Source organism: Massilia sp. LXY-6 (assembly GCF_051233485.1).
Classification (GTDB): Bacteria; Pseudomonadota; Gammaproteobacteria; order Burkholderiales; family Burkholderiaceae_D; genus Telluria.
The window spans coordinates 1-43,054 of the sequence record NZ_JBKFGF010000049.1; the positions used below are offsets into that span (position 1 = coordinate 1).

Sequence of the window (43,054 nt, forward strand, 5' to 3'; positions counted from 1 at the left end):
CGCTTGTCCGGCGCCCCGGCAGCCCCGTTTTCATTCCCGGAGTCCGAAGGCGCCTGCACCACCTCATCGAGCCGAAACGCCGCCACCGCCTGCGACAGGCTGAGCGCCTGTTGCTGCAGGGTGCGCGCGGCCATCGCGGCATCCTCGACCATCCGCGTGCCCTGCTGGTTCAGCTCGTCCATACGCACGATGGCCAGGTTCACGCCGACCAGGTTTTCGGCGCGCGCCGCGCTGGCGCAGCCGATGCGGTTGACGATGTCGCCGACTTCCTGCACCGAGCTGGCCAGGTCAGCCATGCTGGAACCGGCATCCAGCGCAATCCCGGTGCCGCCCTCGATCGCCGCCATCGCCTCGCGCGCCAGCGCACGCGCCTCGCGCGCGCCGGCCACCGCGGATCCGGCCAGCGCCCGCACTTCGCTGGCGGTCTGGGCGAAGCGCCAGGCCCGGGGGCCGCCCTGCGCCGCCTCGACCGCCGCGCCCAGGGCCAGGCTGCCCGCACGGCTGCAGGCGTCCTCGATGGACTCCCCGAGCTCGTCCATCCGCGTGGCCGTACGGCGCACGGATTCGAGCGTTGCCACCAGGCGGTGCACCACGCTGCCGCCCTGCTGGGCCGCGGCCGTGGCCGACTCGGCCAGCCGGTTCGCCTGGCGGGCCGAATCGGCGGTTTCCATCATCGTCGTGGCCAGGTCCTGCATCGAGGTCGCGGTCTGTTCCAGCGAGGCGCGCACCCCGGCGCGCGCCGGCAGGCCGGCCCGGCCGAGGGCGATCTCGCGCGAAGCCGAGCCGATCGAGCGCGCCGACTCCAGGATGGTGCGCAGCGACAGGTTCAGGTTGCGGATGCTGTCGTCCAGCGCGCGCGAAGTGGTGGCGATCTCGTCGTCGCCGTCGAGCCGGGCGCGCACCGTGAGGTCGCCGCTGGCCAGGCTGCTGGCGGCCGCCTCGATGGCCCCGATCTCTCCCAGCAGCGAGCGCCGCACCGCCATCGTGATCGCCAGCGAGCCCGCGATCGACAGCACGATCACGATCGGCATCAGGGTGGCAACGATCTTGAAGTCGCTCTCCGCCTCGTCGGATGCCTCCTCCGACATGGCCTGCTCGCGGCGCGCCAGTTCGGTCACGCGCTCGGCCACCACGCCGAAGGCGCGCTCCGCCTTGGCCATCGCGTTCGCGCTGATCGACTGGTCTTCCTGGGCGAGCTCGATCACGTCGCGCACCGCCGCCATATACAGCCGCCAGGCGGAGGCCGCCTGCTCGACGTAGCGCAGCTCGACCTCGCGATGCCGGGCCGGCGTTTCACGGGCCATGCGCGCCAGGCTGGCGAAACCGCGCTCGACGCCGGCCTGCTGCATCTGGACGTCGCGCACCAGCGGGTCCACGCGCGCGCGCGGAAAGCTGCCGCTGATCCATGTGAGGATCTGGTACGCTTGGGCGTTGGCACGCTGCGCGGATGCCACCAGATCGGAGGCGGCGCGCAAGTGGGCGGCGCGCTGCTGGACGACAATGTCGAGCGAGGCGTTCTGGCGCACCATCGCGACGTAGGCGCCGCAGGACAGGAGCACCAGCAGCACCAGCACGACGCCGGGCGCCAGCAGCAGCTTTGGGCCGATCCGCAGTCGGGCCAGCATGTCAGCGTGTTCCCGGATAAAAGGTATCAAGCGTCATGGTCTTCTCCCCTGTCAACGATGTCGCTCAGCCATCGGCTAGTTGGACGTGCATTGAGGCAATCTACGCTGTCCGGCACAATGACTCTTGTGTTGGCTCAAATCGGAAAGGATGTGCATGAAGCGTTCGAATGGGGCCGCGGCCCTGCTGTCGGCCCTGGTGTTCCCCGGCGTCGGCCAGTGGTACCTGGGCCGGCGCCGCTTGGCCCTGCTGTTCCTGCTGCCGGCGCTGGTGGCCGGCTTCGTCTACCTGAATTTCGCGTTGGAAGAGGCGAATGCGGTCGCCGGCCAGTTGCTGTCGGGCGCGGTACCGCTCGATCCGGCGGCGATCGCCGCCCGGGTGGAGGCGCAGCCGACGTCGTGGATCGTCACGCTGAGCGGCTGGGTGTTCGTGGTGTGCTGGGTGGGCAGCGTCGTCGAGACGCTGATGGGGAAGAAAACAGGATAGGCGGCGCACATGGTGGGCACGGGGTGCCCACCGTCACGCGTCGGCGATCAATCCAATTTGGCGGCGTGCTCGCGCGTCGCGTGGAACTGCAGCTTGGGCCAGCGTTCCTGGGTCAGGCGCAGGTTGACGCCGGAGGTGGCGAGGAAGGCCAGGTTGCCGGCCGCATCGTAGGCCACCTGGGGCGCCAGCGCCACTTCGAAGTCGGACAGCGCCTTCTTGTCGTCGCTGGAAACCCAGCGCGCGCTGCTGATGCTGGAGCCTTCGAACACGGCGTCGACGCTGTACTCGTTCAGCAGGCGGCTGGCGACCACCTCGAACTGCAGCACGCCGACCGCGCCCAGGATCAGGTCGCTGCCGATGACCGGCTTGAACACCTGCACGGCGCCCTCTTCACCCAACTGCTGCAAGCCCTTGTGGAGCTGCTTGGTCTTCAGCGGATTGCGGATCCGCACGGTGCGGAACAGCTCAGGCGCGAAGTACGGAATGCCGGTGAAGGTCAGCTGCTCGCCTTCCGAGAAGCTGTCGCCGATCTGCATGTTGCCGTGGTTCGGCAGGCCGATGATGTCGCCGGCATAGGCTTCCTCGACCTGTTCGCGGCTCGATGCCATGAAAGTCACCACCGACGACAGTTTCACTTCCCTGCCCAGGCGCAGGTGCTTGACCTTCATGCCCTTCTCGAAGCGGCCCGAGCACACGCGCAGGAAGGCGATGCGGTCGCGGTGGGCCGGGTCCATGTTCGCCTGGATCTTGAAGACGAAGCCGGAGAACGGCTCCTCGTCGGGCTTGACGGCGCGCACGGTGGCGTCGCGCTCGCGCGGGGCCGGGGCCCAGTCGATCAGGGCCGACAGGATCTCGCGCACGCCGAAGTTATTGATCGCGGAACCGAAGAACACCGGGGTCTGCACGCCCGACAGGAAGCGCTCCAGGTCGAACGGGTGCGAGGCGCCGTGCACCAGCTCGACCTCGAGCTTGAGCTGTTCGATCTCCATCGGGAACATCTCGGCCAGGCGCGGGTTGTCGATGCCCTTGATGATCTCGTAGTCGCCGTCGGCCTTTTCCTCGCCGGCCTTGAACAGCATGATCTCGTCCTTGATCAGGTGATACACGCCGCGGAAGTTCTTGCCCATGCCGATCGGCCAGGTCACCGGGGCGCACTCGATCTTCAGCACCGATTCCACTTCGTCGAGCAGCTCGAGCGGATCGCGGGTCTCGCGGTCCATCTTGTTCATGAAGGTGACGATCGGGGTGGCGCGCATGCGGCACACATCCAATAACTTGATCGTCTGCTCTTCCACGCCCTTGGCGGCGTCGATCACCATCAGGGCCGAGTCGACCGCGGTCAGCACGCGATAGGTGTCTTCCGAGAAGTCCTGGTGGCCCGGGGTGTCGAGCAGGTTGATCACGTGGTCGCGGAATTCGAACTGCATCACCGAGGACGCGACCGAAATGCCGCGCTGCTTCTCGATGTCCATCCAGTCGGAGGTCGCGTGGCGCCCGCTCTTGCGGCCCTTGACGGTGCCGGCCAGCTGGATCGCGCCCGAGAACAGCAGGAGCTTCTCGGTAAGCGTGGTCTTGCCGGCGTCGGGGTGGGAAATGATGCCGAAGGTGCGGCGGCGTCCGACCTCGCGCGCGATCTGCGTGGCGGATTTGGCCGAGGAGGCAACGAGGACATCGTCACCGGATTCCTCGGTATTGACTGCGGGAGTGCTTGCTGCGGTTTCGTTGGACATGGTCTCGCCTTCGCGGCGCTTGCATAAACCCTCGATTTTACCGAGTCTTGCCAGCCTTGTGTGAACTGCTTCGCGCGGCACCGGCGGCAAACGTGTTGCGCGACGGCATTATATCCGCATCAGATCGTTAAAAAACGCGGACAAATAGTTTATACTCGGCAATATTTCCCTATCTGGATAACCGAGGTCAGGCATGCGTATCCGTTCTTCCGCCTTGCCGCGCACCCGCGGCTTTACCCTCATCGAGCTGCTGGCCGTGCTCGCCATCATCGGCATCCTGGCCGCGATCGCCTTTCCCGCTTACGGCAGTTTCATGACCAAGGGCAATCGCGGCGCCGCCCAGGCCTACATGATGGACCTGGCCCATGCCGAAGCCCAGTATTTCGCCGACAGCCGCAGCTATACCGAAACGGTCAGCGCGCTGGGCGTGCCGGCGCCGGCGGCGCTGGCAGGCAAGTACACCATCAAGATCGAGGCCCCGGATGCGCTGCCGCCGAGCTTCACGATTAGCGCGACGCCGGTACCGGGCAGCATCCAGGCAAAAGAAGATATCCTGACACTGAATAATAGCGGCGCGCGCACGCCGGCCGGCAAATGGTAAGACCCGGCGACTCCTCGCGATATCGCGCGCCCAGGCCAGTGCCGGGCTTCACGCTGATCGAACTGCTGGTGGTGGTGGTGATCGTAGCCATCCTGGCATCGCTCGCCGCGCCCTCGTTTAGCGCCATGATCGCCAACCAGCGCACGCGCGCCGCCGGCACCGACCTGTACGCCGCCCTGACGCTGGCGCGCAGCGAAGCCATCAAGCGCAATCTCCCGGTCAGCCTGGTGCCGGTGTCGAGCGACAACTGGGCGGCCGGCTGGCGCATCCCGAATCCGACCGACAGCGGCCATCCGATCCTCGAACATGCCGCGCTGTCGAACGGCAGCGTCACCGGCCCGGCAGCGGTGGTCTACCTTGCCAGCGGCCGCGTCAGGGCCGACACCCGGCCCTCGTTCGAGGTCTCGTTCCCGCAGGCGGTGTCGCCGCGCTGCGTGCAGGTGGACCTGAGCGGCCGCGTGATGACGACCAGCGCCAAGTGCCCCGCGCCATGAAGATCGAACGCGCACGCGGCGTGACGCTCATCGAAGTGCTGGTCACCCTGGTGATCCTGGCGTTCGGCCTGCTCGGGATCGCCGCCTTCCAGGCCAAGGCCCAGGTCGGCTCGATCGAGGCCTACCAGCGCGCCCAGGCCGTGGTGCTGCTGCAGGACATGCGCGCGCGCCTGGCCAGCAATCCGCTGCATGCCGGCGACTACGTGACCGCCACGCCGCTGGGCACCGCCGATGCCCAGCCCGACGATTGCAGCGCCGCGCCGACGGCCGGCGCGAAGGACCTCTGCGAGTGGAGCCGGGCCTTGAAGGGTGCGGCACTCGCCGCCGGCGCCACCGCCGGAAGCGCGTCCAGCGCGGTGATCGGCGCGCGCGGCTGCATCGAGGAGCTGCAGGCCAGGGACGAGACTTCCGGGGTCTGCAAGCCCGGCCTCTACCGCGTCACCGTGGCCTGGCAGGGCCTGCACCCGACCAAGGCGCCGGCGCAGGCCTGCGGCCAGGGGAAGTACGGCAACGACGACACCAACCGCCGCGCGATCTCCGTCACGGTCGCGATCGGCGTACCGCGCTGCGGCTAGGAGTGGACATGACACCACAATCGCTTCCGCGCCGCCCCAGCGCGCAGGGCTTCTCGATCGCCGAACTGCTGGTGGCGCTCGCGATCGGCATGCTGATCCTGGCCGGGATGACGACCCTGTTCGTCCGCAACAGCCGTACCCAGACCGAGGTCGAGCGCGCCAACCGCCAGATCGAGAACGGCCGCTATGCGGTCCAGCTGCTCTCCACCGACCTGCGCAACGCCGGCTACTACGGCGAATTCGACCCGACCCCGCTGGCCGATCCGCCCGGCGTGCCCGACCCCTGCTCGCCGACCCTGCCGGCCCTGCGCGCCGCCCTGCCGCTGCACGTCCAGGGCTTTGCCCCCGGCGACGCCCTGCCCTCCTGCCTGACCGACGTCAAGCCAGGCACCGCCGTGCTGGTGGTGCGCCATACCCGCACCTGCGCAAGCGGCAACCCGGACTGCGACGCCGACGGCATCCAGGGTCCGCTGTTCCAGGCTTCGCTGTGCGACAACCTGAGCGAGCTCGGTTCGGGCGACCCGGCCAATTACTACGCCCTCGACACCGATCCTGCCAAGCTGACCCGGCACCAGCGCGACTGCACGGCGACAGCCGGCACCGGCACCGTGGCCATCGGCAGGCGCTTCCTCACCCATATCTATTTCGTGGCCAACAACGACCAGGCCGGCGACGGCATCGCCACCCTCAAGCGCGCCGAGCTGCGCGTGGTCAACGGCACGCTCCAATTCATCGCCGTGCCGCTGGTCGAGGGCATCGACGACCTGGAACTCGAATACGGCATCGACACCAACGGCGACGGCGTGGTCGACCAGTACACCGCAAGCCCCGGCGGCGCAGCCGGCTGGCGCAATGTCCTGACGGTACGGGTCTCGGTACTGGCGCGCAATCTCGACAAGGGCGGCAGCAACCAGCGCCACGCTTTCCAGTCGACGGTGCTGATGCCCAATCCCGCAGGAAGGAAGCAACCATGAAACCGGTCCGCCGCGAGCGGGGCCTGACGCTGGTCACGGCCCTCATCATGCTGATCCTGCTGACACTGCTGGCGCTGACCAGCTTCAACCTCGGCACCTCGACCCTGCAAATCGTCGGCAACATGCAGCAGCGTGAACAGTCCGTCGCCGCCGCCAACCAGGCGATCGAGGAAACCATCAGCTCGACGAATTTCTTCAACACGCCGGCTGCGGCGCTGCCGAACCCGGACGGCGCGCCGAACCAGCGCCTGGTCGATACCGACGGCGACGGCAAGGCCGACGTCAAGGTGACGATCAGCCCGCCGCCCTCCTGCGTGAAGGCGCAGGCCATCAAGAATTCCGATCTCAAGCTGGACGATGCGGAAGATGCCGGCTGCTCGGTCGGCGCCGCCCAGAACTTCGGCGTGGCCGGCGCCAACGACGGCAACTCGGACTGCGCCAACAGTGTCTGGGACGTGAGCGCCGTCGCCACCGACATGGCCACCAACGCCAGCGTCACGGTCACCCAGGGCGTGGCGGTACGGGTTGCCAAGGACGACATCGCCACGAACTGCCCCAAACCCGGAGCCAGCAAATGAAGCATCCCCTCATCCGCAGCCTCGCCGCCATCCTGTGCGTCCAGCTGGCCGGCACTCCCGTCATTGCCGCCGCGGACGACATCGACATCTTTACCGGCGCCTCCGCCGGCACGGCCATCAATCCGCGCATCCTGATCGTGCTGGACAATACCTCGAACTGGGCACGCCAGAGCCAGCAATGGCCGGGCGGCCTCCAGCAGGGCCAGTCCGAGGCGAGTGCGATCAGCAAGCTGCTCCTGACGCCGAACATGAACAGCTCGGTCAACCTGGGCTTGATGGAATTCGTGACCGGAGGTAATGCAAACGATAATGGCGGCTTCATCCGCTCGGCGATCCGCCCGCTGGACGACACCGCCAAGAAAAGTTTTACTGACAAGCTCAACACGATCTACGCCGGGGTCAATTCCCCCGACGAAAAGCGCAATTCCAACACGCCGTACGGCAACCTGATGTACGACGTGTACAACTACTTCGCGGGCGCGAACAGCTATTCGCCGGGCGGCGTCCTCGCCAGCATCGCCGACGGCGACGGCTATACCAGCCAGTACACGCAGTTCCGCTCGCCCCTGACGGCGGAAAACACCTGCGGCAAGAGTTTCGTCATCTTCATCGGCAACCCGAACGCCAGCGGCCCGGCCACCGACAGCGCCGCGAACACGGCCGCGCTCGCCAAACTCAGCGGCAGCGTCGACGCCAACGGCAACCCGGTTCCCGTGAAGCAGCTCGGCCTGCCGAACTTCACGACCCAGAACGTCACGAATACCGCCAACGTCGGAGTGACCGCGGCCTGCTATCCGGACGCGCTCGCGGCCCAGGGCGGCCTGGGGCAGTTTGCCCAGCAATGCTCGACGTTCACGGAAGGCTGCGCGATCGGCGCCCAGACCGCCAACGTAGCCCCGATCGCCTGCCCCGCCGGCAGCCTGGCCTACACGGTGACGCAGTCGGTCTACCATCCGGCCACGACCACGCCCGGCCAGCCGGTCCAGGGCACGATCACCAGCTCGACCGGCACCACGACCGGCTACTACGCGTCGGCGGACAAGGTGCCCGCCAGCGACCACGGCAACCTGACCTGTCCGGCCAGCACCACGTCCACCAGCGCTACCACCACGACGACCACCACCTACAGCTGCACCTACACGGTCGGCGCCCCGGTCGGGGCGGCCACGCCGGTGGCCACCCAGGCCTACGCCAAACAGGATCCCTACGGCAGCGGCGCGGGCTGCTACCTGGGCGTCGGTACCGGCACTAACTACTGGAATCCGTCCACGACGACGGATTTCGGTAGCCTGAGCTGCCCGGCCAACAGCAGCTGCACCTATTCGGGCGAGCTGTCCAGCAACAGCGGCAGCTGCACCGGCAAGGGCTACCGCCAGGTGCTGGTAACCCAAAGCGCGGTGCCGAGCCGCCAGTACACCCTGACCCAGACCGTCACTCCGGTCTCGATCAGCAATAACACGACCCCGGCCTACACGAGCACGGCGGTGCTGGGCAAAACTTCGCAGTGCTACGCCAGCCAGCCGGCCACGACCGACGACTACGCGGCATCCTGCGGCGGCGCGAACGTCAGCTGCACCTACAGCGCGCCGACCAGTACCACCCTGCCCTCGTGCCCGCCGGGCACCAGCGCCTACAAGGTGGACGGCAAGAACATCGAGCTGACCGACGTCCCCACCGGCACCACCACGGTCGACAGCGCCCCGCTGAACGCCGACGAGTGGGCGCGCCTGCTGCACGACCGCGGCGTACCGGTGGCCGGCTCAAGCGTGCGCCCGTCGGTGACCACCTATACGATCGACGTCTACAACAAGCAGCCGAACGCGACCCAGACCGCGCTCCTGATGAGCATGGCCAAGGCCGGCGGCGGCAAGTATTTCGCCGCGAAGAACGAACAGGCGATCCTCGACGCCCTCAAGCAGATCATTATCGAGATCCAGGCCGTCAACACGACCTTCGCCTCGACCAGCCTGCCGGTGAATGCGACCAACCGCTCGCAGAACGAAAATCAGGTCTTCATCGGCATGTTCCGTCCGGACCCGGACGCGCGCCCGCGCTGGTTCGGCAACCTCAAGCGTTACCAGCTGATCGCTTCCGGCGCGAATGTCGAGCTGGGCGACGTCAATGGCAAGAGCGCCGTCAATCCGCTAACCGGCTTCGTCACCCCTTGCGCGACAAGTTACTGGACCAAGGATTCGGGCAGCTACTGGAGCGGGCTGGGCATCAATCCCGATCCGGTCGGGACCTGCGCCGGGATGTCGCAGAGTCCCTATTCGGACGCTCCGGACGGCCCGCAGGTCGAGAAAGGCGGCGCCGCCCAGCTGCTGCGCCAGGGGACTACCGGCGCGGGCCGGCGCGTGCTGACCCAATCGGGTACTTCGCTGGTCGATTTCACCGCCGCCAGCAGCGGCCTGAGCGACGCCCTGGCGCGTTTCATCCAGGGCGAAGACATGAACCAGGAAAAGGACGGCGCCGGCACCGTCCGGCCGTCGGTCCATGGCGACGTCATCCACTCGCGCCCGCTTCCTGTGAACTATGGCGACAAGGTCGGGGTGCGTGTGTTCTACGGGGCCAACGACGGTGCCCTGCACGCGGTCAACGCCGATACCGGTGTCGAAAGCTGGGCCTTCGTAGCGCCGGAGTTCTTCCCGCGCCTGGCCCGCCTGAAGGACAACAGTCCGCTGGTGAGCTACCCGAACGTACCGGCCGGGGTCACGCCTAGCCCGCTGCCGAAGGACTACTACTTCGACGGATCGATCGGCGTGTTCCAGAACGCCAACAATTCCAGCGTCTGGATCTTCCCGACCATGCGACGCGGCGGGCGGATGCTGTACGGCATCGACGTCAGCAATCCGGACAGCCCGGCGTTCAAGTGGAAGGCGGGCTGCCCCAACCTCGGCGACGACAACGGCTGCACGGCCGGCATGTCCGGCATCGGCCAGACCTGGTCGACCCCGAACGTCGCCTTCATCAACGGTTATTCCAAGGACAAGCCGGTGCTGGTCGTCGGCGGCGGCTACGACGGCTGCGAAGACGCCGACACGGCCTCGCCGGCGTGCGGCGGCCGCAAGGGCGGCTTCGTGTATGTGCTGGACGCCGGCACCGGCGCCCTGCTGCGCGCTTTCGCCACCGAACGCGCGGTCGCCGCCGACGTGGCGATGGTCGACACCGACAACGATGGTTCGCCGGACTACGCCTATGCCGTGGATACCGGCGGCAACATCTACCGGATCGATTTCGCGGGCGTCTCCAGCTCCCGCCTGGCATTGGCGCCTGACGCCTGGACCCAGCGCAAGGTCGCGTTCACCGCCGGCGCCGGCCGCAAGTTCCTGTTCGCGCCGGCCCTGCTGGCGGCGCCGGGCAAGGTCTACGTGGCGGTGGGCAGCGGCGACCGCGAGCACCCCTTGCAGTCGCAATACCCCTACAACGGCGTCATGAACCGCTTCTACGTCTACATGGACGACCTGACGGCGGCGGCCAGCACGCCGGCGCTGGACCTCGATACCCTGCTCGACTATTCCGGCGATACCAACTGCACCACCGCCCAGGTGCTGCCGAATTCGATGCTCAAGGGCTGGTACATGAACCTGAACCGCTACGGCAAGGGCGAACAGGTGGTGACCTCGGCGCTGATCGCAAGCGGCATGGCGACGTTCAGCACGAACCGTCCGGTCCCGCCCGATGCCGCCTCGTGCTCGACCTCGCTCGGCGAGGCACGCGGCTACTGGGTCAACCTGTTCAATGCCTCCGGCGCAATCAACGTTGCCGGCATCTGCAGCGGGACCCGCTCCTCCACCTTCGTGGGCGGCGGCCTGCCGCCATCGCCGGTCAAGGCCAGCGGCGTTCCGGTCAGCGGCAAGTCGATCTCGGTGGTCATCGGCGCGGTGCAGAAAGGCAGTGCCGAGGCCACCGGCGCGAGCGCTTCGATCGCCCCGCAGCGCGTGCGCCCGGCCATCACCTCGAAGCGCAAGCGCGTCTACAACTACACTTCGGGCGACTAAGCTCGCCGCTTGTCTTGGCGGTACCCCGGTCTGTCGGCCGGGGCCGCATCCGCTCTCGCGTCGCCGTCCGACATCTGCCGTCCATACACCGCCACTCAACGACCAATTCCCGTTTCCTCTGGTAAACAAAAAATCGTTTTTCTGGTGTTTCCCTCTAGTAGGACTGCACTGACAAAACATCATGCACAGGGACTACATGGGGGCGACGGCTAATCTTATGTTCGGAAGGAGACTATGGCTTTAATGTACACACATCGCGATGAGGAAACCCATCCAAGCAATCGCCCCCCACGATGTACGTGATGTAAGTCAGAGATAACGAGGACAATATGAATAACGCTCAACTTGGTGTTGCCGCCCAGAAAGCCCAGCCGGTCAGCCAGATTCCCGCTTCCGGCGAGGAGTTCAAAGTGGCGTCCCGTCCGGTCGTCAGCTACAGCGGCACCCAGCAAAATGAGTTACTCGCGGCCCTGCCGCGCCAAGACCTGGAAACCCTGTTTGAGCATCTGGAACTGGTTCCCCTGCCGTTCGGCAAGGAACTGTTCGAATACGGCAGCAAACTCGAATACGTCTACTTCCCCACCACCGCCATCGTCTCCCTGCTGTACGTGATGGAAGACGGCGCCACCACCGAAATCGCGGTGGTCGGCCATGAAGGCGCGGTCGGCGTTTCCCTGTTCATGGGCGAACGCGCCACCTGCAGCGCTGTGGTCCAGAGCGCCGGCTATGGCTACCGCCTGAAGACCCAGTTCCTGCGCGACGCCTTCAACAAGGGCGGCGCCCTGCCCCAGCTGCTGATGCGCTACACCAACGCGCTGTTCGCCCAGATGGCCCAGAATGCCGTCGGCGGCCGCCACAGCTCGATCGAGCAGAAACTGTGCCGCTGGCTGCTGGACCGCCTGGACCGTTCGGCCAGCAACGAACTGAAAGTCACCCAGGAACTGATCTCGATCATGCTGGGCGTGCGCCGTGAAAGCATCACCGCAGCCGCCGGCAAGCTGCAGGACGAAGGCCTGATCCAGTACCGCCGCGGCAACATCACCGTGCTGAACCGCCAGGGCCTGGAAGACTACGCCGGCGAATGCTATAAGGTCGCTAAAAGCGAGTATGACCGTCTGCTGATGGACGTGGCACGCGCATGACCGGCGCCCCGCCGCCGAGCGCCATGGGCGCGTCGGCGGCCGGCGCGGACAGTTTTTCCCGCATTTCTTCCTGCGCTTGTTCTTGATTGGGCAGCGTTTCAGCACCGATCTCCATCGCCGGTACCGGCACCCAGGCCTGCACGCTGGTCCCCACTCCGTTCACCCCACGTTCCACCTTCAGGGTTCCGCCCAGCAGCAGCGCGCGTTCGCGCATGCCCAGCAGGCCGTGCGACTTCGGCCGCCGCATTGCGTCCGGCGGAATGCCGACGCCGTCGTCGCTGACTTCCAGTGCCAGCCCGCCGCCCTCGCGCGCCAGGTGCACCACCACGTGGCGCGCCTGGGCGTACTTGGCGGCGTTGTTAAGCGCTTCCTGGGCGATACGGAACAGCGCGATCGCCTGCATCGGACCGGCGCTGTCGGCTTCGCCCTCGACCAAGGCCTCGCAATCGAGACGGGTGGCGCGTGCGAAATCTTCGCAATAGCTCTGCAGCGCGGCCGCCAGGCCCATATTGTCCAGCAGGCTGGGGCGCAAGTCTTCGATGATGCGGCGCTTCAGCTGCAGCGTCTCGTGCAGGGTCGCGCGCGCGCAGCCGAGGGCCGCCGCATGCTCCGGATGCGAATCCTTGAGCTGCTCGCCGACGCTCGACAAGACCATGCCGATCGCGGTCAGGTTGGCGCCCATCTCGTCGTGCAGCTCGCGCGCCAGGTGCGCCTTTTCCTCTTCCGACAGGCTGATCAGGTGGCGCGACAGCACCGACAGCTGTTCGGTGCGGTCCGCTACGAGGGTTTCAAGATGGTCATTGCTGTGTTGCAGAGCGCGCTCGGCAGCCAGTCGCAGCCGGAAACCGCGGCGGATCAGGTTATAGAACAGCACCAGTACCGCGATCGCGGCGAAGTTGATGCCCACGCCCAGCAGCGCTGTGCGGCGGTACTGGTCGTAGAAGGCGGCACTGCGCGCGGCCAGCAGTTCGTTCTGCTCCCCCGTCATCACCACGACCTGCAGGCGGATTTCGTCCATGCGAACCTGGTCTTCCTGGGCGCGGGAGATCGCCACGATGTCGTCCAGGCCGCCGTGACGGTAAACCCCGAGTGCCTCGTTCATCAGGCCGATGCGGCGCCGCACCAGGGTCTGCAGCTGGGCCAGGTTCTTCAGCTGGGAAGGATTGTCGGCGAGCAGGTCCTTGAGCGTGGCGAACTGCCCGTCCAGCTCGCGCTCGGCGGTGCGCAAGGGGCCGAGATAGGTGTCCGAGCCGGACAGGAAATACCCGCGCAGGCCGCTGTCGGCATCGGTCACGAGCAGGTTCACATATTGCAGCCTGGACGAGACGCGGTCGGCCTGGGCCTGCTTTGTGTTGCTCGTTTTCAGGCTGTCGAGGTTGCGCACCAGGCTGACGCCATTCAGCACCAGGATGAGCACGCATATCGCGCACAGCAGAGTTTGGTAAAACGGAAGGCTGCGGCCCGGCCGGGGCCCAGGGTCATTGCTGAAATACATCCTGGAACCTTCCTTTCACGCATCAAAGAATGACCGCGCGATTATAAACCGGGAAAAGTTGCCTTGCAGTTTCAGTCAGGCTGGCGTGCGGAGGGGATGGTCGGACGACGCGGCAGGCGCGCCGTCCGTACTGCGAACGCTGCTCAGTCGAGCAGGTTGTTCTTCATGGCGTAATAGGTCAGGTCGCTGTTCGACTGCAGGCCCATCTTTTCCATGATGCGGGTGCGGTAGGTCGACACCGTCTTGATCGACAGCGACAGCGCATTGCCGATGTCGGACACGGTCGCGCCCTTGGCCAGGCGCAGGAAGACCTGGAACTCCCGGTCCGACAGCTCCGTGTGCAGGGCCGTGTTCGGGTCGCGATCGAAGCTCTGGGCCAGCAGTTCGCCGACCTGGGAGCTGACGTAGCGGCGGCCCTGGTAGACGGTACGCACGGCGGTCTTGAGCTCGTCGGCGTCGCACTCCTTGTTCAGGTAGCCGTTCGCGCCCATCTTGAACAGGTTGAGCGCATACTGCTGGGCCGGATAACCCGACAGGATCAGGACCGGCAGGTTCGGCTGGCCCTGGCGGATGGTGCGCAGGATATCGATGCCGCTCTGGTCGGGCATCGCAATATCCAATAGCAGCACGTCGCAAATCTCACGACGTGCGATGTCGAGGGCTTCGCGCCCGGTCGCGCCTTCGGCGACGACTTCGAAGTCGCCGGAGGACGAGAAAATCTGCTTGAAACCTGCTCGAACTATCTGGTGATCGTCACAAATGGCAACGCGTATCATTGTCTTCCCTTAGATTTTTCCTGAGGCAGGAAAGAGCCGAGGCTGACACCCCACACCCCTTACGGTCATGCGTTTGAGTCAGCAAAATAAGCAAGTGACATTCTAGCACCTCCTAGGTGCAGAACAACAGGAGCACGAATGCTTGAGCCCGACTCTGGAACGATGACCGGATCAGGCTGCCGGCGGTCCGTGCTTCAGGATGGCGAGGATGGCATGCAATTCCTCGCGCAACAGCTCCGGTGCGATGGTCGGCTCCGGCGGCGCGGGAGGCACCGGCGGTGCCGCATCGACTTCCTCGACGTGCCCGCCGCGGCCATCGAGGCGGTTGCGGGCGCCGCTGATCGTGAATCCCTGCTCATACAATAGCTCGCGAATCCGCCGGATCAACAGCACTTCGTGGTGCTGGTAATAACGACGGTTTCCTCGGCGTTTGACTGGCTTTAGCTGGGTAAATTCCTGCTCCCAGTAGCGCAGCACATGGGGCTTGACCCCGCACAATTCACTGACTTCCCCGATCGTGAAATAACGCTTGGCCGGAATCGGCGGCAATACGGTCAGTTCCATCTTGTTGGGTCGATCGTTCATTGGCTTGTTGGCTACCTACTCAGGCTGCCCGCGCCAGCGAGGCGTTGTCGGAGCCGGCCGGATTGGCCTCCTCGACCATGCTCTTGAGTTTCTGGCTGGCGTGGAAAGTCACGACGCGGCGCGCCGTGATGGGAATCTCTTCCCCGGTTTTCGGATTGCGGCCAGGACGCTGCGGCTTGTCGCGCAACTGGAAATTGCCGAAGCCGGACAGCTTGACCGCCTCGCCGCGCTCGAGCGCGTTGCGGATCTCGTCGAAGAAGGTCTCGACCATGTCCTTGGCTTCGCGCTTGTTCAGGCCAACCTGCTCGAACAGCAGCTCGGCCAGCTCCGCCTTGGTCAGGGTCGGCAACTCCTTTTCCGCTTCCTGCCGTACCCGATGAGCGGCCAGCGCCTGCTCGAGTACGATGGAATCTAAGTCGTTGTTGTTAATTTTAAGCCCTACCTTCAAGTTCTGGATGGGGCCCCGGATTTCCCGGGCCCCGTTAGGCACGTAGCCCTTATTCAGGCGCGCAGTCTGGCGCCGTATTGTTGTTGCGCTGCCTGTGCAAGCGCGGCCATGATGGCCTCGACCGCATCGTCCTGCAACGTCGATTGAGTATCTTGCAAGCTAAAGCGGAAAGCAAGGCTTTTTTCATCTTGCTCCAAACCCTTGCCGCGATATTCATCAAACAAAACAACGGCTTGCACGAGTTTGCCGTTCGCGTTCGTCGCCAGCTCGGCCTTGAAAGCGTCGATCAGCGCCTGGGCCGGCAGGTCCTGTTTCACGACCAGCGCGAGGTCGCGGGTGGCGCCCGGGAACTTCGAGATGTCGCTGTAGCTCGGCACGATGCGCTCGCGCAGGGCCTCGGCGTCCACCTCGAACAGCACCGGCGCCTGCGGCAGGTCGTACTTCTGCAGCCAGCGCGGATGCAGTTCACCGATGAAGCCGATCACCTTGCCGTCCAGCTCGACCTGGGCCGAACGGCCCGGGTGCAGCGCCGGATGCTCGAGCTTGGCGAAGCGCAGGCTGCGCGGCGCGAACAGCGCTTCGAGGTCGCCCTTGACGTCGAAGTAGTCGACCGAACGGGTCGGCATGCCCCACTGCTCGTCGAAGGCCGGACCGTAGGCCATCGCGGCGACACGCTTGGGCTGGTCGAAGCCGGCGATCGACAGCGGGCCATCCTGGGCATCGGGATTGCGGTGGAACACGGCGCCGACCTCGAACACGCGCACGCGGCCGGCCTTGCGGTTGAGGTTGTAGCGCACGTTGGCGATCAGGCTGCCGATCAGGTTCGAGCGCATGACGCTCATCTGGCTGGCGATCGGGTTCTGCAGGCGGATCGGTTGGTCGTTGGCGGCGAAGTCGGTTTCCCACTGGCTTTCCACGAAGCTCATGTTGACCACTTCCTGGTAGCCGAGATCGGCCAACTGGTGGCGAATGGCAAATAAGGAGCGCGTGTTTTCCGGCTCGATCAGCATCGCGGACGGGGCCACGGGCGGGAGCGCCGGGATGTTCTCGAAACCGTAGACGCGCGCGACCTCCTCGATCAGGTCTTCCTCGATCTCGATGTCGAAGCGGTAGGACGGCGCGGACACCGTGAAGCGGCCCGGCTCGCGCGTGAACGGTAGCTGCAGGCGGGTGAAGATATCGGCGACGGTGTCGTCGTCGATCGCCACCCCGATCACCTTTTGCGCGCGCGCGGTACGCAGCACCACGGGCTGGCGCTGCGGCAAGTTGACGACCTGGTCGTCGACCGGGCCGACTTTGGTTTCCGGGGTGCCGCAGATCTCGACGATCAGCGAGGTGATGCGCTCGATGCGCTCGACCGTGCCGGCATAGTCGACCCCGCGCTCGAAGCGGTGCGCCGCATCGGTCGAGAAGTTGAAGCGGCGCGCGCGGCCCTGGATCGCGCCCGGCCACCAGAATGCGGCCTCCAGGTAGATGTCGGTGGTGTCCAGCGTGACGGCGGTGGAATCGCCGCCCATGATGCCGGCCAGCGATTCGATCTCTTTTTCATCGGCGATCACGCCGACCCACTCGTCGACCTCGACGGTGTTGCCGTTCAGCAGCTTGAGCGATTCGCCTTTCCGGCCCCAGCGCACGTCGATGCCGCCATGGATCCTCGCCAGGTCGAACACGTGCGAGGGCTGGCCGGTTTCCAGCATCACGTAGTTGGAGATGTCGACCAGGGCCGACACCGAGCGCTGGCCGCTGCGTTCGAGGCGGCGCTTCATCCACTCGGGCGTGGCGGCGCGCGCGTTCAGGCCGCGGATCACGCGGCCGGTAAAGCGGCCGCACAGGTCGGGTGCCGACACGGTCGCCGGCAGGACCTCGTCGGTGGTGACGGGGACGATGCGCTGGGCCGGGAAGCTCAGCGGCGCACCGGTCAGAGCCGACACTTCGCGCGCCACGCCCAGCACCGACAGGCAGTCCGCCTTGTTCGGGGTCAGCTTGATGGTGAACTTCTGGTCGTTCAAGCCGAGATAGTCGCGGATGTTCTGGCCGACCGGCGCATCTTCCGGCAGTTCCATCAGGCCGCTGCTTTCTTCCGAGATCTTCAGTTCCTTGGCCGAGCACATCATGCCCTGCGACTCCACGCCGCGCAGCTTGCCGACCTTGATTTCGAAAGGCTTGCCATCGGCGCCCGGCGGCAGTACGGCGCCGGCCATGGCACAAATCGCCTTCATGCCGGCGCGCACGTTCGGGGCGCCGCAGACGATGTTCAGGAGCGTGCCGGTGCCGGCATCGACTTGGCACACGTTCAGGCGGTCGGCGTTCGGGTGCTTGGCCACTTCCTTGACTTCGGCGACCACGACGTTCGAGAACGGCGGCGCGACCGGGTCCACCTCTTCGACTTCGAGGCCGGACATGGTGAGCAGGTGGGCCAGTTCATCCGACGTCATCTTCGGATCGACCATGGAACGGAGCCAGTTTTCGGAGAATTGCATAATCTTAGCCTTGTTCTTCTTAATTGAATTGCTTCAGGAAGCGCAGGTCGCCCTCGTAGAAGAGGCGCAGGTCATTGATCCCGTAGCGCAGCATGGTCAGGCGCTCGAGGCCGGAGCCGAACGCGAAGCCGATGAATTTTTCCGGGTCCAGGCCGAAGTTGCGCACCACCAGCGGGTGCACCTGCCCGGCGCCCGAGACTTCCAGCCAGCGGCCCTTCAGCGGACCGGAGCCGAAGGCGATGTCGATCTCGGCCGACGGTTCGGTGAACGGGAAGTAGGACGGACGGAAGCGCACCTGCAGGTCGTCGGTCTCGAAGAAGGCCTTCACGAAGTTCAGGTAGACGCCCTTCAGGTCGGCAAAGCTGATGTCTTCGCCGATCCACAGGCCTTCGACCTGGTGGAACATCGGCGAGTGGGTCGCATCGCTGTCGACGCGGTAGGTGCGGCCCGGCGCGATCACCTTGATCGGCGGGGTATGGGTGCGGGCGTAGCGCACCTGCATCGGGCTGGTGTGGGTGCGCAGCAGCAGCGGCTTGCCCTGGCTGTCGTTCCCTTCGATGTAGAAGGTGTCCTGCATCGAACGCGCCGGGTGGTTTTCCGGGCTGTTCAGCGCGGTGAAATTGGTCCAGTCGGTCTCGATCTCGGGGCCGTCGGCCACGTCGAAACCGATCGAGCGGAAGATCTGTTCGACCCGCTCCCAGGTCCGCATGACCGGATGGATGCCGCCCGTCGAGCGGCCGCGGCCCGGCAGGGTAACGTCGATGCTCTCCGCGTTCAGGCGCGCCATCAGCTGGACATTCGCCAGGTCCTCGCGGCGGGCCGTCAACGCCTGTTCGATTTTTTCTTTGGCGGCGTTGATCAGGGCGCCCTGGGCCTTGCGCTGTTCCGGTTCGAGCTTGCCGAGGCCCTTCATCATGTCGGTCACCTGGCCGGTCTTGCCCAGGTATTTCGCTTTTGCGTTTTCCAGCGCGGCAGCGTCTTGCGCGGCACCAAAGTCAGCCTGTGCCGAGACGACCAGTTCTTCCAGCGCGAGGTTTGCGAGTTCCATGCTTGTTCTTTTCCTGTTTTGGTAGGCGGGGAACGCCAGAATCAAAAACGGGGCATCGGTCCTTCAACCTTTGCCCCGTCCTTTATGCGCCAGCGGCATTCACCGCGGCGCTGTACAACTGTTCGCTATGCTGAAATCAGGCAGCCAGCGTGGTCTTGACGGTGTTCACGATAGCGGCAAATGCCGGCTTGTCGTTCACAGCCATGTCGGCCAGGACTTTGCGGTCCAGTTCAATCGCGGCTTTCTTCAGGCCGTTCATGAATGCGCTGTAGGTCATGCCGTGCGAACGCGAAGCTGCGTTGATACGGGTGATCCACAGTGCGCGGAAGACGCGCTTCTTGTTGCGGCGGTCGCGGTATGCGTACTGGCCAGCGCGCATGACTGCTTGCTTGGCAATACGGAATACTTTGCTGCGACGGCCACGATAGCCTTTGGCAAGTTCAAGAACCTTCTTGTGACGGGCACGTGCAGTAACCCCACGTTTTACTCGAGGCATATTCGCTCCTTAGTGTGAGATTAAACAGCAGACGGCATCATGCGGTAGACGCTCTGGACGTCCGACGCATTGATGTTGCGGGTGCCACGCAGCTGGCGCTTGTTCTTGGTGGTCTTCTTGGTCAGGATGTGACGCTTGAACGCCATACCCGATTTGACGGTACCACCCGGACGCACGCGAAAACGCTTTTTCGCGGAGCTTTTGGTTTTCATTTTCGGCATAGTCTTCTGCCCTTTAAAGGCAGCCTCATATGTAACAGGATTGCAGGTGGCAGCAACGCTGCTCTTGGATGCCTGCTTTCACTTGTTTCTGCAGCAGAAGCGAGTCCACTACAGTATTGCATTCTCGCATCATTACGATACGAGAACCGCAGATTCTAGCATAGGTTTGCGTGTTGGTGGGCACGACGTGCCCACGCGCCATCGCCAAACGGCATAGGCCAGGCCCGGACACAGGCGAACCTGGGTCCGGGCCTGGCCCGGCCTGACTGTCACGGCGAGAATGAAGCGCGTGACGCTGATGAAGAATTACTTCTTCTTCTTCGGCGCCACGATCATGATCATCTGGCGGCCTTCCATCTTCGGGAACTGCTCGATTTGGCCATACGGCTCGAGATCGCCGCGCAGGCGTTCCAGCATGCGCGCACCGATGTCCTGGTGGGCCATCTCACGACCACGGAAACGCAGCGTGATCTTGGTCTTGTCGCCCTCTTCCAGGAACTTGACCAGGTTACGCAGCTTGATGGTGTAGTCACCCTCGTCCGTACCCGGTCGGAATTTGACTTCCTTGACCTGGATGATCTTCTGCTTCAGCTTCGCTTCGTGCGCTTTCTTCTGTTCCGAGTACTTGAACTTGCCGTAGTCCATCAGGCGGCAGACGGGCGGGACCGCGTTTGGCGCGATCTCCACCAGGTCCACGTTCGCTTCCTCGGCCATACGGAATGCGTCAGCCAGGCTTACGATGCCCAGCGGCTCATTGTCCACGCCATTCAGGCGCATTTCCGGATGGGTGATTTCGCCATTGATGCGATGTGACGACTTGTCAGTAGCTATGGTGTTTCCTTTTAAAGTTAATAGTTCGGGCCGTCTCAAGGCGTATTACGCCTTGGTTGCTACCTCTCCGAGGAGGCGCTCCAGCAGCGCGTCGACGGACATGACGCCCAGGTCGACATTGCCGCGTGCGCGAACGGCCACAGTGTTGGCATCCCGCTCTTTATCGCCGACAACTAAGATGTACGGCAGTTTTTGGACGGAATGCTCCCGGATTTTATAGGTAATCTTCTCGTTCCGCAAATCAGCGTGAACGCGCAGTCCAGCCGCCTTCAGGCGCGCCTCCACTTCTTTCACGTAGGAAGCTTGCGCATCAGAAATATTCAAGACAGCAAGCTGAACCGGGGCCAGCCACAGCGGCAGTGCGCCGGCGTAGTTCTCGATCAGAATGCCGATGAAGCGCTCCATCGAACCCACGATCGCGCGGTGAAGCATCACCGGCACCTTGCGGGTATTGTCTTCGGCAACATACTCGGCGCCGAGGCGGCCCGGCATCGAGAAGTCGACCTGCATGGTGCCGACCTGCCACGGACGGCCCAGGCTGTCTTTCAGGTGGTACTCGATCTTCGGGCCGTAGAAGGCGCCCTCGCCCGGCAGCTCGGTCCACTCCACGCCGCAGCCGCGCAGGGCCGAACGCAGGGCTTCCTCGGCCTGGTCCCAGACCTCGTCGGAGCCGATGCGGTTTTCCGGACGCAGGGCGATCTTGACGTCGATGTTCTCGAAACCGAAGTCCTCGTATACCTTCATCGCCTGGGCGTGGAAGGCAACCACTTCGGGAGCGATCTGCTCTTCGGTGCAGAACACGTGGCCGTCGTCCTGAGTAAAGCCGCGCACCCGCATCAGGCCGTGCAGCGCGCCCGAGGATTCGTTGCGATGGCACTGGCCGAACTCGCCGTAGCGCAGCGGCAGGTCGCGGTAGGAACGCAGGCCGGCGTTATAGATCTGCACGTGGCCCGGGCAGTTCATCGGCTTGAGCGCGTAGGTGCGGTTTTCCGACTCGGTCGTGAACATGTTTTCACGATAATTATCCCAGTGGCCGGTCTTCTGCCACAGGGTGACGTCGATGATCTGCGGCGCCTTCACCTCGTTGTAGCCGGTGGTCTGGTAGGTCTTGCGCATGTACTGCTCGATCTGCTGCCAGATGGTCCAGCCTTTCGGGTGCCAGAAGATCAGGCCCGGGGCTTCGTCCTGGAAGTGGAACAGGTCCAGCTGCTTGCCGAGCTTCCTGTGGTCGCGCTTCTCGGCTTCTTCCAGCATGTGCAGGTACTGCTCCTGCTCTTCCTTTTTGGCCCAGGCGGTGCCGTAGACGCGCTGCAGCATCTCGTTCTTGGAGTCGCCGCGCCAGTAGGCGCCGGCCAGCTTCATCAGCTTGAACACCTTCAGCTTGCCGGTCGACGGCACGTGCGGGCCGCGGCACAGGTCGGTGAAGCCGCCTTCCGAGTACAGCGACACGTCCTCGCTCGCCGGGATCGAGGCGATGATCTCGGCCTTGTAGTTTTCGCCGATCGACTTGAAGTAGGCCACCGCCTCGTCGCGCGGCAGGACCTTGCGGGTCACCGGCTCGTCCTTCTTGGCCAGCTCGGCCATTTTCTTCTCGATCGCGGCCAGGTCGTCCGGGGTAAACGGGCGCTTGTACGAGAAATCGTAGTAGAAGCCGTTGTCGATGACCGGGCCGATCGTGACCTGGGCTTCCGGGAACAGTTCCTTGACGGCGTAGGCCAGCAGGTGCGCGGTCGAGTGGCGGATGACGTCCAGGCCTTCCGGATCCTTGTCGGTGACGATGGCCAGGTCGGCATCGTTCTCGATCAGGAAGGAGGTATCGACCACCTTGCCGTCGACCTTGCCGGCCAGGGCGGCCTTGGCGAGGCTCGGGGCGATACTCTGGGCCACCTGGGCCACGGTCACCGGGCCTTCGAATTGACGGCTGGAGCCGTCCGGAAGTCGCACATTCAGCATCTTGATCTCCTCTTCGGCGCCAGTCGCGCCCGCAAAATTAGCAAATGAGTTAGTAAAATTGAAATGGAAAGTATTGGGGCGAAAAAAAACGCGCACCAGGCGCGTTTTATCAGTGTTGTCGAGTTTCTTGAGACAAAAGATCACCGTACCGCGTCTAGCGATTCCCCCACAACATCGTTGTAGTTCGCGGTGTCATAACCGTCGGTGCCTTTCTCGCTCTTACCTAAGTATTCTGGTGGGCGGTGCAGAATTCGAATCTGCGACCCCTTGGATGTCGACCAAGTATTCTAACCAGCTGAACTAACCGCCCGTGTCCGACCATTATAGGGGCTATGCTGCAGATGCGCAAGGAGTCACACGACAAGTCCTCCCTCCCTTATACTCGCGCCTGTTTCCACCGACCATGTTGACCATGTCCGACCACTCCCCTTCCTCCGCCCACCTGCACGCCCACCTCGACGGCGACGCCCGCCACGGCCACGTGATCGAGGGCCGCAGCCAGGCCGCGATGGGGCTGGCGCTGTGCCTGACCCTGCTGTTCGCGCTGATCGAAGCCGTCACCGGCTATTTCTCGAATTCGCTGGCCCTGATCTCGGACGCGGGCCACATGGTCACCGATGCCGCCGCCCTCGGCCTGGCGCTCATGGCCCAGTTGATCGCGCGGCGCCCGCCATCGAGCCGCCACTCCTTCGGTTTCGTGCGTGCCGAGGCGTTGGCGGCCTTCGTGAACAGCCTGGCGATGCTGCTGCTGGTCGCCTGGATCGTCTACGAGGCGGCGCAGCGCCTGCTCAAGCCCGAGGCCGTGCAGGGCGGCACCGTGTTCGTGGTCGCGGCGATCGGCGCCTGCATCAACATCCTGGTGGCGTGGGTGCTGTCGCGGGGCGAGCAGAGCATCAACACGCGCGCCGCCCTGGTCAACGTGCTGGGCGACCTGCTCGGCTCGGTGGCCGCGATCGCCGCCGGCGCCATCATCCATTTCACGGGCTGGGTACGGATCGACCCGATCCTCTCGATCTTCGTGTCGCTGCTGATCCTGAAATCGACCGTCGGCGTACTGCGCGAGTCCTACCACTTCCTGATGGAGGGCGTGCCGCACCAGATCGACTACCTCGGCGTCGGCGCCGACCTGGCCGCGGTTCCGGGCGTGCTGTCGGTGCATGACCTGCACGTGTGGGACATGTCGCCGGGCGAGCCGGCCCTGATCGGCCACCTCGAAATCGCCGACCTGAACGCCTGGCCGGAGGTGCTGCGCGCCGTCAAGGACATGCTGCTCGACAAACACGGCATCGACCACGTGACCCTGCAGCCGGAGCCGCACAGCGCCCACTGATCAGCATGTCAGCGGCTTCCGACCCGGCTGCGGGGCGCACGCCGATAGGAACGCCCCCATGGGCATGTCGATAATCAGCACATGCCTAATTCAGACCAAGTCTACGACACCCTCATCGTCGGCGGCGGCCCCGCCGGCCTGACCGCCGCCATCTACCTGCGCCGCTTCACCCGCTCGGTCGCCCTGGTCGACAAGGGCAACAGCCGGCTGCGCCTGATACCGGTCTCGCACAACTATCCGGGCTTTCCGGAAGGCGTGCCGGGCCACGTCCTGCTGGGCAACCTGACGGTCCAGCTGGAGCGCTACGGCGGCACGGTGATGCCGGGCGAGATCCTCGACCTGCGCATCGAAGACGGCCTGTTCGTCGCCGACTACGCGGCCGAAGACGCGGAAGGAGACCCTACGCAACTACGCGCCCATACCGTGCTGCTGGCCACCGGCGTGGCCGACGCCGGCCTGCCGATCGAGAACTGGCGCGAGGCGATCGCCTTCGGTTCGCTGCGCCTGTGCCCCGTATGCGACGGCTTCGACGTGATGGACAAGCGGATCGCAGTCGCCACCGCCGACACCAACCCGGTCGGCCACGCCCTGTTCATGCGCACCTACAGCAGCGACGTGACGCTGTTCGAGCGTGGCTCGCCGTCCATGCTGAACGACGACGAGCGGCGCCGCCTGGACGCCGCCGGGGTGCGCCTGATCGAGTCGCCGCTGCGCTCCGTGACCCTGGACGCGTCGATGAAGCCGGTGCTGCACACCGAGGACGGCGAGGAGTACTCGGCCGACGTGTTCTATCCGATGCTGGGCGAGAAGGCGCGCTCGAACCTGGCGCTGAACCTCGGTGCGCGCACCGCCCAATGCGACGAACTGGTGGTGGACGACCACCAGGCCACCAGCGTACCGGGCCTGTATGCGATCGGCGACGTCACCGTGGGCCTGAACCAGATCGCGGTGGCGACCGGCGGCGCGGCGCGCGCGGCGACCCGCATCCACAACCAGCTGCCGCCAGCGCTGCGGCAGGGATCCACAAGGCCGGCACAGGCGGGGTGGACGGCTGCCTGAACGTCTGAGGAGTGCCCGCTCAGGGCTTCTCCGACACCAGTGCCGCGCGCCGGCGGATCTGCCCTAGCGCCTGCGTGTCGCCGGCCGCCTGCGCCCGTTGTTCCTGGACGCCCAGCCAGGCCAGCAGCGGCCTGCGCCAGCCCTGGTCGGATGCCGTGTCGACCGCCTTCGCGATATCGGCCGGCGCGATCTTCCCCGCCTTCAGCAGGGCGCCCGCCGCCACCAGGCGCGCCAGCGGGTCCTGCACGCCGGCCAGCGTGCCGCCGCTGACGACGCCACGGTGCTGTTCCGGCAGCAGGCCCGCGTTCAAGCCCTGCCACTGTCCCTGCAGGTAGGCCGCGTAGGCCTGCTGGGCCGGGGTCGCGTCGCGCGCCAGCGCCGCGTAGCCCGGGCAGTCGTAGTCGAGGGCGGCGACGCGCGCGGCGCAGCGCACCAGCTCGGCCTGGGCCACGCGCTCGAAGCGCCCGGTGCTGGCGGTTTCGCGGCGCGCGCGCGCGAACTCGGCGTCGGCGGCGGCCGTGTCGCCGTCCAGCCAGGCGCGCGTGAAGCCATCCAGTGCGCTCTTCGCATTCGGCTGCCAGTCGGGCGGCTGGGGTTTGCTGGCGCAGCCGGCCAGCACCAGAACGAGCATCCAGATAGTCGGCTTCATGGCAGCTTGATCTCCTCGTCGCGCTTGAACGGCCATTTGCGGTTGATCTCGTCGACCAGCCGGTTCACCTTGCGCAGGCTGGCGTCGACCTCGCCGCGCAGCCGGCCCAGGTCCTGGGTGGCGACCTTGGCGTTGGCGCCCACCGCCTGGGCCTCGACCAGCACCGCGTCGACCTTCTGCAGCGTGGTGCGGGCGTCGGCCAGGACCCCGTTCAGCTGCCGGACCGCGGCCTGGGTGTCGTCCATCACGCCGTTCCTGCCGAACACCCGCTGGTCGGTCTTGGCCAGGATGGCGTCCACGCGCTGCAGGGTCTGCAGCAGCTTCTTCGCCTCCTCGTCGCCGCCCAGGGCGGTGCCCAGCACGCCGTACTTCCCGGTCAGGCGGCCGCTGAGGGTCTCGACGTTCGCCAGCGTGTTGCCGATCGCCGAGTCGGGCCGCGTCATGTTTTCCAGGTTTTCGAGCAGCGTGCGCGCGGTCGACACCAGGCGCGGGATCTCGGCGGCGGCGTCGCCGCGCAGCACCGGCCGTTGCGCCTTGTCCGGCAGCGGCGGATCGGTAAGGATGCCGCTGTAGGCGCGCAGGCGGGTCTGGCCGACCACGCTCGATTCCAGGGTGAACACGCTGGTGGTGCGCAGCCATTTGGCGTCGTTCTTCGGGATGTCGACCAGGATGTTGACCTTGCCGTCCTTGCCGAGGTCGACCTGGCGCACGCGCCCGATCGGGAAGCCGGCGAAAGTCATGTCCATGCCCGGGATCACGCCTTCGGAATTATCGGTCACCAGCACCAGCCGCTGGGTGGGCTCGAACACCCCGCGCGCATACATCACGTAGAGGAAGAAGGCGACGATCAAGGCGCCGATCACGATCAGCAGGATCAGCGCCTTCGCTTCGACGTGTTTCGGCTCGTCGGGAAGATTGGCGGGGATGGGGTCGGCCATGGATGGTCCTTCAACGATGATTCAGATGTACTTGACGGCCAGCGAACTGGCCTCGATCAGCAGCAGCACGAACAGCAGGCGCAGCGCGCCCGGCTGGACGTTCGAGCGGTGGCGGCGCCGGTGGCGCAGCATGTCCAGGATCGCGGCGCTCGGGATCACCGCCACGGCCAGCCCGAACAGCACGGTCTTGAACACGAATCCCAGGGTCACGGTCGGATCGAACACGCGCCCCACCGTGCGGGTATAGTCGCCCAGGCCCCACGGCGACACCCCGTACACGTTCAGGTAGGCCAGCACCAGCACGATCACGCTGCTGACCATGGCCAGGCTCAGCACCGAGAAGGCGTTGGCGATCACCTGCGGCACCAGGTCGCGGCGCACGCGGCGCAGGGCCGTGTCGGTGGCATCGCCGGGGGCCACCCCACTGGCGGCCAGGCCCATCGCGTTGGCGTCGAAGGCCATGCCGGCGCGCAGGGCCGCGAACATCGCCGCCGACAGCGGCAGCAGCTCCAGCACCAGTACCCGCACCATCATCTCCAGCGCGAAGCCGGACAAGCCGTAGCTCTGCGCCGTCACCAGCACGATGCGGATGATGACGAGGCTGATCAGGGCCGTCAGCAGCGTGAACCAGGGCAGCACCGCCCAGGTGCTGGCATAGATGTAGCGCGACGTCGCCAGGCGGTTGGCGCGGTGCCAGGTCGAGGGCGACATCGCCATTACCAGCGCGACCGCGCCCAGGTACAGCATGGCCCACCAGCTGGCCGCATAGCGCCCGATGCGGGCACCCCAGTCGCGCGGCTTGATATAGAGGAGCGATGAAATCGGCATATTTACATGATACAGATTTCGGGAGGTGTTACCCCAGCCGTATCATGTCCTTCGCGCTTCCTGCACGCCGGAGACTTCACCGATCGCGGACAAGGCCTTCTGCAGCTGCCCGGTCGATCCGATCTCGGCGGTGAACACCATCCGCGCCTGGCCCTTGGCGCTTTGTGTGTTCACGCCGATCACGTTGATCTTCTCGCGCGCCAGTACCTCGGAGATGTCGCGCAGCAGGCCCTGGCGGTCGGAGGCCAGGATGAAGATGTCGATCGGGTAGACCGTGTCCTTGCCGGCGTCGCCCCACTCGGTCTCGATGACGCGTTCCGGCGCCTTGGACGCCATCTCGCCGAAGTTCTTGCAGCTGGCGCGGTGGATCGACACGCCCTTGCCGCGCGTGACGAAGCCGACGATGGGGTCCGGCGGCGCCGGCTTGCAGCACTTGGCCAGCATGGTCAGCATGCCTTCGGTGCCGACCACCAGCACGCCCGACTTGGCGCCCTGCTCCACGCTGGAGGCGCGGCTCTTGTTGACCACGGCCGTGTCTCCCTGCGGCGGCGGGGTCTCGCTTGGATCGTGCAGGGCCGCTTCGACGTGGCGCAGGCTGAACTTCTCCTTGCCGACCGCGATGAACAGGTCGTCCACTTTCGCGAAGCCGAGTTTGTGCGCGAGCAGCTCCAGGTTGACCGCGGTCTTGCCCTCGCGCTGCAGCGATTTCTCCACCAGTGCGCGCCCGTGCGCCAGGGTCTCGGCCAGCTCCTGGGCATGGAACCAGGCGCGGATCTTGGCGCGCGTGCGGCTCGACACCGTGTAGCCGGGGCTGAGCCAGTCGCGCGACGGCCCGGCACTGCCGGGTGCGCCCTTGGCGGTGATGATCTCGCAGGTCTGGCCATTCTTCAGCGGGGTGTTCAGCGGCACCATCACGCCGTCGATCCTGGCGCCGCGGCAGCGCTGCCCGACCTCGCTGTGCAGGTGGTAGGCGAAGTCGATCGGCGTCGCGCCCTGCGGCAGCTCGAGCACACGCGCCTGCGGGGTCAGCACGAAGATGCGGTCGTCGAGCGTGGTCGACTTCAGCTTCTCGACCCATTCGCGCTGCAGTTCCTCATGGCCGCTGCCGGTGACGGCATCGGCGACGTCACTCTTCCAGGCCAGCAGCTGGCGCAGCCAGGCGATCTTCTCGTCGTACTGCTGGCTCTTGAAGTTGGAGCCGCCCTCCTCCTTGTAGCGCCAGTGCGCGGCTACCCCGTACTCGGCGAAGTTGTGCATCTCCTGGGTACGGATCTGCACCTCGAGCGGCCGGCCGTCGTCGGCGGTGACGACCGTGTGCAGCGACTGGTAGCCGTTGCCCTTCGGGCGCGAGATGTAGTCGTCGAATTCCTTCGGGATCGGGGTCCACATGTGGTGCACCAGGCCGAGCACCGTGTAGCAGGTCTTGACGTCGGCGACGATCACGCGGAAGGCGCGCACGTCGTACAGCTCGTTGAAGTCGAGGTGCTTGCCGCGCATCTTCTTCCAGATGCTGTAGATGTGTTTCGGTCGGCCGCTGACCTCGGCCTTGATGCCTGCGGCCGCCAGCTCCGCCTGCAAACGCTCGATCGAGCATTGCACGAAGCTCTCGCGCAGCATGCGCTTCTCTTCGAGCATCTTGGCGATGCGCTTGTAGGTTTCGGGCTCGATCATGCGGAAGGCCAGGTCTTCCAGCTCCCACTTGAGCTGGAAGATGCCGAGGCGGTTGGCCAGCGGCGCATACAGGTCGAGTACTTCGCGCCCGTAATTGTGGGTCATCTCGTCGAAGCGCTTCCGCTCGGCGAAATAACGCAGGCTGGTCACGCAGGACGCCAGCCGCACCAGCACCACGCGCATGTCGGGCGCCATCGCCAGCAGCATCTTGCGCAGGGTCTCGACCTGGGCCATCGCCTGCTGGGCGGCGTTCTTGCCGCGCCCGACCGGGGCCTGGGTCGCGGTCAGGTCGCGCAGCCGGATCAGCTGGTGCACGCCGTGCACCATGTCGGCCACTTCCCTGCCGAAGCGCTGCTCCAGCGTCTCGGCGCTCAGCGGCTCGACCAGGCACAACTCGAACAGCAGGCCGGCGATGCGGGTCTCGGCATCGCTGCGCAGCAGGGCGAGCGTGACCGCCACCCCGAGCGAGAACTCGAAGGCACTCTGGCCGGACGAGGCTTGACGCTCGCCATAGGCGCCAAAGGCGAAGTCCAGCGCCGCCTGCACCCGCGCGCGGTCCTCCGGCCCGAGGCCTTGGACGAGCTGGGTCGTGGCGTCGCCGAGCGCGGCAATCGCTACCATCTGAGGTGCTTACGCCTGTGCGGCGACGACCACGACCTCGACCAGGCAGGCCGGGTTCGCCAGCTTCGCTTCGACGGTGGCGCGCGGCGGCGTGTAGCCCGGCACGACCCAGGCATCCCAGACTTCGTTCATGCCGGCGAAATTCGCCATGTCCGAGATGTAGATCTGGCAGCTCAGGATCTGGGCCTTGCTGCTGCCGGCTTCGGTCAGCAGGCGGTCGACGTGGCCCAGCACCTCGCGGGTCTGGCCGACGATGTCCTGGGTGGTGTCGCTGGCGATCTGGCCGGCCAGGTAGACCGTGCCGAGGTGGATGGCGACTTCGGACAGGCGCTTGCCGACGTACAGACGTTTGATTTCCATGTTTTTCTATCCCTAGGTTTGATTGTTGATTAAAAAATTGCGCACGATCGCAATCTGCTGCGCGTGCATCAGGGTCGGCGCATGGCCGACGCCCTGAATTTCAGCCAGTTGCGGCTTCGGGCCGCGGCGCGCCATCTCTTCCGCCGTCGCGCGCGACAGCAGGTCGGACAGTTCGCCGCGGATCAGCAGCGTCGGGCAGCGGATCGCATCGAAGGCGGCCCACAGCGCGGCCTGGTCCTGCTGCGCGCGCTCGGGCGTGATCGCGGCGAAAGGCCTGGCCAGCTTGATGTCGTAGTGGCGCACCCAGGCACCATCCGGCTCCTGGACCAGCACGTCGCCGGCCAGCTTGCGCCATTCATCCTCGCTGTGCGGGCCGAACGAGCTTGATACGTCCTTCACGAAGCGCGCGCCGGTCTCGAAGTCCGGGAAGCGCACGTCCTGGCCGATGTACTCGCCGATGCGCGCCATCGCGGCCGGATCCAGTACCGGGCCGATATCGTTCAGCACCAGGCGGCGGATCGGGCTGTTCTCGAAGGACGCCAGGATCATGCCGATCAGGCCGCCCATCGAGGTGCCGACCCAGTGCACCGTGCCTTCCTCGTCGTTTGCCGTGACGCGGGCAATCAGGGTCACCATGTCGGCCACATACTGCGGGACCACGTACAGGCCGGGGTCGCGCAGGCGCTCGGAACGGCCGCGGCCGGCCACGTCCGGGCAGACCACGCGGTAATGGTCGCTCAGGGCGCGCGCCAGCGCATCGAAGTCGCCGGCCACGCGGGTCACGCCATGCACGCACACCAGCACGCGGGGGTTGGCCGGATCGCCCCACTCCTTGTAGGCCATGCGGTGCAGGCCGGCCGGCGAACTGCATTGCACGCTTTTCAGCCTCGCTTCGACCATGCCTTTCCCCTCTTCCTGTTCGTGACTTGAACGGCCGCCAACATTTTAACCGGCGATCCGATTAGAATTCTACCAAGTCCGGCGCGGATAGACCGACACAGCGTTCGATTACCAACCTTTAAAGATGAGGAAGCAATGAATTCCAGTATGTTAAGCGGCAAGACCGCCCTCGTGACCGGCTCGACCTCGGGCATCGGCCTCGGCATCGCACGTGCGCTGGCCCAGCAGGGCGCGAATATCGTCTTCAACGGCTTCGGCGACGCCCAGCAGATCGAGAAGCTGTACACCGACATCGGCCAGGAATTCGGCGTGCGTACCGCTTACCACAACGCCGACATGTCCAAGCCCGACCAGATCGAGGCCATGATGGCCTTCGCCGCCGAGAAATTCGGCGGCGTCGACATCCTCGTCAACAACGCCGGCATCCAGTACGTCGCCAACGTCGACGAGTTCCCGGCCGACAAATGGGACGCCATCATCGCCATCAACCTGACCTCGGCCTTCCACACCACCCGCCTGGCCCTGCCCGGCATGAAGCAGAAGAACTGGGGCCGCATCATCAACCTGGCCTCGGTGCACGGCCTGGTTGGCTCCGCCGGCAAGTCGGCCTACGTCGCCGCCAAGCACGGCCTGGTCGGCTTCACCAAAGTGACCGCGCTGGAGAACGCGCACACCGGCGTCACCTGCAACGCGATCTGCCCGGGCTGGGTGCTGACCCCGCTGGTGCAGAAGCAGGTCGACGACCGCGCCGCCCGCGAAGGCATCCCGAACGAGCAGGCCAAGAAGGCCCTGCTGGCCGAGAAGCAGCCGTCCGGCGAATTCGTCACGCCCGAAGAGCTGGGCGCGCTGGCCGTGTTCTTCTGCTCGCCGGCCGCCGACCAGGTGCGCGGCGTGGCCTGGAACATGGACGGCGGCTGGGCCGCACAGTAATCCCCGGTCCTTCCCTCGGCGGCGGCGCGCCTTGCGCCGCCGCGTCACCCGCTCGCGGCGTAAAGCCGCGATCCGTGTCATGCTAGCGCCTTCCACAACGCAAGAAAGCAGCAACGCCATGACGCAGCGCCTCGACGAACAGGAATTGCAGGACGCCTGCCTGGACCTGGCCCGGGTCGTGCTGGCCGCCGGCCAGCCCCTGGTCTCGAACGACATCCTGGAGACCCTGGCCGACCGCTTCCACCGTGAAGTCGTCGACTTCGCCCCCGGCATCGCCCGCGCCGGGCGCGACCCCAACCTCCTGAGCCGCGCCGTGTACTACCTGATCGACGCCCACGCCCTGCCCCTGATGGGCACCGACATGGAATGGTTCCGCCAGGCGCTGGTGTGCCTGGTCGAACTGGCCGTGCCCGGCATCGCGCTGTCGGACAAGGGCGGCGCCTTCCTGCGCGACGTCCAGCTCGGGATCGAGCAGTCGCTGGGCGACCTGCAGTAAATCGCGCCCGGGCCTCAGGCGGGGGCGGTGGGCAGGCGCACGACGAAGGTGGTGCCCTGGCCGCGCCCGGGGCTGGTGACGCTGAGCGTGCCCCCGTGCAGCTCGACGATGCGGCGCGCGATATACAGTCCCAGTCCCAGGCCGGTGGCATTGTCGTGCTGCTGCAGCCTGAAGGCGCCGAACACGTGCGGCAGGTCCTCGGCCTCGATGCCCTGCCCGGAGTCGGCGATGTCGATCTCGACCGCGCCGTCGAGCGGGCGGACCGCGATGCGGATGATGCCGTGCGCCGGCGTGAACTTCACCGCATTGAACAGCAGGTTCCAGAACACCTGCTGCAGCCGCCGCCCATCCGCTTCGAGGCGGATCCGGTCGCCGTCATCGCCCGGGCTCACCTGTATCGGGATGTGCTTGGCATGCGCATGCGTTTCCACCGTCGAGATGGCGTCGCGCAGGACCTGGCCCAGCCCGACCGGCGCGCGATCGATCGACATCTGCCCGGTCAGGGTGCGGGCCGCGTCGATCAGGTCGTCGACCATGGCCGTTTCCTGGCGCACGTGCAGGCGCATCGCTTCGAGGCCGCTGACCGCCCTTGCCGGCAGGTCGGGAATCGTGCGCAGCATCAATTCGATGCGCATGGACAGTGCCGACAGCGGCGTGCGCATCTCATGCGAGACGGTGGCCAGGAACAGTTCGCGCGTACGGTTGACGCGCGTTAGGTCGTCGATGGTTTCACGCTGGCGGTCGAGCGTGCTCGACAGCGTACCCAGCAGGGCCGCATAGGTTGCCATCCGCTTTTCGGACACCGGGGCGTCGAGCCGCGCCTCGTTCCACAGCAGGTGGCCGGGCAAGCCGATCTGCTTGGCGATGCGCTCGCAGGCCAGCGGCGAACCGAAGTCGGCGAAGCGCCAGCCGAACAACAGGACGCCGTAGACGGCGCCGCGCAGCAGCAGCGGCTGCGCGCATACCCGGAAGGCTTCGCCGTATTGCGTCGCTGCCGAGGTGCCCTGTGCATGCACGGTGTGCACCAGCCTGCGCTCGAGCGCCGTGCCGGGACCGTCTTCGGCCCACAGGCTCGAACGCTCCGCCAGCAGCTTCGCCATGCGCGAGCCCGTCAAGGGCCCGATCCGCCGCACGCCCGCGGTGTCGTAGACCGACGTGACCAGCCCCGTCGCTTCCGTAAACTGGCGCAGCGGCGTTTCCCAATCATCCCAGGCAACCGAGGCCTGGTCCGGCAGTTCGACCGTGATCACCAAGTTTTTTCGGTCCTCGGATGGGTCGAGCCGGGCAAGGGTGCACCAGTCGCCACGGCTTCCTCGACCAGCGGGCTCTGGCGCGATGGCGAGCGTGACAGCAGTCCGTAGTAGGACGAGAACGGCAATTGCGGCACGGCCTGGGCAGCGTCGCCGCTCTCTTCCATCAGCAGCAGGCCGCCCACGCCGATCGCATATTCACGCGTGACCTGCAGGTTGCGGCTGCCGCGCACCTTGGGAACGGCGAGCGCGCGGCGCAGCACGGTGGAAATTTCCACGTAGTTCAGCAGGATGATGTTGTCGACCAGGTGCGATCCCTTGAGTTCCTCGCTGATCTGCGACACACCCAGCAGTTCCGGACTTTCGTAGTTGAACAGGGTCGTCGCCAGGCGGTTCTTGAAGAAGCTCGCCAGCGCGTACAGGTAGTCGGCGACCTCGCCGCGGCTGGTCATTTCATAGACGGCAATCGAGTCGAACACGACGCAGTCGATCTGCTCCCGCTCCACCAGCTTGACGATGCGGTCGAAGTGCACGTCCAGTTCGAGTTCCAGCGGCGATTCATAATGGATGAACAGCTCACCGCTGTCGACCAGCCCCTCGAGGTCGAAGCCGAGCGACCTGGCGTTGCGGATCAGCTGGCGGGGATGCTCGTCCAGGCTGACCAGCAGCGCCTTGTGGCCGGTCTTGATGGCATTGGTCAGGAACTGGACGCTCAACACCGTCTTGCCGGTGCCGGAAATGCCGCTTACCAGCGTCACCGAGCCTTTGTAGATACCGCCGTCCATCATCTGGTCGATGGCCGGCGAACCGGTCGACAGGCGCTCTTCCGAGGTGGGCTGGTCGGGCGAAGCGACGGGGCGCGACTGGGCCCGGCGGTAGACGTGCACGCCGACCTGCGGCTCGATGCGCATGGTGTGGCTGCCGCCGATGAAATCCTGGCCGCGCGACTTCAGCACCGTGAGGCGGCGGTGCACACGGCGCCGGGCTTCTTCGAAGGTGAGCGAGATGATGGTATCGAACACAAACCGTTCGTGCGCCAGCACGGCGCCGAGCGACTCGTCCTTTTCCGCGGTCACCATGGTGGTGACGCCCAGGCGGGTCAGGCTCTCGATGAGCAGGTGAACATCTTCACGGAAGGGCATGTCGTTGACTTCGGCATACAGGCGCAGCGGCGTCAGGCCGTCGATCAGCAGACGCTTCGCGCCCATCGCCACCAGCGCGGCGGCGAAAGCGCTGTCCTCGTTGCGGAATTCGCTCAGCAGCACGGCCGGGCTGGTCTGGATGATCTTGATCTTGCCCTGGTCGATCATGCCTTGCAGGTCCCAGTTGAAACCGGCGGCGTCGCGCAGCAGCTTGGCCGGATCGAGTTCGAACGACACGATCGCGCCCGGCTCGTCGTAGTCCACCGCGCCATGGTAGATGAAGCCCAGTCCGAACGTGGTCTTGCCCGAGCCCGGCGGTCCTTCGACGAGCAGGTTGTTATTGCGGGGAATGCCCCCGTGCAAGACCTCGTCGAGGCCGGCAATCCCGGTGTTCACCAGCTCGTTCATTGCTTCATCCTTGTCATATGGTTGTCCAGCTTAACATGTGGGAGCGCAACAGTTCGGCAATGCCATTGCCGGGCCCGTCCGATGGCGCGCCTGACCACTTCCAGCGTAGTCGGTTTCTGGATGAATTCCAGCTCCAGGCCCATGCCGTCGAGCGAGCCGGGCATCATCAAATCGGACAATGCCAGGTCGATTGTAGCGCGCTGGCTCTTGCCTCTTTGACACGATTGAAACAGTCAGGCTGTTCCATGTTTCAATACAGACACTCTTCCCATGCTCCGCTATGATGGCGTCTTTCCATTCCATAACGACAAGAGGAAGACACCATGCGGATCCGCGCCAAGCAGCTCGTCCTTTCCATGTTCGCGGCACTGGCCGCCCTGATCGACATACCGGCCCAGGCCGCGCCCGCGACAGGGCAAGCCGCCGAGCCGCGCCCGGTCCTGATCACGGCGGACAAGGTCTGGACCGGCGACGGCGCGCCTCACCCGGGCTGGAGCGTGCTGGTGACCCAGGGCCGCATCCAGGCGGTCGGCCCGGCGGACAAGATGGCGGTGCCGGCCGACGCCGAGCGCATCAGCCTGCCCGGCAAGACCCTGATTCCCGGCCTGATCGACCTGCACTCGCACGTGCTGCTGCACCCGTATAACGAAACCACCTGGGACGACCAGGTGATCAAGGAAGCCCCTAGCTACCGCATCGCGCTGGCCGTGCGCCACGCGGCCGACACCCTGCAGGCCGGCTTCACCACCCTGCGCGACCTCGGCACCGAAGGCGTCGACTATGCCGACGTCGGCATCAAGCGCGCCATCGAGGAAGGCCAGGTACCGGGGCCGCGCCTGCTGGTCGCCACCCGCGCCATCGTCGCCACCGCCAGCTACGGCCCGGCCGAGCGCAGCTACCGTCCGGACATGGAGATTCCCTACGGCGCCCAGCAGGCCACCGGCGTGGATGAGGCGACCAAGGCGGTGCGCGAGCAGTCCTCGCACGGCGCCGACTGGATCAAGTTCTACGCCGACTACCGCACCGGCATCGACGGGAGTGTCCGTCCCACCTTCACGCTGGAAGAGATGAAGGCGATGGTGGCGGCCGCCCACGTCACGGGACGCAAGGTGGCGGCCCACGCCAGCAGCGACGACGCGATCCGCCTGGCGGTGCTGGCCGGGGTCGACAGCATCGAGCATGGCTACGGCGCCAGCGAGGCCACCTTCAAGCTGATGCTGGAACGCCATACCGCCTACGTGCCGACGCTGACCGCGCCGGAAGCGATCGGTGAATATTTCCAGAAGCACGTGCGCGGCGGCACCCCGACTCCCGGCATGCAGGAAGCGGCACGCGCCTTCAGGCTGGCGCACAGGATGGGCGTCCTGATCGGCAACGGCAGCGACGTCGGTGTGTTCACCCACGGCACCAACGAGCGCGAGCTGGAGTGGATGGTGCGCCTGGGCATGACCCCGACGGAAGCGCTGCGCGCCGCCACCACGGTCGCCGCCGGCATCCTCGGCAAGAAGGACCTGGGCGCGCTGCAGGCCGGCAACCTGGCCGACGTGGTCGCGGTCGAGGGCGACCCGACCGCCGACATCGCGGCGCTGCGCAAGGTGGGCTTCGTGATGAAAGGCGGCACCGTATATCGGCGCCCCTGAGCGACGCCCCTGAGCGGCGCCCTGAGCATTTCAATCGCGCGAGCCCTGACATTCAGGAAGCGTAGGATCGGTTATAGGCGCGGGCGTTGCGGTTTTCCACAATAGCTGGCGCAGATATTTTCAGTAATGATGACGGCACTATCATTAGCGCATGAAGCCTGATCATGAAAAAACCATTCTATAAAGTACTGTACCTCCAGGTGCTGTTCGCGATCATTGTCGGCGTCCTGCTGGGCATCTACGATCCCGGCCTGGCCACCGCGATGAAGCCGCTCGGAGACGGCTTCGTCAAGCTGATCAAGATGATCATCGCACCGGTGATCTTCTGCACCGTGGTCGCCGGTATCGCCGGCATGCAGGACATGAAAAAGGTCGGCCGCGTCGGCGGCAAGGCCCTGCTCTACTTCGAAGTCGTGTCGACCTTCGCGCTGGCGATCGGCCTGATCGTCGCCAACCTGATCAAACCGGGCGCCGGCTTCAACGTCAACCCGGCCACCATCGACACCCACTCGATCGCCCAGTACACCGACAAGACCAAGGCGCTGTCGACGGTCGACTTCCTGATGAACATCATCCCGAACACCTTCGTGGATGCATTCGCCAAGGGCGAGATCCTGCAGGTGCTCCTGATCGCGATCCTGTTCGGCTTCGCGCTGTCGATGATGGGCGAGCGCGGCCGTCCGATCACCCGCGGCATCGAAGCGCTGTCGCACGCCATCTTCGGCGTGGTGAACATCATCATGAAGGCCGCCCCGATCGGCGCCTTCGGTGCGATGGCCTTCACCATCGGCAAGTACGGCGTGAAGTCGCTGATCCCGCTGGCGTCGCTGGTCGGTTCCTTCTACCTGACCTGCGCCCTGTTCGTCTTCCTCGTGCTCGGCTTCATCGCCCGCATGACCGGCTTCTCGATCCTGCGCTACCTCTCCTACATCAAGGAAGAGCTGCTGATCGTGCTGGGCACCAGTTCGTCGGAAAGCGCGCTGCCGGCCATCATGCGCAAGCTGGAAAAGCTGGGCTGCCCGAAATCGGTGGTCGGCCTGGTGGTCCCGACCGGCTACTCGTTCAACCTGGACGGCACCAACATCTACATGACGATGGCGGCCCTGTTCGTGGCCCAGGCCACCAACACCGACCTGACCCTGGGCCAGGAACTCACCATCCTGTTCGTCGCCATGCTGACCTCGAAGGGCGCGTCCGGCATCACCGGCGCCGGCTTCATCACCCTGGCGGCAACGCTGGCCGTGGTGCCGACCATCCCGGTGGCGGGCATGACCCTGATCTTGGGCATCGACAAGTTCATGAGCGAATGCCGCGCCCTGACCAACATCATCGGCAACGGCGTCGCCACCATCGTGGTGTCGAAGTGGGAAGGCGAGCTGGACAAGGAGCGCCTGGCCGCCGAGCTGAAGAATCCGAGCGTGGACGAAGGTTCGCTGCGTGAAGAAATCATGCACGAGACCGCCTGAGTTCCAGGTCCCCATCCTCGTTCAGACGCCGGCTTCGCCCGGCGTTTTTTTTGCGCTTGCCGCTACGGTCGGTTTTCCGCACGTCGCGTTTTCCTGTTCGCCGCCCGGGTATGCGTATAGAATTGCCGTACGGATACATCGCTCACCCCTATGAAAAACTGGATTAACCGCCTGCGCGGCGGCACGGACAACCCGCCCGCCGCAGCGGCAGCCGCGCCGGATGCCGCCGACGAGCAGGCCGCCGACCTGGCTGCCGACATCGAAGCGACCTATTACCGGTGGCTGACCGCGGCGCACGGCTACGCCGCCCCGGCCGAGGTCGAAACCCGCATCCTCGACGAGGTCCGCCAACTGGCGGCGCAACCGGGCAAGGCCGCCGGCCTGGTGCCGCGCGTGCCGGAAGCGATTCCCGCCCTGCTGTCCAGCCTGAACGACGAGGACGCCTCGGTGTCCGAGCTGGCGCGCCAGGTCGCGCAGGACGTGGTGCTGGTGGCGGAAGTGATCCGCGAAGCCAACAGCGCCTATTACCGCCCGATCTCCCCCGTCAAGAACGTCGAGGCCGCCATCATGATGCTCGGCCAGAATGGCCTGCGCATGCTGCTGGCGCGCATCGCCTTCCGCCCCCTCGTCAACATGCAGGCCGACGGCTTCGCGCGCGCGGCCGCACCCCGGGTCTGGACCCAGTCGATCAGCTGCGCGCTGGCGGCCAGCCTGATGGCACCCGGTTTGAGCACGGGCGTGTTCGAAGCCTACCTGGCCGGCCTGATGCAGAACGTGGGCCTGGTGGTGGCCTTCCGCCTGGCCGACCGCACCGGCACAGACGGCAAAGTGCCCGGCGCCAGTAGCTTCGGCGCCCAGTTGCTGGCCGGCAGCCGCCAACTGTCTTCCGCCATCGCGGCGCACTGGAGCTTCCCGGAAGAAGTGGTGAACGCCATCGCGCACGCCGGCGCGCCGGGATCCGACCACCTGGCCGAGGCCCTGGGCCTGGGCGACCGGATCGCCAAGCTGCGCCTGCTGATCGATGCCGGCGTGCTGGGCGAGGACGACAAGCTGGTTGCCGACGGGCTCGACAATTTCCAGCGACGCTGCCTCGGCAAGCTCGCCAGGCTCGAAGCCTGATCCCACAACCGGGGCGCTTTCAGGGTGCCTGTGCCATGCGCTGCTGCAGCAGCCACAGCTGCGCATAGGCACCTTCGCTCCGCAACAGTTCCGCATGGGTGCCGCGCTCGACGATGCGTCCGTGCTCCATGACGATGATGGCGTCGGCATTCACGATGGTCGACAGCCGGTGTGCGATGATCAGGGTGGTCCGGTTGCGCGCCAGGCGCTCCAGTTCGCGCGTGATCGCATGTTCCGAGACCGAATCCAGGGCCGAGGTCGCCTCGTCGAAGATGAGGATAGTCGGGTTCTTTAATATCGCGCGGGCGATGCCGATGCGCTGCCTTTCGCCGCCCGAGAACATCACGCCGCGCTCGCCGACCGGGCTGTCGTAGCCCTCGGGCAGGCCGGCGATCAGCTCGTGCAGCTGGGCCGCGCGGGCCGCCGCCTCCACTTCTTCCCTTCCGGCATCGATACGCGCATAGGCGATGTTGTTGCCGATCGTGTCATTGAACAGCGCCGCGTCCTGCGGTACCACGCCGATCGCGCGGCGCACGCTCGAGGGACTGCGGTGACGGATGTCCTGGCCGTCGATCAGGACCCGGCCGGCGTCCGGATCGTACAGGCGCAGCAGCAATCGCGCCAGGGTCGACTTGCCGGAACCGCTGCGCCCCACCACGGCCAGGGTCGTGCCCGGCGGGATGCGGAAGCTGACGTCGAACAGCACCGGCCGCTCGGGGTCGTAGTGGAAGCTGACGTGCTCGAACACGACCTCGCCGGCCCCTGGATGAAGCGCCGGCGCCTCCGGCGGGTCGGGCATCTCGGGCCGCTCGCGCAGCAGGGCGAACAGTCGCTCGGCGTTGACGCGGGCGTCGCGCGCTTCGCGGTAGACGAAGCCGAGCGCATTCAGCGGCAGGCAGACCTGCAGGGCGTAAGCATTGATCAGTACCAGGTCGCCCACGCTCATGTGCTGCGCCATCACGGCCCGGCCGGCCAGCAGCATGATGGCGGCGACGCCCGCCGCGATGACCAAGCTCTGCCCCACGTGCAGGGTGAACAGCGCACGCTGGTTGCCGACCCCGGCTTCCAGCCAGCCCGCCATGATGGCCGAGAACTTTTTCGCCTCGAAGGCTTCGTTGCCGAAAACCTTGACGGTATCGGCATTCATCAGGCTGTCCGCCAGCTGGCCCTTGGCGCGCGAGTCTAGCTTGTTGACGCGCCGCTGGTAAATCGTCCGCCGCGCCGTGAACACCAGGGTGAAGCCGGCGTAGACCAGGAAGGTGGCGACGATGATCGCCGAAAAGCCGGGATGGTAGCGGCGCAGCATGATCGCCAGCACCAGGCCGATCTCCACCAGCGTCGGGACGATGGTGAACAGCCCGACCCCGAGCAGGAAGGCGATGCCGTTGGTGCCACGGTCGATGTCCGGCAGCAGGCTTCCCACCTGGCGCCGGGCATGGAAGCGCGGCCCCAGCGCGTGCAGGTGGGCGAAAGCCTTCTGCGCGAAGCCGGACACCGTGCTGAGGGTCACGCGCGCGAACAGCAGGTCGCGCCCCTCGTTGGACAGGGTCGAGGCGAAGCGCAGCAGGGCGTAGCCGATCAGCAGGGCAAAGGCCAGCTGCGGCGACAGCTGCACCTGCGGGGAAGGCTGGGAAAAGGCGTCGATGATGCGCTTGAGCACCAGCGGCACCGCCACCGTGGCGATCTTGGCGAGGATCAGCAGCAGCATCGAGGCGGCGATCCGCCCGCGGTAGTGCTGCGTCACGCCCCATAATTCGGCTGTGAAACGCTCGGCAGTGAAGCGCTCGGCCGAGAACGGGCGGCGCAGGCCGCCTGCGTCCGCTTCACTTGCATCCGGCTTGTCGCTTGCGTCTGCCATGGCCCCGGCCCACCTCGATACTCCTTGGACCGGCGGCGGCGTATTTGGATCGCGGCACGCGCCTGAGCCGCCTCAAGCGTGCGCCGGCGGGTCATGGCTTCCTGACGGGCCGCGCCTTGGCAGGAGCGCCATTCTCGAGCCGGAACACGACGTCGACCGGCTGGCGCAACTTGAGCGACTGCACCATCAGGAAGGTCTCGCGGTCGATGTCCTCGGCGCGCTGGTTGCTGGGCCCGCGGCCGGACCTGCGCTCGGCCCGGAACTCGTCGCGCTCCAGGCCCATGGCGGTGCCCAGCTTCTTCAGTGCGTCCGGGGTCGCCGCCATCATCGGTCCGAGGCGGCGTCCGCCGGCCGCAGCCATGACTTCGGCACGGCGGCGCGCGTCCGCGATGGCTGCAGTCACCATGTCGTCGTTGACCTGCTCCATCGTGCTGAGGTCGAAATCGGCAGCGAAGCTGTCCAGGTTGGGCTTTCCGAGCAGGCCTCCGCCCAGGGCCGGCCAGTTGGCGACATTGCGCAGCTGTATGTGCACGTCGCAGCTCAGTTCGTACACCGGCGCGCCGTCGGCCGCGCGCTCCTTGCGTACGCCCTGGCGCACTTCGCGCACTTGCATGTCGTCCGGATCGATGCTCAGCTTCTGCATCAGCCCCCGCACCTCGGCCATCCGCGCATCGATCACCGCGCGCGCGGCGGCCGGGTCGGCATCGGCAGCGGCGATCTGGAAGTCGATGGTGGCGATGTCCGGCAGCTCGATCCGGAACGTGTTGCCGGTCACGTGCACGAAGGGGTAGTCGGGAATGGTCGACGCCACGGCGGGGCCGGTGGGCAGGCTCAGCGCGGCGGCGGCCAGCAGGCAGGCGCTTAGGATCGGCAGCAAGGGTTTCAGCTTCGGCATGGACACTCCATCGGTTAAAAAATCAATCACGCAGCGCCTGCGCCGGCGACACCCCGTGCCCCGCGCTGGAGTAGACAATGCTGTCTATACTATGTCTATCAACGGGGTTGCCGCAATAGCAGTCCGATAAATATTTTTGTAGACAGCATGATCTAGAAGGACTAGTCTACGCTTGCGTACCGATTGCTTTTCGAGGATGAACCATGGCCAGATCCCCCGCCCCTTCCAAGCCGACGCCGGCTGAACTCGACCTGCTGCAGGTACTGTGGCCGATGGGCTCGGGTACCGCGCGCCAGGTCCATGACGAGATTCTGAGGACGCGCCCGGACGTCAGCTACGCAACCGTGCTGCGCCTGATGCAGATCATGCATGCCAAGGGTTTGCTGATCCGCGACGAGAGCGAACGGTCTCACGTGTACGCGCCGGCCCAGGCCCAGGAATCGCTGCAAACCAAGCTGCTGAAGGACCTGATGCAGCGCGCCTTTTCCGGCTCGGCCAAGGCGCTGGTGCTGGCCGCACTGAAGTCCGGGATTTCGAAGAAGGAGCGCGAAGAGATCGAGGAGCTGCTGAAAGGCGAGGACAAGCAATGAGCGCCCCGGCCCTGATCGCCGCGCTCGGCTGGACCCTGGTCCATTTCGTCTGGCAGGGCGCCCTGCTCGGCTGCATCGTCGCCGTGCTGCTCACCTTGCTCCGCAATGCGCGGCCCGAGACCCGTTATGCGGTCGCCTGCCTCGGCCTGCTGCTGTGCCTGGCCTGGCCAGCGGTCGACCTGGCGCTGTTGCTGCGTGCCGGCGCCGGCGCCGATGGCGGCAGGCTGTTGCCGGGCAGCGCCGCGGCACCGGGACAGGTCGCGGCGGCCAAGGGCCTGCTGTCCTGGCTGCAGGACAGGCTGGGCTGGATCGTCGCTTTGTGGGCCACCTGCGCCGGCGCGCTGGGCCTGCGCATGGCGGTCGGCCTGTT

The 43,054-nt window shown here is 65.8% G+C and carries 38 protein-coding genes, 1 tRNA gene and 1 pseudogene; 17 read left to right on the forward strand and 23 right to left on the reverse strand.

Going from position 1 to position 43,054, the window contains the following annotated elements:
• On the reverse strand, nucleotides 1-1,625 hold a 1,625-nt coding region (locus ACI48D_RS20745), incomplete at its 3' end, for a methyl-accepting chemotaxis protein (protein WP_435573149.1).
• 154 nt (nucleotides 1,626-1,779) lie between these two features.
• Between ACI48D_RS20745 and ACI48D_RS20750 the strand changes: the two genes are divergently transcribed.
• Nucleotides 1,780-2,109: a hypothetical protein gene (locus ACI48D_RS20750; RefSeq protein WP_435573150.1), complete on the forward strand. Its 330-nt coding sequence runs from the start codon at nucleotides 1,780-1,782 to the stop codon at nucleotides 2,107-2,109.
• Between the two features lie 47 nt (nucleotides 2,110-2,156).
• Here ACI48D_RS20750 and ACI48D_RS20755 read toward each other — a convergent pair whose 3' ends face one another.
• Nucleotides 2,157-3,839, reverse strand: coding sequence for a peptide chain release factor 3 (locus tag ACI48D_RS20755; protein WP_435573151.1), 1,683 nt, complete (start codon nucleotides 3,837-3,839; stop codon nucleotides 2,157-2,159).
• Between the two features lie 193 nt (nucleotides 3,840-4,032).
• Between ACI48D_RS20755 and ACI48D_RS20760 the strand changes: the two genes are divergently transcribed.
• The 7 genes from ACI48D_RS20760 (at nucleotide 4,033) to ACI48D_RS20790 (ending at nucleotide 12,201) form a co-directional block, all read left to right on the forward strand.
• Nucleotides 4,033-4,440 (forward strand): type IV pilin protein, encoded by a 408-nt coding sequence (locus ACI48D_RS20760; protein WP_435573152.1) that lies wholly within the window; start codon nucleotides 4,033-4,035, stop codon nucleotides 4,438-4,440.
• A 38-nt stretch (nucleotides 4,441-4,478) separates the two neighbouring features.
• Nucleotides 4,479-4,934, forward strand: coding sequence for a GspH/FimT family pseudopilin (locus tag ACI48D_RS20765; RefSeq protein WP_435573153.1), 456 nt, complete (start codon nucleotides 4,479-4,481; stop codon nucleotides 4,932-4,934).
• Nucleotides 4,931-5,509: a type IV pilus modification protein PilV gene (gene pilV / locus ACI48D_RS20770; protein ID WP_435573154.1), complete on the forward strand. Its 579-nt coding sequence runs from the start codon at nucleotides 4,931-4,933 to the stop codon at nucleotides 5,507-5,509. The genes ACI48D_RS20765 and pilV overlap by 4 nt, the downstream gene beginning before the upstream one ends.
• An 8-nt stretch (nucleotides 5,510-5,517) precedes the next feature.
• A complete protein-coding gene (locus ACI48D_RS20775) occupies nucleotides 5,518-6,483 on the forward strand; it encodes a PilW family protein (protein ID WP_435573155.1) in 966 nt (321 codons plus the stop codon).
• On the forward strand, nucleotides 6,480-7,061 hold the full coding sequence (locus tag ACI48D_RS20780; protein WP_435573156.1) for a hypothetical protein: 582 nt from the start codon (nucleotides 6,480-6,482) through the stop codon (nucleotides 7,059-7,061). Before ACI48D_RS20775 ends, ACI48D_RS20780 begins: the two co-directional genes overlap by 4 nt.
• Nucleotides 7,058-11,059: a pilus assembly protein gene (locus ACI48D_RS20785; protein WP_435573157.1), complete on the forward strand. Its 4,002-nt coding sequence runs from the start codon at nucleotides 7,058-7,060 to the stop codon at nucleotides 11,057-11,059. Before ACI48D_RS20780 ends, ACI48D_RS20785 begins: the two co-directional genes overlap by 4 nt.
• A 329-nt stretch (nucleotides 11,060-11,388) precedes the next feature.
• The gene (locus ACI48D_RS20790; protein WP_435573158.1) at nucleotides 11,389-12,201 is read left to right on the forward strand and encodes a Crp/Fnr family transcriptional regulator; all 813 of its coding nucleotides are present in this window, start codon (nucleotides 11,389-11,391) and stop codon (nucleotides 12,199-12,201) included.
• On the opposite strand, the gene ACI48D_RS20795 is transcribed toward ACI48D_RS20790, so the two are convergent.
• From ACI48D_RS20795 to ACI48D_RS20845, 11 genes are all read right to left on the reverse strand, one after another.
• The gene (locus ACI48D_RS20795) at nucleotides 12,155-13,618 is read right to left on the reverse strand and encodes a CHASE3 domain-containing protein (protein ID WP_435573159.1); all 1,464 of its coding nucleotides are present in this window, start codon (nucleotides 13,616-13,618) and stop codon (nucleotides 12,155-12,157) included. The two genes, ACI48D_RS20790 and ACI48D_RS20795, sit on opposite strands and share 47 nt — an antisense overlap.
• Before the next feature lie 221 nt (nucleotides 13,619-13,839).
• Nucleotides 13,840-14,472 carry a response regulator gene (locus ACI48D_RS20800; RefSeq protein ID WP_141837548.1) on the reverse strand — a complete coding sequence of 211 codons (633 nt, stop codon included), beginning with the start codon at nucleotides 14,470-14,472 and terminating at the stop codon, nucleotides 13,840-13,842.
• Between the two features lie 171 nt (nucleotides 14,473-14,643).
• A complete protein-coding gene (locus ACI48D_RS20805) occupies nucleotides 14,644-15,057 on the reverse strand; it encodes a MerR family transcriptional regulator (protein WP_435573160.1) in 414 nt (137 codons plus the stop codon).
• 19 nt (nucleotides 15,058-15,076) lie between these two features.
• Entirely contained in the window at nucleotides 15,077-15,445 is a 369-nt protein-coding gene (locus tag ACI48D_RS20810; RefSeq protein WP_435573182.1) for an integration host factor subunit alpha, read from the reverse strand.
• 113 nt (nucleotides 15,446-15,558) lie between these two features.
• On the reverse strand, nucleotides 15,559-17,985 hold the full coding sequence (gene pheT, locus ACI48D_RS20815) for a phenylalanine--tRNA ligase subunit beta (protein ID WP_435573161.1): 2,427 nt from the start codon (nucleotides 17,983-17,985) through the stop codon (nucleotides 15,559-15,561).
• A gap of 19 nt (nucleotides 17,986-18,004) precedes the next feature.
• The gene (gene pheS, locus ACI48D_RS20820) at nucleotides 18,005-19,033 is read right to left on the reverse strand and encodes a phenylalanine--tRNA ligase subunit alpha (RefSeq protein WP_435573162.1); all 1,029 of its coding nucleotides are present in this window, start codon (nucleotides 19,031-19,033) and stop codon (nucleotides 18,005-18,007) included.
• A 136-nt stretch (nucleotides 19,034-19,169) separates the two neighbouring features.
• Nucleotides 19,170-19,529: a 50S ribosomal protein L20 gene (rplT, locus tag ACI48D_RS20825; protein ID WP_435573163.1), complete on the reverse strand. Its 360-nt coding sequence runs from the start codon at nucleotides 19,527-19,529 to the stop codon at nucleotides 19,170-19,172.
• Nucleotides 19,530-19,549: 20 nt separating this feature from the next.
• On the reverse strand, nucleotides 19,550-19,750 hold the full coding sequence (gene rpmI / locus ACI48D_RS20830; protein ID WP_036228503.1) for a 50S ribosomal protein L35: 201 nt from the start codon (nucleotides 19,748-19,750) through the stop codon (nucleotides 19,550-19,552).
• A gap of 306 nt (nucleotides 19,751-20,056) precedes the next feature.
• Nucleotides 20,057-20,581: a translation initiation factor IF-3 gene (gene infC / locus ACI48D_RS20835; RefSeq protein ID WP_435573183.1), complete on the reverse strand. Its 525-nt coding sequence runs from the start codon at nucleotides 20,579-20,581 to the stop codon at nucleotides 20,057-20,059.
• Nucleotides 20,582-20,626: 45 nt separating this feature from the next.
• The gene (gene thrS, locus ACI48D_RS20840) at nucleotides 20,627-22,534 is read right to left on the reverse strand and encodes a threonine--tRNA ligase (RefSeq protein WP_435573164.1); all 1,908 of its coding nucleotides are present in this window, start codon (nucleotides 22,532-22,534) and stop codon (nucleotides 20,627-20,629) included.
• Nucleotides 22,535-22,767: 233 nt separating this feature from the next.
• Nucleotides 22,768-22,844, reverse strand: a tRNA-Val gene (locus ACI48D_RS20845).
• Between the two features lie 102 nt (nucleotides 22,845-22,946).
• On the opposite strand from ACI48D_RS20845, the gene ACI48D_RS20850 reads away from it, so the two are divergent.
• On the forward strand, nucleotides 22,947-23,864 hold the full coding sequence (locus tag ACI48D_RS20850) for a cation diffusion facilitator family transporter (protein ID WP_435573165.1): 918 nt from the start codon (nucleotides 22,947-22,949) through the stop codon (nucleotides 23,862-23,864).
• An 81-nt stretch (nucleotides 23,865-23,945) separates the two neighbouring features.
• Nucleotides 23,946-24,923 (forward strand): NAD(P)/FAD-dependent oxidoreductase, encoded by a 978-nt coding sequence (locus ACI48D_RS20855; RefSeq protein WP_435573166.1) that lies wholly within the window; start codon nucleotides 23,946-23,948, stop codon nucleotides 24,921-24,923.
• 19 nt (nucleotides 24,924-24,942) lie between these two features.
• Here the strand turns inward: ACI48D_RS20855 and ACI48D_RS20860 are convergent, their stop codons facing one another.
• From ACI48D_RS20860 to ACI48D_RS20885, 6 genes are read right to left on the reverse strand one after another with little or no spacing between them, the layout of a single operon-like run.
• Nucleotides 24,943-25,572 carry a hypothetical protein gene (locus ACI48D_RS20860; protein ID WP_435573167.1) on the reverse strand — a complete coding sequence of 210 codons (630 nt, stop codon included), beginning with the start codon at nucleotides 25,570-25,572 and terminating at the stop codon, nucleotides 24,943-24,945.
• Nucleotides 25,569-26,510, reverse strand: coding sequence for an MlaD family protein (locus tag ACI48D_RS20865; protein WP_435573168.1), 942 nt, complete (start codon nucleotides 26,508-26,510; stop codon nucleotides 25,569-25,571). Before ACI48D_RS20865 ends, ACI48D_RS20860 begins: the two co-directional genes overlap by 4 nt.
• A gap of 21 nt (nucleotides 26,511-26,531) precedes the next feature.
• Nucleotides 26,532-27,338 (reverse strand): MlaE family ABC transporter permease, encoded by an 807-nt coding sequence (locus tag ACI48D_RS20870; protein ID WP_435573169.1) that lies wholly within the window; start codon nucleotides 27,336-27,338, stop codon nucleotides 26,532-26,534.
• A gap of 42 nt (nucleotides 27,339-27,380) precedes the next feature.
• Complete coding sequence (locus tag ACI48D_RS20875) at nucleotides 27,381-29,630, reverse strand: RelA/SpoT family protein (RefSeq protein WP_435573170.1); 2,250 nt, start codon at nucleotides 29,628-29,630, stop codon at nucleotides 27,381-27,383.
• Between the two features lie 9 nt (nucleotides 29,631-29,639).
• Nucleotides 29,640-29,990, reverse strand: coding sequence for a RidA family protein (locus ACI48D_RS20880; protein WP_435573171.1), 351 nt, complete (start codon nucleotides 29,988-29,990; stop codon nucleotides 29,640-29,642).
• Between the two features lie 12 nt (nucleotides 29,991-30,002).
• On the reverse strand, nucleotides 30,003-30,890 hold the full coding sequence (locus tag ACI48D_RS20885; RefSeq protein ID WP_435573172.1) for an alpha/beta fold hydrolase: 888 nt from the start codon (nucleotides 30,888-30,890) through the stop codon (nucleotides 30,003-30,005).
• Between the two features lie 135 nt (nucleotides 30,891-31,025).
• Here ACI48D_RS20885 and ACI48D_RS20890 point away from each other — a divergent pair, with 135 nt between their 5' ends.
• Both ACI48D_RS20890 and ACI48D_RS20895 read left to right on the forward strand, forming a co-directional pair.
• The gene (locus tag ACI48D_RS20890) at nucleotides 31,026-31,820 is read left to right on the forward strand and encodes a 3-hydroxybutyrate dehydrogenase (protein WP_435573173.1); all 795 of its coding nucleotides are present in this window, start codon (nucleotides 31,026-31,028) and stop codon (nucleotides 31,818-31,820) included.
• Between the two features lie 118 nt (nucleotides 31,821-31,938).
• The gene (locus ACI48D_RS20895; protein ID WP_435573174.1) at nucleotides 31,939-32,316 is read left to right on the forward strand and encodes a hypothetical protein; all 378 of its coding nucleotides are present in this window, start codon (nucleotides 31,939-31,941) and stop codon (nucleotides 32,314-32,316) included.
• Between the two features lie 14 nt (nucleotides 32,317-32,330).
• Here the strand turns inward: ACI48D_RS20895 and ACI48D_RS20900 are convergent, their stop codons facing one another.
• Together ACI48D_RS20900 and ACI48D_RS20905 are read right to left on the reverse strand one after the other, a co-directional pair.
• Nucleotides 32,331-33,566, reverse strand: coding sequence for a sensor histidine kinase (locus tag ACI48D_RS20900; protein WP_435573175.1), 1,236 nt, complete (start codon nucleotides 33,564-33,566; stop codon nucleotides 32,331-32,333).
• Nucleotides 33,563-35,116, reverse strand: a complete 1,554-nt coding sequence (locus ACI48D_RS20905; RefSeq protein WP_435573176.1) for an ATPase domain-containing protein — start codon at nucleotides 35,114-35,116, stop codon at nucleotides 33,563-33,565. Before ACI48D_RS20905 ends, ACI48D_RS20900 begins: the two co-directional genes overlap by 4 nt.
• A gap of 323 nt (nucleotides 35,117-35,439) precedes the next feature.
• Between ACI48D_RS20905 and ACI48D_RS20910 the strand changes: the two genes are divergently transcribed.
• The 3 genes from ACI48D_RS20910 to ACI48D_RS20920 all read left to right on the forward strand — a co-directional run bounded on the left by ACI48D_RS20910 (nucleotide 35,440) and on the right by ACI48D_RS20920 (nucleotide 39,341).
• Nucleotides 35,440-36,756: an amidohydrolase family protein gene (locus tag ACI48D_RS20910; protein ID WP_435573177.1), complete on the forward strand. Its 1,317-nt coding sequence runs from the start codon at nucleotides 35,440-35,442 to the stop codon at nucleotides 36,754-36,756.
• Between the two features lie 161 nt (nucleotides 36,757-36,917).
• Nucleotides 36,918-38,222 carry a dicarboxylate/amino acid:cation symporter gene (locus tag ACI48D_RS20915; protein ID WP_435573184.1) on the forward strand — a complete coding sequence of 435 codons (1,305 nt, stop codon included), beginning with the start codon at nucleotides 36,918-36,920 and terminating at the stop codon, nucleotides 38,220-38,222.
• 150 nt (nucleotides 38,223-38,372) lie between these two features.
• A complete protein-coding gene (locus ACI48D_RS20920; RefSeq protein ID WP_435573178.1) occupies nucleotides 38,373-39,341 on the forward strand; it encodes an HDOD domain-containing protein in 969 nt (322 codons plus the stop codon).
• 19 nt (nucleotides 39,342-39,360) lie between these two features.
• On the opposite strand, the gene ACI48D_RS20925 is transcribed toward ACI48D_RS20920, so the two are convergent.
• Nucleotides 39,361-41,199, reverse strand: a complete 1,839-nt coding sequence (locus tag ACI48D_RS20925; RefSeq protein WP_435573179.1) for an ABCB family ABC transporter ATP-binding protein/permease — start codon at nucleotides 41,197-41,199, stop codon at nucleotides 39,361-39,363.
• 91 nt (nucleotides 41,200-41,290) lie between these two features.
• Nucleotides 41,291-42,094 carry an SIMPL domain-containing protein gene (locus ACI48D_RS20930; RefSeq protein WP_435573180.1) on the reverse strand — a complete coding sequence of 268 codons (804 nt, stop codon included), beginning with the start codon at nucleotides 42,092-42,094 and terminating at the stop codon, nucleotides 41,291-41,293.
• A 203-nt stretch (nucleotides 42,095-42,297) separates the two neighbouring features.
• Here ACI48D_RS20930 and ACI48D_RS20935 point away from each other — a divergent pair, with 203 nt between their 5' ends.
• Complete coding sequence (locus ACI48D_RS20935) at nucleotides 42,298-42,684, forward strand: BlaI/MecI/CopY family transcriptional regulator (protein WP_435573181.1); 387 nt, start codon at nucleotides 42,298-42,300, stop codon at nucleotides 42,682-42,684.
• Nucleotides 42,681-43,054, forward strand: a pseudogene (locus ACI48D_RS20940) (M56 family metallopeptidase); the annotation flags it as partial. The gene ACI48D_RS20935 and the pseudogene ACI48D_RS20940, both read left to right, overlap by 4 nt.

What these genes read in the sequence shown, in the direction of transcription:
- ACI48D_RS20750 (WP_435573150.1), top strand. Translation starts at nt 1,780, where the DNA reads ATGAAGCGTTCGAATGGGGCCGCGGCCCTGCTGTCGGCCCTGGTGTTC.
- ACI48D_RS20755 (WP_435573151.1), bottom strand. Translation starts at nt 3,839, where the DNA reads ATGTCCAACGAAACCGCAGCAAGCACTCCCGCAGTCAATACCGAGGAA.
- ACI48D_RS20760 (WP_435573152.1), top strand. Translation starts at nt 4,033, where the DNA reads ATGCGTATCCGTTCTTCCGCCTTGCCGCGCACCCGCGGCTTTACCCTC.
- pilV (WP_435573154.1), top strand. Translation starts at nt 4,931, where the DNA reads ATGAAGATCGAACGCGCACGCGGCGTGACGCTCATCGAAGTGCTGGTC.
- ACI48D_RS20775 (WP_435573155.1), top strand. Translation starts at nt 5,518, where the DNA reads ATGACACCACAATCGCTTCCGCGCCGCCCCAGCGCGCAGGGCTTCTCG.
- ACI48D_RS20780 (WP_435573156.1), top strand. Translation starts at nt 6,480, where the DNA reads ATGAAACCGGTCCGCCGCGAGCGGGGCCTGACGCTGGTCACGGCCCTC.
- ACI48D_RS20785 (WP_435573157.1), top strand. Translation starts at nt 7,058, where the DNA reads ATGAAGCATCCCCTCATCCGCAGCCTCGCCGCCATCCTGTGCGTCCAG.
- ACI48D_RS20790 (WP_435573158.1), top strand. Translation starts at nt 11,389, where the DNA reads ATGAATAACGCTCAACTTGGTGTTGCCGCCCAGAAAGCCCAGCCGGTC.
- ACI48D_RS20800 (WP_141837548.1), bottom strand. Translation starts at nt 14,472, where the DNA reads ATGATACGCGTTGCCATTTGTGACGATCACCAGATAGTTCGAGCAGGT.
- ACI48D_RS20805 (WP_435573160.1), bottom strand. Translation starts at nt 15,057, where the DNA reads ATGAACGATCGACCCAACAAGATGGAACTGACCGTATTGCCGCCGATT.
- pheT (WP_435573161.1), bottom strand. Translation starts at nt 17,985, where the DNA reads ATGCAATTCTCCGAAAACTGGCTCCGTTCCATGGTCGATCCGAAGATG.
- pheS (WP_435573162.1), bottom strand. Translation starts at nt 19,033, where the DNA reads ATGGAACTCGCAAACCTCGCGCTGGAAGAACTGGTCGTCTCGGCACAG.
- rplT (WP_435573163.1), bottom strand. Translation starts at nt 19,529, where the DNA reads ATGCCTCGAGTAAAACGTGGGGTTACTGCACGTGCCCGTCACAAGAAG.
- rpmI (WP_036228503.1), bottom strand. Translation starts at nt 19,750, where the DNA reads ATGCCGAAAATGAAAACCAAAAGCTCCGCGAAAAAGCGTTTTCGCGTG.
- thrS (WP_435573164.1), bottom strand. Translation starts at nt 22,534, where the DNA reads ATGCTGAATGTGCGACTTCCGGACGGCTCCAGCCGTCAATTCGAAGGC.
- ACI48D_RS20850 (WP_435573165.1), top strand. Translation starts at nt 22,947, where the DNA reads ATGTCCGACCACTCCCCTTCCTCCGCCCACCTGCACGCCCACCTCGAC.
- ACI48D_RS20855 (WP_435573166.1), top strand. Translation starts at nt 23,946, where the DNA reads ATGCCTAATTCAGACCAAGTCTACGACACCCTCATCGTCGGCGGCGGC.
- ACI48D_RS20860 (WP_435573167.1), bottom strand. Translation starts at nt 25,572, where the DNA reads ATGAAGCCGACTATCTGGATGCTCGTTCTGGTGCTGGCCGGCTGCGCC.
- ACI48D_RS20865 (WP_435573168.1), bottom strand. Translation starts at nt 26,510, where the DNA reads ATGGCCGACCCCATCCCCGCCAATCTTCCCGACGAGCCGAAACACGTC.
- ACI48D_RS20870 (WP_435573169.1), bottom strand. Translation starts at nt 27,338, where the DNA reads ATGCCGATTTCATCGCTCCTCTATATCAAGCCGCGCGACTGGGGTGCC.
- ACI48D_RS20875 (WP_435573170.1), bottom strand. Translation starts at nt 29,630, where the DNA reads ATGGTAGCGATTGCCGCGCTCGGCGACGCCACGACCCAGCTCGTCCAA.
- ACI48D_RS20880 (WP_435573171.1), bottom strand. Translation starts at nt 29,990, where the DNA reads ATGGAAATCAAACGTCTGTACGTCGGCAAGCGCCTGTCCGAAGTCGCC.
- ACI48D_RS20885 (WP_435573172.1), bottom strand. Translation starts at nt 30,890, where the DNA reads ATGGTCGAAGCGAGGCTGAAAAGCGTGCAATGCAGTTCGCCGGCCGGC.
- ACI48D_RS20890 (WP_435573173.1), top strand. Translation starts at nt 31,026, where the DNA reads ATGAATTCCAGTATGTTAAGCGGCAAGACCGCCCTCGTGACCGGCTCG.
- ACI48D_RS20895 (WP_435573174.1), top strand. Translation starts at nt 31,939, where the DNA reads ATGACGCAGCGCCTCGACGAACAGGAATTGCAGGACGCCTGCCTGGAC.
- ACI48D_RS20905 (WP_435573176.1), bottom strand. Translation starts at nt 35,116, where the DNA reads ATGAACGAGCTGGTGAACACCGGGATTGCCGGCCTCGACGAGGTCTTG.
- ACI48D_RS20910 (WP_435573177.1), top strand. Translation starts at nt 35,440, where the DNA reads ATGCGGATCCGCGCCAAGCAGCTCGTCCTTTCCATGTTCGCGGCACTG.
- ACI48D_RS20920 (WP_435573178.1), top strand. Translation starts at nt 38,373, where the DNA reads ATGAAAAACTGGATTAACCGCCTGCGCGGCGGCACGGACAACCCGCCC.
- ACI48D_RS20925 (WP_435573179.1), bottom strand. Translation starts at nt 41,199, where the DNA reads ATGGCAGACGCAAGCGACAAGCCGGATGCAAGTGAAGCGGACGCAGGC.
- ACI48D_RS20930 (WP_435573180.1), bottom strand. Translation starts at nt 42,094, where the DNA reads ATGCCGAAGCTGAAACCCTTGCTGCCGATCCTAAGCGCCTGCCTGCTG.
- ACI48D_RS20935 (WP_435573181.1), top strand. Translation starts at nt 42,298, where the DNA reads ATGGCCAGATCCCCCGCCCCTTCCAAGCCGACGCCGGCTGAACTCGAC.